Below are 57671 nucleotides of genomic sequence, written 5' to 3'. Positions count from 1 at the left end.
GATGGCCTGCTTCGTCTTGTTGATGTGGGCGACGTAGTCCTCGAGGCCGCCCGGGTAGTGGTACGTGCGGCTGGTGACGCGGGCCTCGTCCCCGTCGGTGGCCATCTCGGCGTCGGCGTCCTGCTCGGCCTGGGTCACCCGCTCGTCGGTCAGCGTGATGGTCAGGCCCTTGTTGAGGAAGGCCATCTCCTGCAGCCGGCGCGAGACCGTCTCGAGGTTGTACTCGGTGGTCTCGAAGATCTCCGGGTCCGCCCAGAACCGGGTGGTGGTGCCGGTGGCCGAGGTGCTGCCCTCGTGGACCAGCTCCTCCGGCTTGGCGTGCAGGTAGGTCTGCGACCAGTGGTCGCCGTCGCGGCGGACCTCGACCTCGAGCCGGGACGACAGCGCGTTGACCACCGAGACACCGACGCCGTGCAGCCCGCCGGAGACGGCGTAGGAGTCGGAGTCGAACTTGCCGCCGGCGTGCAGCACGGTGAGGACGACCTCGAGGGTGGGTCGCTTCTCCGTCGGGTGCATGTCGACGGGGATGCCGCGGCCGTCGTCGACGACCTGCACCCCGCCGTCGCGCAGCAGCGTCACCTCGACCGTGGTGGCGTGCCCGGCCATCGCCTCGTCGACGGAGTTGTCGACGACCTCCCACACCAGGTGGTGCAGCCCCCGCTCCCCGGTCGAGCCGATGTACATGCCGGGGCGCTTGCGGACCGCGTCCAGACCCTCGAGGACGGTGATCGACGACGCGCCGTAGGCGTTCTCGGGCTTCTTCTTGGCCACCACTGGGGTTCGCTGTCTCCTCGCCGCGCCGGTGGGCCCGGGCGCACGGGTGCGCCCAGGCCCTGGACTGTGCTTCCCATCCTACTCACCCGACGGCCCCGGAGACCCGCCTGGCGGGGCCGTGTGGCGCTGAACGCGAGCGGGCCCGGGAGGGATCGTGCCCCGCGGTGCCGGGCGAGGTCTCCGGGCGGCTCAGCCGCCAGGTGTCCCGGCTCCCGGCCGCAGGTGCCGTGGCTCCTAGCCGTAGGTGTCGCGGGGCCCGCGCCCCCGGACGTGGCGCTCCCCGAACCGCCAGCTGGGCCCGCTCGGCCCGGTGACCGTGACGGAGGTGACGACGCCGCGGCCCACCCCGGCCTCGATGCGGGCGAGGATCTCGCGCCGCATCGTCCGCAGCTGGGTGGCCCACGCGGTGGACTCCGCGGCGAGCACGAGCACGTGGTCGGTCAGCGAGACGGGCCGGGCGTGCGCGGCCACCTCGGGCCCGACGATCGACTCCCACCGGCCGAGCACGGCCCCGGCGGCGACCTGCTCCGACCAGCCCCGGCGGCGCACCAGCGAGGCCGCGACCTGCGAGAACAGCTGGGGGTCACGGTCGTCGGCCCCGGGGCCGGACCAGCCGCGGCGGCGCCGGCCGGTGCGCAGCGGGCGCCGGGGTGACGCCCCGCCGCGCCCTACCGCCTGGCCCCGGGCCTGGGCGGCGGAGCGGGCCTGCTCCAGGGCGCGGCGGGCCAGGTCGACCCCGCGCAGCGGCTCCCCGTCCGCGCCGGTGGTGTCGCCGGTCACCGCTGTGGGTGACGACGTGACCGATCCAGACGCCGCGTCCCGATCCATCTCGTCCACATCCCCGCGTGCTGCCGGAGACGGGTTGTCCACAGCGTCCACAGGTCCGTCCACACCCCGGGGTCCCCCGGCGTGACCCGCGTCGCGGTCCTGGTCCCGCCGTCCGGTCACGGCGCGTCACCACCCTCGTGCGACTCGTGGGCGCCGACCGCCGCGGGACCGCCCGCGCGGACGACGCGGCCGCCGCCGACGTCGAACCGGGCCCCACCCAGCTCGGCGGGCACGTCCTCGGCCACCGCAGCCGTCACCAGCACCTGCTCCACCCCCGCGGCGACCCCGGCCAGCGCGGTGCGCCGGGCGCGGTCGAGCTCGGCGAAGACGTCGTCGAGGACGAGGACCGGGTCGGTGCCGTCGGTGCGCTGCAGCTCGAGGCTGCCCAGCCGCAGCGCCAGCGCCACCGACCACCCCTCGCCGTGGCTGGCGTACCCCTTCACCGGGTGCGCGCCGAGCCCCAGCTCGAGGTCGTCGCGGTGCGGGCCCAGCAGGCACACCCCGCGCTCGAGCTCCTGGCGGCGCACCTTGGCCAGGCCGTCGAGCAGCAGCACCTCGAGCAGGCCGACGTCGGCCGGGCCCGCCCCGGGGGCCGTCATCTCCGCGGGCAGGTCCTCGCCCAGGCTGCTGCGGTAGGCCAGCCGCACGGGACCCGAGCCCGGGGCGACCCGGGCGTGCGCCTCGACGACGTGCGGGGCCAGCTCGGCCAGCAGGTCCAGCCGGCCCGCCAGCAGCGCCGCCCCGTGCGCGGCCAGGTGGCCGTCCCACACCTCGAGGGTGCTCGCGGCGTGCTCGTCCTCCCGGCCACCGCGGCCCCGGGCGCCGCGCAGCGCCGCGCCGGCCGTCTTGAGCAGGGCCGAGCGCTGCCGCAGCACCCGTTCGTAGTCCGCGCGCACCGCGGCCAGGCGGGGCCGGCGGCTGGACATGAGCTCGTCGAGGAAGCGGCGGCGCTCGCCGGGGTCGCCGCGGACCAGCGCGAGGTCCTCGGGGGCGAACACCACGCAGCGCAGGATGCCCAGCAGCTCCCGGGCGCGGGTCAGCGGGGAGCGGTTGACGCGGGCCTTGTTCGCCCGCCCGGGCAGCAGGTCGACCTCGAGGGCCAGCTCGCGCCCGGCGTTGACCACGGCCGCGCGCACGTGCGCCGACTCCGCCCCGGCGCGGACCAGCGGCGCGTCGGCTGCGACCCGGTGCGAGGCCAGGGTGGCCAGGTAGCCGACGGCCTCGACGAGGTTGGTCTTGCCCTGCCCGTTGGACCCCACGAGCACGTTCACCCCGGGGTCGAGGTCGAGCTCGGCGCGCGGCCAGGAGCGGAAGTCGGTGACGCCGAGGTGGCGGACGTGCACGCCTAGCCCGACGCGGCCGGAGCCGGGTCGCCACCGGCGGTGTCGCCCCCGGTGCTGCCGGCCCCGGACGTGGGGCCCGCGTGGTGAACGTCGTGCCCGCCGAACTGGTTGCGCAGCGCGGCCACGGCCTTCATCGTCGGCGACTCGTCCTGCCGGGAGGCGAAGCGGGCGAACAGCGCCGCGGAGATGACGGGCACCGGCACGGAGTGGTTGATCGCCTCCTCGACGGTCCACCGGCCCTCCCCGGAGTCGGCCGTCCACCCGGTGATCTTCTCCAGGCCCGGGTCCTTCGTCACCGCGGCGACGAGCAGGTCGAGCAGCCACGACCGCACCACGGTGCCCCGGGTCCACGCCTGCAGCACGGCGGGCACGTCGGCGACCAGCGGCTCGGCGCTGAGCAGCTCGTAGCCCTCGGCGTAGGCGGCCATGAGCCCGTACTCGATGCCGTTGTGGACCATCTTGGAGAAGTGCCCGGCGCCGACCTCCCCGGCGTGGGCGAACCCCTCCTCGCGCGGGCCCTCGGGGCGCAGCGCGTCGAACACGGGCATCGCGCGCTCGACGTCGGCCGCCGACCCGCCGCACATCAGGCCGTACCCGTTCTCCAGGCCCCACACCCCGCCGGAGACGCCGCAGTCCATGAACCCGATGCCCTTCGCGTCGAGCAGCGCGGCGTGCGGGCCGTCCTCGGAGAAGCGGGAGTTGCCGCCGTCGATGACGAGGTCCCCCTCGGAGAGCACCTCGGACAGGCCGACGACGGTCTCGTGGGTGATCTCGCCGGACGGCACCATCACCCACACCACGCGCGGGGCGTCGAGCGCCGCGGCGAGGCCGGCCAGGTCGGGGACGTCGGTGACCTCGGGGCGGGGGTCGTACCCCACGACGTCGATGCCGCCGCGGCGCAGCCGCTCGCGCATGTTGCCGCCCATCTTGCCCAGTCCGACCATGCCGATCTGCACGTGCGTCTCCTTCTCGGGGTCGGGCGGGTCCGGGGGGCGGGCCGGTCAGCCGGGGAGGCGGACGGGCATGAGCAGGTAGGTGTAGTCGGTCTGCGGCGCGGGGTAGGGGCCGTCGCCGCTGGGCGGGGTCTCCTCCGCCGCGGCCGGGCGCAGCACCGCGGGCCGGCTGGGGGTGGTGAAGCCCAGGGTGACCCGCTCGCTGCGCAGCGAGGAGAGCCCGTCGAGCAGGTAGGACGGGTTGAACGCGATGGTGAGCGGGTCCCCGGTGAAGTCCGCGGGCAGCTCCTCCTCGGCGCGGCCCTCGTCGTCCCCGCCGGCGGCCAGCCGCAGCCCGTCGGCCGAGAACTCCAGGCGCACCTGGGCCCCGCGCTCGGCGACGATCTGCACGCGCTTGATCGACTCGACCAGCGGGGCGACGTCGACGGTGGCCACCGCGGTGTGCTCGGCCGGCAGCAGCTGGCGGAACTTGGGGAACTCCGCGTCGAGCAGCCGGGTGGTGGTGCGCCGGCCCGAGCCGGTGAGGCCGAGCAGGCCGTCCCCGGTGCCCAGGGCCAGGTGGACGTCACCGGTGCCGGACAGCGTCTTGGCCGACTCGGCCAGCGTGCGCGACGGCACGAGGACCTGCGCGCTGGTGGTGGTGTCGTCGGGGTTCCAGGCGAAGGTGCGGACCGCCAGGCGGAACCGGTCGGTGGCAGCGAGGACCACCTGCTCGCCCTCGATCTCGACGCGCACCCCGGTGAGCATGGGCAGCGTGTCGTCGCGGCCGGCGGCGACGGCGACCTGGGCGACGGCCTCGGCGAACACCTCGCCGGGCAGCGAGCCGGTGCCGCCGGGCATGGCGGGCAGCTGGGGGTAGTCCTCGACGGGCATCGTCGGCAGCGTGAAGCGGGCGCTGCCGCAGACGATCGTGGCGCGGGTGCCGTCGACGGTGACGTCGACCGGCTTGTTCGGCAGGGCGCGGGTGATGTCGGCGAGCAGCTTGCCGGAGACCAGGACGCGGCCCCCGTCGGCGACCTCCGCGGCGACGCCGACCTGGGCGGAGACCTCGTAGTCGAACCCCGACACGGTCAGGCCGGCCGCGCCGGACCCGTCGTCGTCCCCCGTGCCCGCGGCCAGCAGGACCCCACCGAGCACCGGGACGGGGGGACGCGACGGGAGGCTGCGCGCCACCCAGGCGACGGCGTCGGCGAGCTCGTCGCGGGCGACCCGGAACTTCATCGGCAGGGCTCCATGTTCGCGGGTCGTCCTCTCGCATCACCACACCGGCGGCTCGCACGGCCCGCCCACCGTAGAGCCTGCCGCCGACGATCCGCACCCCTGTCCCGGAGCGGCCGGAGGCGCTCGGACGGGGTTGTGCACACACCGGAGAAGAGAAGGAGATCTCTCCAGGAGAAGAACAGGAACAGCAGTAAGTGGTGTGGACGCTGGGGACGCGGGGTGCTCGCCGCAGGTCCGCAGGCGTGGCGTGGTGGGGACGGCGCTGGGGGCGGGTGGTGCGCGGCGGTCCCCAGCCCGGTGGCCCGGACGGGTCGTGCACGCCACGTCCCCAGCTGCGGCGGGTTGTCCCCAGGTCTGTCCCCAGGTGTGGGTAGTCCTCCGCGCGACCGACACGGACGTGCGCGCCGGAGTGTCGTGGCCGCGTGTCGTGCCGGCCCGGGCCCCCTCCGTGGCACCGGGAAGTGCGCCCGGCGCGGTCCTGGGCGTGCGCTGACACCGGAGAGTGCGCCCGCCGCGGTCCTGGGCGCCCGTAGACACCGGAGAGTGCGCCCGGCGCGGGAAGTGGGCGAAGCGCGGCCGGTGGGCGCGGCAGGGCGCGGGATGTGGGCGAAACGCGGCCGGCGGGGGGTGCGGGTGCGCGGACGGGTCAGCGGCGGGAGCGCTGCTTGATGCGCGCGGTGAGCTCGGAGACCTGCTCGAAGGTCTTGCGGCGCTCGGTCATCTCGTTGCGGATCTTCTTGTCCGCGTGCATGACGGTCGTGTGGTCGCGGCCGCCGAAGGTCTGCCCGATCTTCGGCAGCGAGAGGTCGGTCAGCTCCCGGCACAGGTACATCGCCGTCTGCCGCGCCCCGGCCACGGCGCGGGTCTTCCCCGGCCCGGTGAGCTCGTCGATGCTCATCGAGAAGTACTCGGCCGTCACGGCCACGATCGTCGCGGCCGTGATCTCCAGGCTCGACTGGTCGGGGATGAGGTCGCGCAGCACCATCTCGGCCAGGCCCATGTCGACGCCCTGCTTGTTCAGCGAGGCGAAGGCCGTCACCCGGATCAGCGCACCCTCGAGCTCGCGGATGTTGCGCTCGATGCGGCTGGCGATGAACTCCAGCACGTCTGCGGGCACCGCGAGCCGGTCCATCTGCGCCTTCTTGCGCAGGATGGCGATCCGGGTCTCGAGCTCGGGCGGCTGTACGTCGGTGATCAGGCCCCACTCGAAGCGGGTGCGCAGCCGGTCCTCCAGCGTGGCCAGCTGCTTGGGCGGCCGGTCGGAGGAGACGACGATCTGCTTGTTGGCGTTGTGGAGGGTGTTGAAGGTGTGGAAGAACTCCTCCTGCGTCCCCTCCTTGCCCTCGAGGAACTGGATGTCGTCGACCAGCAGCACGTCGACGTCGCGGTAGCGGCGCTGGAACGCCACCTTCCGGTCGTCGCGCAGGCTGTTGATGAAGTCGTTCGTGAACTCCTCGGTGGAGACGTAGCGCACCCGCATGCCGGTGAACAGCCGCTGCGCGTAGTGCCCGGCGGCGTGCAGCAGGTGGGTCTTGCCGAGGCCGGACTCGCCCCAGACGAACAGTGGGTTGTAGGCCCGCGCCGGCGCCTCGGCGACGGCGACCGCCGCGGCGTGGGCGAAGCGGTTGGACGCCCCGATGACGAACGTGTCGAAGGTGTACTTCGCGTTGAGCCGGGTCTGCGACGGGGACGCGCTGGCCGGGGTCGAGCCGGGGGCGCCGCCGGAGGTCGCGTACGGCCAGATCTCCTGCACGGTGGCCATCACCGCGTCCTCGTCGTCCTCGTCGTCACCGTCGGAGGTGCCGTGCGGGCCGGCGCCGCCCGGGCCGCCGCCGTTGCCGTTGGTCGCGAGCAGGCCGTGCGGCGGGGTGGCCTCGGCCTCGAGCGTGGTGTCGACCCGCACCGCGAGGCTGATCGTCTGCCCCAGGTGCCGGGTCAGCGCCTCGGTGATCTGCTCGGACAGGCCGCGCTCGATCATCTCCTTGGCGAAGGGCGTGGGGGCGGCGAGCATCGCGAAGCCGTCGTGCAGGCCGATCGGGCGGGTGAGGCTGAGCCAGGCGCGCTGCTGCGCGGACAGGGCCGTCACGCCCGAGTCGGTGCGGGCGCCGAGCTCGTCGAGGACGGTGCGCCAGACGTCGACGAGGCTGCCGTGGTCGTCGTCCACCTGGGGTGCTCTCCTCCCGCTCCGGTCAGACCGTCGTCCCCGGTGGCGCTCACCCCAGGCTGGCTGCGGGGTCGCGCGACACGACGTCCACAGGGTTGTCCACAGCTGTGCACGAACATAGCGCACGGCCCCCGGGCCGTCGTGGACGGATCCCGGTGGCACGGCGCCGCGGCCCCCAGCTGTCCCGGGCCTCCCCGGGGGTGCCTGCCACGTCCCCCCGTGGCCTCGGCTCCGGGGCGGGACGCTAGCAACCCCCGAGACCGGCCCACAAGGTGAACCCAGGGTTGACGGTTCCCGTCAAGCACCCGACCCCGGCGTGTCAGGGTGATCTACGACCGGCCGGGTCCCCGAGGCCGCCGCGATGGGTGGTTTGACCCCCCGTGGCGGGCTGCGTACCGTGGTGCGGTCACCCGCCGGGACCCCGGCGCCTCCGTGCTGCGCCCACCCGGGGCGGTGCTGGGGGCACGAGCGGTCCCCGGGCGGCACCAGACCGAGAACACCGGGTGCCGCTGCTCGTCGAGACCGACGGGCCGCGGCCAGCAACACGAGGAGTGCGGACACGTGGCCAAGGGCAAGCGGACGTTCCAGCCGAACAACCGACGTCGGGCGCGGGTCCACGGCTTCCGGCTGCGCATGCGCACCCGCGCCGGCCGCGGCATCGTCTCGGCGCGCCGCCGCAAGGGCCGCGCCGAGCTCACCGCCTGACACCACCCACCTCCCGGTGCTGCCTGCCCACGACCGGCTGCGGACGGGGTCCGAGATCACCCGGACCGTCCGCTCCGGCCGTCGGTCCGGGCGTCGCCGCCTGGTGGTCCACCTGGCCCGCAGGCCCGTCGTCGACCCGGCCACCGCCACGGTGGCGCAGGGACGCCCGGGTGCGCGGGCCGGTCTGGTCGTGAGCGGCTCGGTCGGCGGCGCGGTGACGCGCAAGGCGGTCTCGCGCCGGCTGCGGCACGTCCTGGCCCCGGTGCTGGCCTCGCTGCCGGACGACGCCGACGTGGTCGTGCGGGCGTTGCCCGCCGCGGCCGGGGCCACCTCGGCCGAGCTCGACCGGGACGTCCGGGCCGCGCTGCGGTCCCTGACCCGGGCGTGAGCGCGGTGCCGCCCGTCGAGGGGCCACGCCGGTGGCGCGGGGCGCCGGCCCAGGCGCTGATCTGGGTGGTGCAGCTGTACCGCGTGTGGATCTCGCCGCTGAGCCCGCCGAGCTGTCGCTTCACCCCCAGCTGCAGCGAGTACGCGGTCGACGCGCTGCGCGAGCGGGGGGCCGTCGTGGGCCTCGGCCTGACGGCCGTGCGGGTGGCCAAGTGCGCACCCTGGCACGCTGGGGGGTGGGACCCCGTGCCCCCGCGCCCGGGAGGGCGGCGCCAGGAGAGCAGCGGCGTGACATGAGCGGCAGGACCCGGCAGGACGAGCTGAGGAGCGAGTAGCAGTGCTGGACTTCATCTACTACCCGGTGTCGGCGATCCTCTGGGTCTGGCACAAGGTGTTCGGAGCGGTGCTCGGCGCCGACAACGGCTTCGCGTGGGCGCTGTCGGTGGTGTTCCTCGTCTTCACGCTGCGCGCCATCCTCTACAAGCCCTTCGTCAAGCAGGTCCGCACGCAGCGGCAGATGCAGGAGCTGCAGCCGCAGATCAAGGCGCTGCAGAAGAAGTACTCCGGGGACCGGCAGAAGATGGCCACCGAGATGCAGAAGCTGCAGAAGGAGCACGGCTTCAACCCCGTGGCCGGCTGCCTGCCCGTGCTGCTGCAGGCGCCGGTGTTCATCGGCCTGTTCCACGTGCTGCGCTCGTTCAACCGGACCGGTGGGGCGGCGAACATCCCGTTCCTGAGCCCGACGGCGCCGATGACGCCCGAGCTCAACGCGGTCACCCCGAACTACATCTTCGGCGTCGACGACGTGCAGTCGTTCCTGCGTGCGGACCTGTTCGGCGCGCCGCTGTCGTCCTACATCACCCAGCCGATGTCGCAGCTGCAGGCCTTCGCCGTGGACGTCGTCGGCGGGGGGATCCCGAACAAGGTCGCCATCGCCAGCGTGGCCATCCCGCTGATGATCGTCGCCTCCATCGCCACCCACTTCACCGCCCGCCTCTCGGTCGCCCGGCAGTCGGCGGCGGCCGCGGCCAACCCGCAGTCCGCGCTGATGAACAAGCTCGTGGTGTGGGTGTTCCCGCTCTTCGTCCTCGTCGGTGGGCCCTTCCTGCCGATCGCCATCCTCCTGTACTGGCTGAGCAACAACGGCTGGACGCTGGTGCAGCAGCACTACGTCTTCGGGAAGATGGCCAAGGAGGAGGAGGAGAAGAAGACCCTGGCGATCGAGCGCAAGGCGGCCAACGCCCCCAAGCCCGGCGCCAAGCCGACCAACCTCCGCAAGAAGGGCACCGGGGGCGGCGGCGTGACCGAGGCCGGACTGGCCGTCGGCGCCGACCCGGTCGACGTGGTCGAGGAGGTCACGGGCGAGGACACCGCCGACTCCGCGGCCGCTCCCGCACGGACCCCCCGCAAGCGGGGCGCCGGCGCGCGCCCCTCCCCCGCGTTCGACGCCTCCCTCGGCGGTGGCACGGCCGGCGCCGGCCGCTCCGGCGGGGGCCGGTCCGGGTCGTCGGGGGGTGGCGCCCGTAACGGCTCCGGTCGCCGACCCGCGGGGTCCGGCGCGGGCGCCGGCAAGCAGACCACCGCCAAGGCCAAGCGCAAGCGTCGCTGACGGGGCCGAGGCGCAGGAGAGAGGGACCACCAGCATGAGCACCGAGAACATCGCCCCGGCAGGGACCGGCCAGGCCGACGTCGACGGCAACGAGTCGCCCGTCGTCGTGCCCGGGGAGGAGACCGACGCGGTCGCCGAGGGCCGCAGCCGCACCGCGGAGGTCGTGGACGACGAGGACGACGTCGACCCGCTGGTCGAGGAGGGCGACGTCGCCGGCGACTACCTCGAGCGGCTGCTCGACGTGCTGGACTTCGACGGGGACATCGACCTCGACGTCGAGGGTGACCGGGCCATGGTCAGCATCGAGGGCGGGGACGACCTGCAGAAGCTCGTCGGCCGCAAGGGTGAGGTGCTCGACGCGCTGCAGGAGCTGACGCGGCTCGCCGTGCAGCAGTCGACCGGGGACCGCAGCCGCCTGATGCTCGACGTCGCCGGCTGGCGCGCGGAGCGCCGGACCGAGCTGACGCGGCAGGGCACTGCTGCCGCGGAGCGGGTCGCGTCGTCGGGAGAGCGCGAGGAGCTGGCCCCCATGACGCCGTTCGAGCGGAAGATCGTGCACGACGCCGTGGCCGGCGTCGCCGGGGTCACCAGCGAGAGCGAGGGCGCGGAGCCGCAGCGCCGAGTGGTCGTCGTCCCCGCCACCTGAGCGTCCTACCGCGACCCCCGGCTCCGCGCGAGCCGGGGGTCGCCGTGTCCCTCCACGAAGGACTGTCCACATGAGCCTCACCCCCGACGCCGCGGCGGGCCTGCTGCCCGCCGACCTGGCCGGGCCCGCCGCCGGGCTGTTCGGCGACCGGCTGGACCTGGCGCGGCGCTACGCCGTGCTGCTGGCCACCGCGGGGGTCGAGCGCGGCCTGGTCGGTCCGCGCGAGGTGCCCCGCACCTGGGAGCGGCACGTGCTGAACTCCGCGGTCCTCGGCGAGGTCGTCGAGGCCGGGGCCACGGTGGTCGACGTCGGCAGTGGTGCGGGTCTGCCCGGGGTTCCGCTGGCCCTGGCCCGTCCCGACCTGACGGTGGTCCTGCTCGAGCCGCTGCTGCGCCGCGTGACGTTCCTCGGCGAGGTGGTCGCCGAGCTGGGCCTCGGTGACCGGGTCCGGGTGGTGCGCGGCCGGGCCGAGGACGGCGGCGTCCGGCGCGACGTGGGTGGCGCCGACGTCGTCACCTCCCGGGCGGTCGCCCCGCTGGCCCGGCTCGCGGGGTGGTGCCTGCCGCTGGCCCGGGCTGGGGGGCGGGTGGTGGCGCTGAAGGGGGCCAGCGCCGCCGACGAGGTGGCCCGCGACCGTGCGGCGGTGGCCCGGGCCGGCGGGGCGGACGTCACCGTGACGACCGTGGCCGAGGGGATGCCGTGGTCGGCGACCCTCGTGTCGGTCGTCCACCAGCCGCGGCGCGGTCGGGGCCGCTGACGCTGGGCCGTGCACGGCGGCGCGCGGTGGCAGCGGAGCAGACCTGAGCGTGTGCGGCGGGGTGAGGGTTCGCGGCGCCCGGGCGGAACGGGACGGGCGTCAGGGCCGCCGTTGGATCCGGTGGCAGGACCACGCGGCCTCGCCGTTGGGCTGGGTCCACTCGACCTCGAGGCGGGTGTCGGCACGGTGGCTGAGCTGGATCGGCACCGTCTCCCCGGGCTCCACACGGTCGACACTGGGACGGCCCCGGACCGTCAGGGGAACGGCGTCCCCGCGCCCACGGCCGAGCATGATGAGCAGCGTCGACCGGCGCGGGCTGCTGGTGGACACGCGCACGTCGCGGACGGCGTCGTCCATCCGGTTGACCAGCACACCGTCCCCGGCCGCCGTGACGTCGAACGTCCACCGCTGCTCCGCCCGTCGGAACGCGGCTCGGTAGCCGCGGTGCTCGTCCCGGACCCGGGGCCACGTGACGACAGCGGTGATCGCCATGAGGACGAGGGTGGTGACGACGGCCGTCCACACGTCCGCAGTGGTCTCGAGTGGCGCCCCCACGTCGGTACGGTATCGCCGGCAGTGCAGCAGTGGCGGCGATGCGGGTCGACACCGTGGCGCCGCAGCGAGGATCGGGGCAGCCCGAGCGTTGACGCCCCGGCCGCACCGTTGACGTGACGGGACGGCGCGGTTGTGGCCTGAGATCGCCAGTGCGGCGACGGGCCCGGGTGGCAGGCACGAGGACCAAGGTGCAGGCCGGTACTGACCCGCGGCGAAGCTGAGGCTCTGACGAGAGAGGCTCGTCCGCGTTGTTTCACGTGGAACATCGGCGCGGATGTAGGGCGCCATCATGAGATGCGGGCGACCGTTTCACGTGAAACACGGAGCGACGGCATGGCCTGAGTCGAACGGCGACCCGCGCGGAACTCAGCGGCCGGCGTGACGTTCCACGTGAAACATCAATCACTAACGCACGGGCGGGCAGACGACCCACCGCCTGTCGACCGCATCTGGCGTGTCGCACCGCTGGGCCAGCATGATCGGCCGGGGCGGTCGCACCCCGGGTGGTCGGGGCCCGCGGCCGGGTGACCGACAATGGAGCACGACCGCAGCACCCAGGTGAGGAGCACGAGTGGCAGTGGACGAACCGACCGGGGGCGGCTACGACGACACCCCCATCGCGGCCGCGGCCCGGCGGGCGACGAGCGTGCTGCACCCGCCGTCGGTCCCCGCGATCGCGCGTCCGGCCCACCGCAGGATCATCACGGTGGCCAACCAGAAGGGTGGCGTCGGCAAGACGACGAGCACGGTGAACCTGGCGGCGGCGCTGACCGTCCACGGGCTGCGCGTCCTCGTCGTCGACCTCGACCCGCAGGGCAACGCGAGCACGGCGCTCGGGGTCGAGCACCGCTCGGGCACCCCGTCGATCTACGAGGTGCTCCTCGGGGAGATCTCGGTGGTGGACGCCGCGGCGCGGAGCACCCAGTCCGACGCCCTGCTGTGCGTGCCTGCGACGATCGACCTGGCGGGTGCGGAGATCGAGCTGGTGTCCATGGTCGCCCGCGAGGGTCGGCTCAAGACCGCCCTGAACGACGACGCGCTGACCGAGCTCGACGTCGACGTCGTGCTCATCGACTGCCCGCCCTCGTTGGGCCTGCTCACGGTGAACGCCATGGTTGCCGCGCCGGAGCTGCTCATCCCCATCCAGTGCGAGTACTACGCCCTGGAGGGGCTCGGCCAGCTGCTCAACAACGTCGAGCTGGTGCGGGCGCACCTCAACCCCGACCTGCACGTGTCGACCATCCTGCTGACGATGTACGACGGCCGGACCAAGCTCTCCGACCAGGTCGCCGGCGAGGTGCGCAGCCACTTCGGCGACGTCGTCCTGCGCACCGTCATCCCCCGCAGCGTCAAGGTCAGCGAGGCCCCCGGCTACGGGCAGACGGTCCTCGCCTACGACCCGGGGTCACGCGGCGCCATGAGCTACCTCGACGCCGGCAAGGAGATGGCCGAGCGCGGGGACCTCTCGATGTCCACCACCCCGGAGGAGGCACCGTGACCGAGCGACGAGGTGGACTGGGCCGCGGGTTGGCCGCCCTCATCCCGAGCGGGCCGGCGGGCAGCACGTCGACCGGACCGCGGCTCGGCGCGGCCGCGGCCGACGTCGTCCTGGGCGTGGCCGCCCCGCGGGCGACCGACGCCACGGGGCGCACGGACAGCGCGGGTGACCCCGACACGACGGGGCCGGCACCGGGCGCCGAGCTGGCGGAGGGCGGCGCCACCTACCGCGAGCTGCCCCCCGGTGAGATCCGCCCCAACCCGCGTCAGCCCCGTCAGGTGTTCGACGACGACGCGCTCGACGAGCTGGTGTTCTCCATCCGCGAGTTCGGGCTCATGCAGCCCGTCGTGGTCCGGGAGATCAGCCCGGCCGAGGACGGGGTCCGCTACGAGCTCGTCATGGGTGAGCGTCGCTGGCGCGCCACCCAGGCGGCCGGGCTCGCGACCATCCCGGCGATCGTCCGGGAGACCACGGACGACGCGATGCTCCGCGACGCGCTGCTGGAGAACATCCACCGCGTCCAGCTCAACCCGTTGGAGGAGGCGGCGGCGTACCAGCAGCTGCTCGAGGAGTTCGGCGTCACCCACGACGAGCTGGCCTCCCGGATCGGCCGCTCCCGGCCGGTCGTCAGCAACACCATCCGGCTGCTCAAGCTCCCCGTGGCGGTGCAGCGCCGGGTGGCGGTGGGCGTTCTCTCTGCGGGCCACGCCCGGGCGCTCCTGGCCCTCGACGGTGACTCCCCGGCGCAGGACGCCCTGGCCACGCGCATCGTCGCCGAGGGCCTGTCCGTCCGGGCGACGGAGGAGGCCGTGACCGTGGCCCGCAGCGAGGGCCCCCCACCGGCGGCACCGAGCCGGCGGCGGACCGGCCTGGCCCCCGAGCTGCGCGAGGTCGCCGACCGGCTCTCCGACACCTTCGACACCCGGGTCACGGTCACCCAGGGGCAGCGCAAGGGCAAGATCGTCGTCGAGTTCGGGTCCACGGAGGACCTCGAGCGCATCGTCGCCCTCATGCAGGGGCCCGACCGGGGGTAGCCCGGCCCGGGAAACGTCACCAGGGGCCTCGAGACCGGGCCCACCCAGCACACCTGTTTGCGTCACTGTGACCAATCACAGCAGCAGAGGCCAAAACCACTTGTGCAGCAACAGTTCTCGGCGAAACACCCGCCCCTGACCGACCTCACGGGGACGTCGGTGCCGCCTGACCTATCCTGATCACGCGAGCCGGGTCGGCCGGCCCGTGCGAGCCACCCGCCGCGCTCCGTAGGAGGTCGAGACCCACCGTGGGACGTCGTACGGAGAACCTGACGCTCGACTCGATGGACCACCTCCCGCCCGACTGCCGCCGCTGCGTGTTCTGGGAGCTCGCGCCGCACCTGCAGCAGCAGGCGATCGAGTACGGCAGCACCGAGCTGGAGAAGGAGGCGTGGGCCTCGCAGGTGCTCCTCGAGTGGGGCTCCTGCGGCAAGACCATCACCGTCGACGGCGTGCCCGCGGGCCACGTGCTCTACGCGCCGCCCGGGGTCGTCCCCCGCGCCGCCGCGTTCCCCACGTCCCCGGTGAGCCCCGACGCGGTGCTGCTCACCTCGATGCGGGTGGTGGAGGGCTTCGACCACGGCGGCCTCGGGCGCGTCCTGGTCCAGTCGGTGGTCAAGGACCTCACCCGCCGCGGGGTGCGGGCGATCGAGGCGTTCGGCGACGCGCAGCCGGTCGACCCGCGCACCGGGGAGAGCCGGGGCAGCTGCGTGGTGCCCGCGCAGTTCCTGCTCTCCGTCGGGTTCAAGACCGTGCGCCCCCACGAGCGGTGGCCCCGGCTGCGCCTCGAGCTGCGGTCGGCCATCACGTGGAAGGAGGACGTCGAGGCCGCGCTGGAGCGGCTCCTCGGCTCGGTCAGCCTCGGCCCGGTGGGCTCACCGGCGAACGCGGTGACGACGCTCAGGCAGGATCGGCCAGCGACAGCTCGACGGCCAGGAGCTCCTCGAACGTGAAGCTGCCCGTCGGCTGGTCGTCCTCGCCGAGCAGGTAGAGCCGCTTGACCGCCACCACGAGCGCGTCGGCGATGACGTCGCGGCCGGCCGGGTCGCCCAGCAGCGCGCGGTCACGGTCGTTGGTCAGGTAGCCCAGCTCGACGTGCACCGCGGGCATCCTGGTGCGCCGCAGCAGCTCCCAGCTGCGGCCGTGGCTGCGGCAGTCCGCCAGGCCGGTGCGGGCGACGATCTCGCGCTGGATGTAGCCGGCCAGCAGCTCCCCCGCGGCGGAGGTCGCCCCGGTGTCGGTGCCGAAGTGGAACGTGGCCACCCCGGAGGCCGCGGCCGAGGGCGCGGCGTCGGCGTGCAGCGAGATGACCAGGTCGGCGCCCAGCTCGTTGGCGAAGGCGGCGCGGTCCAGGTCGGAGCGTCCGTCGTGGCGGGGCCGGGAGACGTAGACCTCGACGCCGGTGGCGGACAGCCGCCCCTCCAGCCGGGCCGCGAGGTCCCACGCCAGCTCGGACTCGCGCACCACGCCGCCCTCGGACATCACGACGACCCCGGGGTCGTCCCCGCCGTGGCCGGGGTCGATGACGATCCGCTTGCCGCGCAGCCGGCGGCCGGAGACGCGGACGGCCTCCTCCTCGCGGATGCGGTGCGGGGAGCCGCCGGTCACCTTGCGGCCCAGCTGGTTGAGCGACGCCATCGTGGTGGGGCCGAAGATGCCGTCCTCGGCCAAGCCGTACTCGCGCTGGAAGGTGCGCAGCGCGCGGTCGGTGCGGACCCCGAAGAGGCCGTCGGCGCGGCCCGTGTCGTAGCCGAGCTCGAGCAGCCGGCTCTGCAGCTCGCCCACGTCGTCACCGGCCATGGGCGCGGAGAGCTGGTAGATCAGCGTGCGAACGCCGAGGCGGTACGACGCCTCCTTGAGCGCGCGGTAGGTGTCGTGCCCCACGCGGCCGTCGGTCAGCAGCCCCCGGCGCTGCTGGAAGGAGCGCACCGCGTGGTCCACGGCCAGGTCGTACACCGCCTCGGCGGGCGGGGCGGACGGCTCGGTCGGCAGCAGCCCCAGCCCGGCGAGCGCCGAGCGGACCTCCGCGACCGCGGCACCGCGGTCACCGAGCCGGAGCACCTGCATCGAGCGAACCTCCCGTGGACGGCCGGGCCCACCGCGACGACGACCGGCCACGGTGCGAGCACCCATGATCTCACGCCAGCGTGTCACACCGGCGTCGCGCCGCGCTGCCGGGAGGTGGGTGACCCCCGGTCGAGCGACGACGTCTCCCCGACGCCCCGACGAGGACGGCCGCAGCGCGGTCGTCCTCGTCGGGGTGGTACGGGTCAGTGCAGGTCAGAGCGGTCGGACGCAGGTCAGAGCACGTCCGACAGCTGCGCCAGGAGCGCCTGCTTGGGCTGCGCGCCGACGATCTGCTTCACGGGCTGGCCGTCCTTGAACACCATGAGCGTCGGGATCGACATCACCTGGTAGTCGCGGGCGATGCCCGGGTTCTCGTCGATGTCCAGCTTGGCGACGGTCAGGCCCTCGTTCTCGGCGGCGATCTCCTCGAGCACCGGGGCGACCATCTTGCAGGGGCCGCACCAGGTGGCCCAGAAGTCGACGAGGACGGGCTTGCTGCTCCCGAGGACGTCGGCCTGGAAGGACGCCTCGGTGACGGTGACGGTGTTGGCCATGGTCTCTCCTGTGGGTTGACGCGGTGGACGGGTGGGTCCGGGTGCGGGGTGGTGGTGGGTCAGGACCGCGGGGCGGCACCGTAGCCGCCGCCGACGAGCTCGGTGGCGACCTCGGCGTGGCCGTCCACGGCGTGCTCGGCGAGCCACCGCTCGGCATCGATCGCCGCGGAGCACCCCGTGCCCGCGGCGGTGATGGCCTGGCGGTAGGTGTGGTCGACGAGGTCGCCGGCGGCGAACACGCCGTCCACCGAGGTGGCGGTGCTGTGCGGGGCGACGCGGACGTACCCGGCGTCGTCGAGGTCGACCTGGCCGCGGACGAGCTCGCTGCGCGGGTCGTGGCCCACGGCGACGAACATCGCGGTGACGTCGAGGGTGGACTCCTCACCGGTGACGGTGTCGCGCAGCCGCAGCCCGCTGACCGAGCCCTCCCCGAGGACCTCGGTGACGGTCTTGTTCGTCGCGAAGCGGATCTTGGGGTTCTCCTGGGCGCGCTCGAGCATGATCCGCGAGGAGCGGAACTCGTCGCGGCGGTGGACCAGGGTCACGCTGCGCGCGAAGCGGGTGAGGAACGTGGCCTCCTCCATCGCGGAGTCACCGCCGCCGACGACGGCGATGTCCTGGTCCCGGAAGAAGAAGCCGTCGCACGTCGCGCACGAGCTGACGCCGCGGCCGAGCAGGGTCTGCTCGCCGGGGACGTCGAGGTAGCGGGGTGCGGCGCCCATGCTGAGCACGACCGCGCGGGCGCGGTAGGTGCGACCGTGGGCGGTGACGGTCTTGACCTCGCCGGTCAGGTCGACGGAGTCGACGTCCTCGGCGCGGAGCTCGGCGCCGAAGCGGCCGGCCTGCTCGCGCATGCTCTCCATGAGCTCGGGGCCCATGATGCCGTCGCGGAAGCCGGGGTAGTTCTCCACCTCGGTCGTCGTCATCAGGGCACCGCCGAACTGGGTGCCCTCGAACACCAGCGGGGCGAGCTGGGCCCGGGCGGTGTAGACCGCCGCGGTGTAGCCGGACGGCCCGGACCCGATGACGATGACGTCGCGGACCTCGTCGTACGGGCGGCTGACCTGCTCCGACATGACTTCCCTCCTCGCACGGCCCGGGTCCCCGGGCTCCTGGTACGTGAACACGGCCCGACGACCGGTTTGTTCCGCCGCCGCGGCGCGGCCCCGGGTCAGGGTGCGGCCGGCCCGCTCCGGGCGCGGCGCCGGGCCCGCTTGTCGGCGTACATCGCCGCGTCGGCGGCCGCGCACGCGCCGGGGAACCCGCTGACCACGCCGTACCCGCCGACCCCGACGGAGCCCAGCACCCCGGCGGCGGCGAGGTCGTCCTGCAGCCGGGCCACCAGCTCCTGGGCCCGGGCCGGCGTGGTCCGCACCACGGCGGCGAACTCGTCCCCGCCCAGCCGGGCCACCGCGCCGTCGGTGGGCAGCGACGCCCGCAGCACCTGCGCCGCGGCGCGGATGTAGGCGTCCCCCGCCGCGTGGCCCCCGCTGTCGTTGACCACCTTGAGCTGGTCCAGGTCGAGCATGAGCACCGAGGCCGGGTCGCCGAAGCGGCGGAAGCGGTCCTCCTCGTGCGCGATCCACCGCTCCCAGCCCCGCCGGTTGAGCAGGCCGGTGAGCGGGTCGGTCTCGGACTCCGCGGTGGCCACCTCGAGGGCCCGCAGCGCGGTGGTGGCGGCGGTGTCGGACTCCAGGACGGCGGAGAGCAGGCTCGAGACCAGGTCGAGCAGCGGCTCGAGGTGCGGCGGCGGGTCGGCCACCGGGCCCGGGTCGTAGCCGCACACGGTGCCGAACAGCTGACCGTCCGGGCGCACGATGGGCGTGCCCACGTACGCGCCGACGGGCACCGACTGCGCGGTGGCGGCGGCGACCGCGGGGGCCAGGGCCGGCACCGAGCCGGTGTCGAGCGCCACGCGGGGGCTGGACCCGGCGGACATGGTGCGGCACATCGAGCTGGCCCACGGGAACTCCGCGCCCGCGCCGAGGTAGCCGTACCCCTCGTCGACGGCCACCAGGAACACCTGGGTGTCGTCGACCACCCGGGTCACCGCCCACGCGCCCATGGGCAGCACCGCGCGCAGGTGCTCGACCACCATCCGGCAGGCGACGTCGAAGGTGCGCGGCGCCACCACGGGCGCTGGACCGGTCGCGCCCGCCGGGGTGCCTGCGTCACCGGTCACGGCACGACGGTAGGCCACCGGTCCCGACAGGAGGGACGGACCGGTCACCGCCCGCCGATCTCCTGGCGGGCGAGGGTGTCCGGGGTGCCGGGGCCGCACGCGGCGCCGACGACGAGCGCGGTGAGCCGGGGCGGCACCGGTCCCGGCAGCAGCAGCAGCACCCCGCGCTGCCCGTCCAGGACGACCTCGCTGGCCCCGAGGACGGTGGTGCCCGCGGGCACGCCGTTGGCCTCGAGGCAGGCCGCGCGGGTGGCCTCGTCGGTGAGCGGGCCGAAGCTGCGCGACCCCAGGGCGGCGACGGCCTGCGGCCCGCTGACCGAGGAGCCGAGGTCGGTGACGCCGCTGGGCAGCGGGGCCGCCTGGGGGGTGCCGGCGACGTCCCCGCCGGTGCGGCCGAGGACGCCCACACCGACGGCGGCGACCACCACCGCGGCCGCGGCGACCCCCACGGCGGGGGCCCAGCGCCGGGACCGGCCGGCCCGGCGGGCGCGGGCGGCAGCGAGGTCGGTCGGGGCAGCCAGGTCGGTCGGCGCGGGCGGGTCGGGCCGCTGCGGGCCCGCCGGGCGGGACCCGACGAGCTGCGGGCCGGGCGCGGAGCGGGGGGCGGGACCGGGCGCGGAGCGGGGAGCGGGGCCGAGTGCGGCGAGCGCGGCGTCGAGCCGGGCCGCGACGGCGTCGGGGACGCGGACCTGGGGCGTGGGGGCGGGCCCGGTGTCGGCCCCCGCGCCGAGGCGGCGCAGGTCGGCCGTGGTGGCGTCGAGCGCGGCGAGCACCGCGGAGGCGTCCTGGTCGGCCCGGACCCGGGGCCAGAGCCGGGCGGCGGCGTCGTCGTCCAGCAGCCCGGCGTGCAGGTCGGCGACGAGCTCGTCGGTCAGCGCGGGCGGGCCGCCGGGCCCGTCCGTGTCGCTGTGCTCTGTCATGGGGCCTCCCGCCGGACGCGTGTGGTCCTCGGTGGGACGTCCGGGGAACCCTCCTGGTTCCCCGCACCAGAGTGAACACCCCTACCTTCGCGGCCGGCGGCGCGGCGCTCGGCCGCGAGGTGGCCCAGCGCCACGGCCAGCTTCGCCCGGCCCCGGGCGCACCGGCTCTTGACCGTGCCCTCCGCCACGCCCAGCGCGGCCGCGGCGTCCGCCACCGAGAACCCCTCGACGTCCACGGCCACGATCGCGGCCCGCTGGTCCTCCGGCAGGGCGAGGAGCGCCTCGTGGACGAGCATCCGGGTGTCGGAGCGCTCGGTGTCGTCGTGGGGCACCGCGGGCTCGTCGGAGCCGTCCTCGGCGAACGGGACGGTGGCCCGCGTCTTCTGCCGCCGCAGCCGGTCCAGGCAGGCGTTGACGACGATGCGGTGCAGCCACGTCGTCACGGCCGACTCGCCGCGGAACCGCTCGGCGGCACGGTGCGCGGAGAGCAGGGCGTCCTGCAGCGCGTCGGCGGCCTCGTCGGGGTCCCGGGTGGTGCGCAGCGCCACGGCCCACAAACGGTCGCGGTGGCGGCGCACCAGCTCGGCGAACGCGTGCGGGTCCCCGGCCACGTGGGCCTGCACCAGGGCGAGGTCGGTCGGCCCCTCCTCGGGCGGCCCGGCCGACCAGGGGCCGCGCAGCACGCCGTCCGCGCCCCGCCCGCTCCCCGGCCCCGTCACCGGCTGAGGATAACGGGCCACCTTGCGCGATCAGGCGGAACGAGCACGACCCGGACCCGGCGGCGCCGGCACACCCGGCTAGGGCGCCGCGGTGACGGTGATCTCGCCGATCGAGCTCTCGTTGCCGCTGCCCCGCTTCGCCAGCGTCGTGATCCACACGATGACGTTGCTGGTCGGGTCGGCCGTGGTCACCGGGATGTCGGTGCGCCCCGCCTGCAGGGTCGCGGTGGCGAGCACCTGGGTGCTGGACAGCGGCGGGTTCAGCGACGGCGCGGTGCGGATCTCGACCACCGTGCCCGCGCTCGGGGAGTCGATGCTGACCAGCGTGGGCCGCGCCGGCTGCGCCAGCGTCACCTGCACGCCCAGGCCCTCCTTGAGCCCGTTGGGGCCGAAGGGCTGCTGGTAGTTGTCGCTCGACCACGTCGTGGCCTGGTCCCCGTCGATGGTGTTGCCGACCGAGGACGAGTTGTCCAGGTCGCCGCCCGGGGAGTAGACCGCGGCACCGGTCAGGGCGACGGGCGCGGCCGCGGCGGGCGCGGGCGCCGAGCTGGCCCCGGGTGCGGTGCTGCTGGGCTCGGACAGCGAGGGCAGCGGGGCGTTCTGCCCGGTGTCGAACAGGTTCGCGAACGACGAGCCGATGTAGCCGAGGATGACCACGGCGAGCACGGCGAGGACCACGAACGCGGCCACCAGCCGGCCGGACCGCTTGTGCGGCCGCGGCTCGTCGTCGGGGTCGGCCCCGTCGTCGTAGGGCACGCCGCCGGGCGGGGTCCGCTCGGCCTCGTAGCGCCGGGGCGGGCTGTAGGGCTCGTCGTCGCGCACGGCGGCGAACGTGTCGGTCTGCTGGTCGAGGACCGAGGCCTGCTCGAGGACGGTCTGCACGGCGGCGGCGGTCCGGATGCCGCTGGCGGGCTGCAGCGCCCGCACCGTCACCGCGGACAGCTCGAAGGGCACGGCCCCGCGCAGGCTGCGGGGGGCGGCGACCACGCCGTCGTTCTCCCGGGGGGCCAGCGCCATGCCGCCCACGGTGTGGCTGCCGGACTCCCCGCCCTCGGGCCGCAGCGGCCAACGGTTGGTCAGCAGGGCGTAGAGCGCGGCACCGAGCCCGGCGACGTCGCTCTGCTGCCCGGCGTCGGCGGTCACGGCGGGGAAGGCGAGCACGGCCTGGCCGGCGGTGCTGATGCGCACCCGGTCGGGGTGGTCGAGGCCGAGCGAGGCCCCGGCGCGGTGGGCGGACTCGGCGGCCGCGGCGAGGGCCTTGACCGCGCGGGCGGCGCCGACGGGGGACGGCTCGGTCTCGGCGACCTCGCGCAGCGAGCGGCCCTGGGTCCACTCGGCGACGACGATGCCGCCGGAGCTGCCCCGGACGACGTCGAGCACCCGGGCCAGGCCGGGGGAGTCGACGCGGCCCAACCGCAGCGTGCGGGAGAGCACGGCCTGCGGTCCCTCCTCGGCGGGGTCGGGCCGCTCGTCGAGGTGACCGGTCGGCTCGAGGGCCTTCTGCTCGGCGTCGACGAAGGTCAGGGCGACGTCGCGGTCCAGCATGGTGTCGCGGGCCTGCCAGAAGCGCAGGTCGCCGCTGCCGCCGTGCTCGGCGGTGAGCCGGTAGCGACCCCCCGCGACGGCGGCGCCGGGCACCAGCCGGGGGCCGCGGACGGGTCGGCGGCCGGGCAGCGGGGGCGACTGGCCGTCCGGCAGGGCGTGGCCCGGCCGGCCGGACCCGCTGCGGGCGGGGTCGTGCCGCCCGCCCGTCGTGCTGCCCGCGGTCCCGGCGTCGTCGTCCGTGGACCCCGTCGCGCTGCCCGGGGGGGTCGCCGGTGCGGCGGACCCGCTCTCGACGTCCACTCGCCCGTCCTCCCTGTCCACCGCTGCCGCACCGGGTGGGGTGCTGGTGCCGACCCCGCTCACGGGGTGGCGGGACCGACCCGGTCCCGCTGCGCCAGGGTACGGGAGCGGACCGGCGACGGGCGCCCGGACGGCGCCGCTGGGCAGCGGCACGCCCAGCGCGACGGCGTCGAGGACGGTCGTGGGCGCCTCGTCGAGGGCGAACCGCTCGGTCGGCGTGTCGGTCGGGGCACCACCGGGCGTGTCGCGGGTGGCGGGGCCGCCGACGGCGGGCCCCACCTGCTGCGGGTCGGGGGCACCCGGGCCGACGCCGGGGGCCACGCCGGGGCCCCCGGGCAGCACCGTGGTGGGGGCGTCGACGGCGGTGGCGGACCCCGGGTCGGCCGGTGGTGCGGCGGCCGGCCGGCGGGCCAGGCGGCGCAGCCGGGGCGCGAGCGCGGCGGTGATGCCGGCGAGCTCGGGCAGCCGCAGGCGGACCATGAGCCCGAACGCCACCCCCAGGACGATGAGGCCGTGCAGGGCCAGCTGGACCAGCGCGACCGGGCCGGTGAGCCCGCCCGACCCGATGCGGTCGATGACGAGGAACGACAGCACCGCGTCGACCACCACGCCCGCGAGGGTGGCGGCGACCACGAGCCCGGCGGTGCGCAGCACGCGGGCCAGGCCCAGCGGGCCCAGCAGCCGCCGCAGCCACAGCCCCCCCGCCAGCGCACCGACGACGAAGCTGGCCGAGTTCACCGCGGCCAGCCACTGCACGACCTGCAGGTCGTCCAGGCCCGGCGGGCGCCACACCGACAGCGGGATCTTGAAGGCCATCATCCCGACCATGAGCAGCGTCGGGGCCCACGCCTGGTTGCGCGCGTAGAACACCCGCAGCTGCAGCATGACCAGCGCGTAGGGCAGCAGGCCGAAGGCGGACGCGGCCAGGGTGGTGCCGAGGCGGGAGGCGTTGTCGGTGGTGGACGCGCCGTAGCTGAGCAGCGCCACGGCGAGCTGCACCCCGTGCAGGGTGAACAGCGTGATGATCGGCACGAGGGCCACCACCGAGAGCCGCGAGCCCAGCGAGAGGTCCTCGACCACCGCCACCTGGTCCTCCGCGGCGGCGGACCGGCTCAGCCGCGGCATGATCGCCGTGAGCAGCGAGACGACGATGATCCCGTAGGGCACCTGCAGCAGCACCCAGGCCAGGTTGTAGAGCACGAAGCCGCTGGCGTCGGCGTCGTTGGCCACCCGGGTGGTGACGGTGAGGCCGACCTGGCTGACCAGCACGTAGCCGATGACGGCGACGGCCATGCCGCCGAACTGGGCGAGCCTCGGGTCGAAGCCCAGCGCCGGCCGCAGGTCCACCCCGGCTCGGCGCAGCACCGGCACCATCCAGGCGGCCTGCACGACGATGCCCAGGGTGGTGCCGACGCCCAGCACCAGCAGCTTGGGGTTGGTCAGCGAGACGGGGTCGAGGCTCAGCTCGCCCGGGGTGAGCAGGTACAGGCCGAGGACCAGCAGCGAGACGACGTTGTTGAGCACCGGCGCCCAGGCGACCCGGCCGAAGACGCCGTGGGTGTTGAGGATCGCGCCGAACAGGGCGGACATCCCGTAGAAGAGGATCTGCGGCAGCAGCAGCAGCGCCCAGGTGGTGGTGAGCGAGGCGTTGGCCTTGGTGTCCGCGCCCAGGTACAGGCTGGTCAGCAGGGGTGCGGCCACCATGGAGACGACCGTGGCCAGCAGCAGCACCGCCGCCGAGAGGGTGAGCAGCTTGCGGGTGAACAGCCGGCCGCCGTCGGCGTCGTCGCGCTCCGCCCGCACCAGGGTGGGGACGACGATGCTGGCCAGCACGGCGCCGAGGACGAGCTCGGCGACGATGGTGGGCAGCGTGTTGGCGATGGAGAACGAGTTGTTCGCCGTGGCCAGGCCGAGCACGTAGGAGAGACCGGCGATCTTGAGGAAGCCGGTGACGCGGCTGATCAGGGTGGCCGTGGCCATGGACCCGGAGTCGCTGAGCAGCCGCGACTCGGTGCGGTCCTGCGGGGGCGGCGTCCGGCCGGGTCCCGACGGGCCGCCGTCGGCGGGGGTGCCCCCGTCGTCGGTGGCGGTCCTGGCGTGCCTGCCGGTCGGACTCCCCACGTCGCTCCGCTCGCTCATCGGGGCACCCGCCCCTCGTCCGCCCGGTCCGGCTGTCCCCGCAGACGATGCAGCAGCCGCCGCGCCACGAGCAACAGCAGCACGGCCGCCGCGGCGGCCACGACGGCGGCCGTGGCCGGGCCGTAGGCGGTGGACCGCACCTGCAGCCGCGTCGGCGTGCCCAGGGTCTCCCCGCTCGTGGTCACCAGGGACGCGTCGACCGCGAACTGGCCCACCCGCACCACCGTCGTCGGCACCTGCAGCGGCAGGTTGCTGCGCGCGGGCACCAGCGAGGTGTCGACGGGCCCGGTGTCGAGGCCGGGCGGCCCCGACAGACGCACCTTGACGGCCACGGCCACCGGCAGCTGGTTGCGGATCGTCAGCAGCAGCGGGCTGGTGCGGGAGGCAAGGGTGTAGGAGCCGCTGGGCGCGACGAGGGACACCTGGTCGCTCATGGCGGTCTCCGCGTCGGCCACGGCGTCGACCGACAGCGCCGGGGGCGCCCCGCCGGTGCTGGTGGCCCGCAGCAGCCCGTAGCGCAGCGGGGCCACCAGGGCGTCGGGGGTGACGCCCAGCTGGGGGTCCGTGGTGGCGGCCGCGGTGAAGCCGTCGACGGTGGCGGCGACCGCGGCCGCCCGGGTGACCGCGGCGGCGGGGACGTCGGAGGTGCCCGAGCCCGGCGCGGCGGCCGCGACCGCGGCCCCCGTGGTGGGCGGGGCGGCCCGGGCCGCGGTGACCAGGTCGGCCAGCGGGGCCGCGGTGGCCAGGCCCGCGGAGTAGAGCCGCAGCAGCGCGTCGAGCACCGCACCGGGCTCGTCCCCGGAGACCGCCCAGCGCTGCGGGGGGGCCACCACCACCGTCGTCGGCACGTCCGCCGCGTCGGCGCCCCGCGCCGTGGCGAGCGGGGCGAAGCTCAGCGCCCCCACGGCGTCCTGCAGCCGCAGCACCCGCTGGGCGTCGGGCACCCCGCTGCCGTCCCCTCCGGAGCTGCCCGTGGCCGCGAGCGCGGTGGCGACGGGGGGGTCGACGACGACGGCCGACAGGCCCGAGCCCAGGCCCACCGTGGACGTCGTGACGGGCAGGCCGGCGCCGTCGGCGGTGCTGACCGCGTCGGCGGAGAGCAGCGCGGTCGGCTGCCCCCCGGCGGCGAGCGCGGTCGCGGTGGCGGGGGCCAGCGTGCTGCCGGAGGGCCACGTGGTGCCGGTGGTCACGGGCGTGCCGAGCACCGCGGCCACGGTCTGCTCCGCGCCGGTGGTGGCCGTGCCCCGCAGGTCGGCCAGGCCCGCGCGGGTGAGCGCGTCGAGGTCGGTCTGCGCCCACGGGACCGCCTGCACGCAGTGGTCGCGGGCCACGCCGCGCAGCCGGTCCAGCCAGCTGGCCGCCGCGGGGCCCCCGGTGCCGGCGCGGACGCCGCCCGCGCCGTCGGACACCTGGTAGCCCGACACCATGGCCTGCGCGGTGACCAGCAGGTCCGGGTCGACGGCCAGGCACAGCGCCCGGTCCAGCGAGCCGGTGGGGTCGGCGGCGGGCGCGGTGCGGGTCTCGACGGCCGAGAGCAGGGTGTCGAGCCGGCCGCCGCGGCCGAACGAGGTGGCCAGGTCGTCGTCGGCGAGCGTGGGCACGCCGCCGACCGCGGGCAGCAGGCGGGGGGTGTCGGCCAGCGGCCACAGCACGGTGGTGCCGACGGGGCGGGGCGCCGGGGCCGCGGTGCCGGTGCTTGTGCCGCTGCCGCTGCCGCTGCCGGTGGCCGGGTCCGCGGGCAGCGACAGGACGGGCAGCAGGAAGGCCGCCTCGTCGAGCTTGGCGCGGTTGCCGAAGTCGGGCTGGCCGTTGACGTTGACCAGCAGCGGGTACGTGCCGGGGCCCGGGGTGGCCAGCCCGTCGTCCCCGGTGCCGGCCAGCTGCGCGGTGACCGTGAACGCGGACCGCTGGCCGGGGGCGAGCACGGTGGCGGCGGGGACGAAGCGGGTGACGGCGTCGAAGCTCTCCGGCGGGCTGCGCAGCGCCTCGCGCAGCCCGGACTCGGTGGTCACCGCCGGGGCGCGCTGCAGCCGGACCTCGAGGTCGCGGACCTCGCGGTCCCCGACGTTGACGAGCTCACCGCTCACCCGCACCGTCGTCGCGCTCGCGGTGACGGCGGCCGGGGTCTGCGAGGTGATGCGCAGCACGACGAACTGCGGGGAGCTCACCCCGGTCTGCGCGGCGGCGGTGGGCGCGAGCCCGGACAGCGACGCCGACGCCCCGAGCACGAGCAGGACGAGGGCCAGGACCGTCGCGCGGCGCGCTGCCCTCACCGGTGCGGGGCGCCGCCGGGCCCGGGTGGGCCCGCGGCGCCGGGCCCGCGGCCGAGCCCGGCGATGACGTCGGCCGCGGTGCGGACCAGGCGGCGCTCGTCGGCGTAGGCCAGCCGCTGGTCCATCTCCGGCAGCGGCACCCACGCGACCTCGGTGACCTCGACGTCCTCGTCGGACAGCTCGCCACCGTCGAAGCGCAGCAGGTAGTGGTGGACCGTCTTGTGCACGCGACGGCCCTCGGTGACGAACCAGTAGTCGATGCTGCCCAGCGGGGCGAGGACGGTGCCGACGATGCCGGTCTCCTCCTGCACCTCCCGCTCCGCGGCCTGCTCGGCGGTCTCCCCCGCCTCGAGGTGGCCCTTGGGCAGCGACCACAGCAGCCGGCCCCGCCGGTCGGTGCGCCCGATCAGGGCCGCGCTGCGCTGCTCGTGCGGCCCGTCGAGGCCGGCCACGACGAGCCCGCCCGCGGAGGTCTCGTCCACCGTGCGCATCCGGGGCTGCTCACCCCGGGAGCGCGAGCGCCGGCCCCGGCCGCGGCGGGCCGAGCCGCCCCCGGACCCGGTGGTCGCGCCCCGGGCACCGTCGCCGCCGCCCCGGGGGGACCGGTCGCCGGGATCGGCGGGGGTGGGGGCGGGCACCCGACCGATGGTAGTGCGGCCCCCGCCGGCCCGACCGTGACCGACGCGTGACCGGCGCCGTGGTGCGTCTCGGCGGTGGTCGGGCGCCCGGTGGCGGCTGGCTACGCTGGCCCACCGTGGCGCAGCAGACCGACGGGGGCGACGTGACCGCGGCTCCCGTCGCCGGGGCGGACGGGCGCCGCACCCGGCTGCTGGCGCAGGCGCAGGCCCAGCTGCAGACCCTGACCCCGGTGCTCGGCCCGCTCGCCGACCGGTTCGCCGCCGCCGGGCACGAGGTCTTCCTCGTCGGCGGCTCGGTGCGCGACGCCGTGCGCGGGCGCCTCGGCACCGACCTCGACCTCACCACCGACGCCCGCCCGGAGCAGGTGCAGGTGCTGCTGCGCGGCTGGGCCGACGCGCAGTGGGACACCGGCATCGCCTTCGGCACCGTCAGCGCGGCCAAGGACGGCCAGCAGGTGGAGATCACCACCTACCGGGCCGACGCCTACGACCGGGTCAGCCGCAACCCCGAGGTGGTCTACGGCGACTCCCTCGACGACGACCTGCTCCGGCGGGACTTCACCGTCAACGCCATGGCCGTCCGGCTCGGCGGCGCACCGGAGTTCCGCGACCCCCACGAGGGCCTCGACGCGCTGCTGGCCGGGGTGCTCGACACCCCGGCCACCCCGGAGGAGTCCTTCGCCGACGACCCGCTGCGGATGCTGCGCGCGGCCCGGTTCGTCTCCCAGCTGGGCTTCGACGTGGCCCCCCGGGTGCGGGCGGCGATGACGGCCATGGCCGGGGAGATCACCCGCATCACCCCGGAGCGGGTGCGCGGGGAGCTGGACAAGCTGCTGCTCGGCGAGCACCCCGGGGAGGGCGTCGACCTGCTGGTGACCACCGGCCTGGCCGAGCACGTGCTGCCCGAGGTGCCCGCCATGCGCCTGGAGATCGACGAGCACCACCAGCACAAGGACGTCTACGCCCACTCGCTGACCGTGCTGGCGCAGGCGATCGACCTCGAGGACGGCGACCCCGACCTGGTGCTGCGGTGGGCGGCGCTGCTGCACGACGTCGGCAAGCCCGCCACGCGGCGCCACGAGCCCGGCGGCGGGGTGAGCTTCCACCACCACGAGGTCGTCGGGGCCAAGCTCGCCCGCAAGCGGCTCAAGGCGCTGCGCCACTCCAAGCAGGTCGTCGACGACGTGGGCCAGCTGGTGTTCCTGCACCTGCGGTTCCACGGCTACGGCGGCGGCACGTGGACCGACTCCGCGGTGCGCCGCTACGTCACCGACGCCGGGCCGCTGCTGCCGCGGCTGCACAAGCTGGTGCGGGCCGACTCGACCACCCGCAACACCCGGCGCGCGGCCGCGCTGCAGGCCACCTACGACGACCTCGAGGCGCGCATCGCCGCGATCGCCGAGGCCGAGGACCTGGCCCGGGTGCGGCCGGACCTCGACGGCAACGCGATCATGGCGCTGCTCGACATCCCGCCCGGCCGCGACGTCGGACGCGCCTGGTCGTTCCTCAAGGAGCTCCGCCTGGACCGCGGCCCGCTGTCGCGCAAGGACGCCGAGCGCGAGCTCCTGACCTGGTGGGCGACCGCACGCCCGTCCTGACCTCGCTGCTCGCCGGTGCCCGCGGTGGTGGGACGCCTGCGCCCACCCGATCGTCGCCCGGGGGCCCGGGGTCGGTCGGGGCGCGATCCGGTGGGCGCAGGCGTCCCGGGGGCGGCCGTCGGGGTCGAGCGGGATCAGCGCAGCGCGGTGGCGACCGCGGCCAGGTGCTCGGGGCGCACGTCGAGGTGCGGGCTGAGCCGGAGCACGGCCGCGCGGGCCTCGAGCGGGGCACGGCCCGGGCCGGCGAAGGTGGTGACCACCCCGTCGTCGAGCAGCCGCGCCCGCAGCGCGGCCACGTCGTCGTCGGACCACCCCGTCGGCGGGGCCAGGGTCGTCGTCGCGGTCGGCTCGTCGTGGGGCTCGACGACGCGCCAGCCGCCCACCCCGTCCAGCTCTGCCCGCGTCCACGCACCGATCCTGGCCAGCCGTGCCCGGACCGCGGCCGGGCCCATCGCTCGGTGCTCGGCCACCGCCACCCCGAGCCCGAGGCGCCCCGCGACGAACGCCTCCGCCGCCTCGAGCTCGGCCACCGGCCGGTCCAGCCGCGCCGCGAACGCCGGGGCCACCGCCAGCACGCCGACCCCGCGCGGTCCGGCCAGCCACTTGCGGCTCGTCGCGTAGACCGCGTCCGCCCCCGTCGCGGCCAGGTCGAGCTGCCCCAGCGCCTGCGCGGCGTCGACCACCACGGCCACCCCGGCCGCCCGGCACGCGCCGACCACCGCGGCCGTGTCCTGCGCGACCCCGCGGTGCGACCCCACCGGGCACAGGTGCACCAGGTCGGGCGGGTCGGCGGTGAGCAGCTCGGCCAGGGCGGGCACGTCGACGTGGCCGACCTCGTCGCGCACCGGCATCGTCGCGACGGACCAGCCGAGGGAGCGCAGCAGCACCAGGTTGGGCCCGTACTCCCCCGGGCTCACCAGCACCCGCCCCCCGGCCGGGGTGCCCAGCGCGCGCAGCAGCACGGCGACCGCGTCGGCGGCGCTCGTCGGGAACACCACCTCCGGCGCGCCGAGCAGGCCCGCCAGGTCGGCGCGGACCCGGGCCAGCTCGTCGTCCACCCGGGCCGCGGCGACGTACCCGCCGAGCTCGGACTCCTCCCGCAGGTGCCGGGCCACCCGGGCCTGCACCGCGCGGGACGACCGGCCGGCGGCGGCGCTGTCGAGGTGGACGACGCGGGGCTCGGGTCGTCCCGCGGCCCAGGCCTCGCCGAGCTCGGGGTGGGGCAGCTCCATGGCCGCCGAGCCAAGCAGGCCCGGGGTCAGCGTGCCGCGGCGGGCCCCGCGGCCGGGGCCGGACCCGGCAGCACCGCGTCCGTGCGCGCGGGCCGCCCGCGGGTGAGCAGCAGGTGGGCGACGAGCCCGACGGCGTAGACGACGGCCGCGGCCACGACCAGCCCGAGGGAGCGGCCGTCGGTCGGGGCCAGCACGGCCGCGACCGACACCGCGGCCACGTAGGCGACGTTGAACAGGGCGTCCTGCAGCGCGAACACCTGGCCCAGGTGCACGTCGTCCACCTCGAGCTGCATGGCCGCGTCCGCGCACAGCTTCACGACCTGCCCGGCCACGGCCAGGACAAGCGCGGCCAGCAGCACCGGCGGCTGTCGGAAGGTGGTCACCAGCGCCAGCTCGACGACCACGGCGAGCGCGAGGGCCCCCGTCGTGGTGCGGCGGCGGCCGACCCGGCGCACCAGCCACGGCGTGAGCCCGGCCGCGGCCAGGAGGCCCGCCGCGGAGACGACGACGAACTGGCTGAACCCGGCGATGCCCCCGGGCAGCAGGCCGGCCCCGGTGAAGGTGTTCCGCACCAGCAGCAGGATGAGCAGGGTGTTGACGCCGAAGGCGGTGCGGTGCGCGCCGATGGCGACGAGCGCGCCCAGCACTCCGGGGGCGCGGGCGGCGGCCCGGGCGCCGTGCACCCACCCGCCGGCCACGGCCCCGACGGTCCCGGCGGACTCCCGCTCCCCGACCGGGCCGAGCGAGCCCACCGCGAACCCCCGCGCCAGCGCGGCGGCGAGCAGCGCGCCCACCGCGGCGGTGGCGACGACCACCCCGGAGCCGACGTCGCCCGCTCCGACGACGGCGCGCAGCCCCAGCGCGATCCCGGCGCCGACGACCGCGACCATGGCGCCGGCCGTCGAGGTGGCCGCGTTGACGGCGACGATCTGGCGGGGCTCGGCGACGTGCGGCAGCGACGCCGAGAGCCCGGAGAGCACGAAGCGGCTCACCCCCGCGACGGCCAGCGCCCCGACGAACAGGGCGGGCCCGGCCACGCTGAGCAGCAGCGCCACCGCGACCAGCACCACGAGCACGGCCTTGGCCACGTTGGCCAGCAGCAGCACGCGGCGCCGGTCCCACCGGTCGAGCAGGGCCCCGGCGAACGGGCCGACGAGCGAGTACGGCAGCAGCAGGACGGCCAGCCCGGCGGCCACGGCGAGCGGGTCGGACTGGCGCTCGGGGTTGAACAGCACGGCCCCGCCGAGCGCGGCCTGGAACACCCCGTCGGAGAGCTGGGCGCCGAAGCGCACGGCGAGCAGCCGGCCCAGGCCCGGGTTGGCCCGCAGCGCGGGCAGCACGGCCCGCAGGGTGGCCGTCCGCCCCCGCCCGCGCACCGCGCCCCCGCTCACGGCACGAGGGTACGGGCGCGGCGCGGCGGACCCGGGGTGACGGGGGCGGGGCCGGGGACGGCGTCGGGGACGGCTCAGATGGTGGCGACCGAGCCGGAGTCGACGCGGTAGTTCGAGCCGTTGACGAAGCTGGCCCGCTCCGAGCACAGGAACGCGACGACGGCGCCGACCTCGTCGGGCTGGCCGCGGCGCTTGAGCTCCATGAACGGGCGGTCCTCGTCGAGGAAGCTCTCGATGGCCTCGTCGACCGAGACGTCGAGCTGCTCGGCGCGCTTGCTCATCATCCTGTCCGTCATCGGGCTGGCGATGAAGGCCGGGGAGACGGCGTTGACCAGGATGCCCTCGGAGGCGTAGGTCTTCGACAGGCCCTTGACCAGGCTGAGCACGGCGGCCTTGGCGGCGCAGTAGGGCAGCTCGTCGGTGTAGGGCTGCACGGCGTCCTCGCTGGCCAGCAGCACGATGCGGCCCCAGCCCTTCTGGCGCATGCCGGGGATGAAGGCGCCGACGACGCGGACGACGGAGAAGAAGTCGATCTCCAGGGTGGAGCGCCAGCCCTCCATGTCGATCTCGTGGAAGAAGCCCTGCGCCCCGGTGATGCCGGCGGCGCCGACGAGGATGTCGGGCACGCCGATGGCGTCGGTGACGGCCTTCTTCAGCACGTCGACGCCGTCGTCGGAGGTGAGGTCGGCCGCCACGGTGGTGACGTCGCCGTCGAGGCCCTTGACGGCCTCGTCGAGCAGGTCCTGCTCGAGGTCGGTGAGCACGACGCGGACGCCGGCCTCCAGCAGGTACTTGGCGGTCTCGGCCCCGAGGCCGCCACCCCCGCCGGTGATGAGTGCGGTCTTGCCCTTGATGCCCAGGTCCACGGTGGTGCTCCTTCTGATCGGTGCGGTGCTGCCACGCTAGGGCGGTGGGGCGGATCCCGCTTCGTGCGGCGAGGGGCCGCGGAGTTCGTCATCATCGAGGTCATGACACGTTTCGGCTACACCCTGATGACCGAGCAGAGCCCGCCGAAGTCGTTGGTGCAGTACGCCATCGGTGCCGAGCGCGCCGGGTTCGACTTCGAGGTCTCCTCCGACCACTACTTCCCGTGGCTCGACGAGATGGGGCACGCGCCCTACGCCTGGACGGTGCTGGGCGCCGTCGCGCACGCCACCGAGCGCGTCGAGCTGATGACCTACGTCACCTGCCCGACGATCCGCTACCACCCCGCCGTGATCGCGCAGAAGGCCGCGACGCTGGGGATCCTCTCCGACGACCGCTTCATCCTGGGGCTGGGCTCCGGGGAGAACCTCAACGAGCACGTGGTGGGCGAGGGCTGGCCCGCGGTGGCCGCGCGGCAGGACATGCTGCAGGAGGCCGTGGAGATCATCCGCGAGCTGCACGAGGGCAACGGCCGCACCACCTACGACGGGGAGTACTTCCGCGTCGACTCGGCCAAGGTGTGGGACCTGCCGGACAGGAAGGTGCCGATCGGCCTGGCCGTCTCCGGGCCGCAGTCGATCAAGCGGTTCGCCCCGATGGGTGACCACCTCATCGCCGTGCAGCCCGACGGGGACGCGGTCTCCGGGTGGGACGAGCACCGCTCCGGCATGCCCGAGTCGCGCAAGATCGGCCAGATCCCCATCTGCTGGGGCAAGGACAAGGACGCCGCCGTGGCCCGGGCCCACGAGCTGTTCCGCTGGTTCGCCGGCGGCTGGGCCGTGAACGCCGACCTGCCGACGACGGAGGCGTTCGCCGCCGCGACCCAGTTCGTCCGGCACGAGGACGTGGCCGGGGCCATCGGCTGCGGGCCCGACCTCGACGAGCTGGCGCAGTCGGTGAAGCCGTTCCTGGACAACGGGTTCACCGACGTCGCGCTCGTGCAGATCGGGGACGAGAGCCAGGACGAGTTCCTCTCCGACGTCGCGCCCGCGCTGCTCGAGAAGCTGCGCGCGCTCTAGGCCCCGGACGTCCCCGGGGTCGCACGGCACCCCCGCCGCGCGACCCCGGGCCCGGCTCCTCGCGTTTCGCCCACGTCCCGCGCGACGCGGGCCCGGCTGCTCGCGTTCGCCCACTTCCCGCGCGGCCTGGACCCCGACGGGCGCACTTTTCGGTCTCGGCGGGGGTGGTCGAGCACCGACGGGCGCACTTTTCGGTCTCGGCGGGGGTGGTCGAGCCGCGCTGGGCGCACTCTGCGGGGTCAGGGCAGAGACCTGCGCCGGCGCAGCAGGGCCAGCACGACCAGCAGCGGGACGACGGCCTGCGCCCCGGCCAGCACCCGCTCGCTGAGCCCGAACACCGGCCCGCCCAGCGACAGCCCGAACCACACCAGTGCCGACGCCAGCAGCACCCCGGCCAGCCACGCGGCCCGTGCCCGGGGGAACGCCGCCACCACCCACGCCGTCAGCGCCACGAACCCCACGGTCGCGGCCGCGGTGTGCACCGTCGACGAGCCCTGCACCGGGAGCGGCGCCGCCGCCACCACGACCGTCGCCAGCCCGCCCACGGCCAGCACCACCCGACCCGCGACCCGGGCCGGTCGCAGCGCCAGCGCCGTCAGCACGTGGCACACCCCCAGCCCGGCCAGCCCGGCCGTCATCACCCACCGGTCGGCGGCGCCGCGCGCGGCGAGGTCGCTGATCGTGCCGCGGACGGCGTCGAACCCGCCCGGCTGCAGCGCCGCGCCGAGCTCCCACCCGCCGATGAGCAGGACCGGGGCGAGGGCCGCGCTGAGCAGCCCCCACCACCGGACGCTCAGCGGGGCCTGCGGCGCAGCGTGGCGTCGGACAGCGCGGGCGGGGTGTACCCGCCATCGGCCGCGTTCACCGTCGTCCCCGGCGCGACGATCTCGTCGATGCGGTCCAGCACCTCGGGGCTCAGCCGCACCTCGGCCGCCCCCAGCTGCGAGGTGAGCTGGTCCATGGTGCGCGGCCCGATGATCGCCGACGTCACCCCCGGGTGCTCCAGCACGAACGCCACGGCCAGGTGCACCAGCGGGATGCCGTGCTCGTCGGCCAGCGCCCCGAGCGCGTCCGCGGCGTCGAGCTTGGCCTGGTTCGCCGGGTCGGACAGGTCGTAGCGCGCGGGCATCCGGGCGGCGCGGCCGCTGGTGGGGGCGTCCGCGCCCTTGCGGAACTTGCCCGAGAGCCAGCCGCCGGCCAACGGGCTCCACGGCAGCACGCCCATGCCGTACCGCTGGGTGGTGGGCAGCACCTCGGCCTCGATGCCGCGGGCCAGGATGGAGTACGGCGGCTGCTCGGTGACGAACCGCTCCCGGCCGCGGCGCTCCGCCACCCACTGCGCCTCGACGATCTCGCTCGCCGGGAAGGTGGACGACCCGACGTAGCGGACCTTGCCCGCGCGCACCAGGTCGGAAAGCGCACCGAGGGTCTCGTCGATCGCGGTGCTCGGGTCGGGCCGGTGGATCTGGTACAGGTCGATCCAGTCGGTCTGCAGCCGTCGCAGGCTGTCCTCCACCTCGCGGACGATCCAGCGGCGCGAGTTGCCGCTGCGATTGGCGCCCTCCCCCATCTGGGCGTGGGCCTTGGTGGCCAGGACGACCTCGTCGCGACGCCCCAGCAGGGCCTTGCCGACGATCTCCTCGGACTCGCCCTGGCTGTAGACGTCGGCGGTGTCGACGAAGTTCAGCCCGGCGTCGAGCGCGGCGTGGATGATCCGCACCGAGTCGTCGTGGTCGGGGTTGCCCCAGGCGCCGAACATCATGGCCCCCAGGCAGAGCGGGCTGACCTGGACCCCCGTCGTGCCGAGCGTGCGGTTCTCCATCGTCGTCTCCTCGTCCCTCTCCCCGGCGTGTCCTCCCCACCTCCCACCTTCCTCGTCCCCGCGCCCGGTGGCGAACCGGCCCACGACCGGTTCGCGAGGTCCGTCCCCCGAGGGGCTTTGGTCCCGTCGGACTCGTTGCGACGCAGCACGTCTCGTTCGTCGTCAGGCCACCTCCCGGCCACCTCGCCGTGGTTGCCTGCCGCCACCCGAACCCCGTGGAGGACCTGTGAGACGCACCCGTGCCCTGACCGCTGCCACCGTCGCCGCCGCCGCGGTGGGTCTGCTCCTCGTCCCCGGCTCCGCGGGGGCCGACCCGGTGAAGCTGCCCTACGGCGGGCCCTACGAGGTGGGGCTGTTCGGCGACATGCCCTACGGCGACCTCGGCCGCGCGCAGTACCCCGCGGTGCTCGCGGACATGAACGCCCACCCCCTGGCGTTCTCGCTGTTCGACGGCGACATGAAGAACGGCAGCGAGCCCTGCTACGCCGCGTTCGACGGGTCCGCGCAGGCGGCGGGCAAGCCCGACGTCTACCTCGCCGAGCGCGACGCGTTCTCCACCCTGCGCGCCCCCGTCATCGCGACCCCCGGGGACAACGAGTGGACGGACTGCGACCGCCCCGCGACCAAGGGCCCGACGTTCGACGCGAACGGCCGGCTGGCCTACGAGCGTCAGGTGTTCTTCTCGTCGGGCCGCAGCCAGGGCCGCGTCCAGGTGCCGCTGACCCAGCAGAGCGCGCAGTACCCGGAGAACCAGGCCGGCGTCGTCGGGCCCGTCGTCTACGCGACCGTGAACGTGCCGGGCAGCGACAACAACTTCGCGGTGTCCCCCGTCGACGGGGACGTCGCCGAGGCGCAGGCCGAGTACGCGGCCCGCAACCCGGCCAACCTGGCGTGGATCAACGCCGCCTTCGACACCGCCGAGAAGCAGGGCTCCAAGGGGGTGGTGCTGACGATCCAGGCCGACATGTTCCCGTCGACCAACGGCGGCGCCCCGTCGTCGCACTTCGCCGACACCATCCGGACCATCGCGAAGCGCGGCGCGGCCTTCGGCGGGCAGGTGCTGCTGGTCAACGGGGACAGCCACTCGTTCCTGCAGGACAAGCCGTTCTCCGACGACGCGGGCAACGTCATCCAGAACATCACCCGCGTCACGACGTTCGGCTCGGCGCAGGACCACTGGGTGTCGATGACCGTGAACCCGAACGACCCGCAGGTGTTCACGGTCCACCAGCACGTCGTCGCCGCGAACGTCCCGGCGTACACCTTCAGCAGCTGACCGCATCGCGCGGGCGCGATGTCGTCCCACGTCCCCGTGGCGTGCATCGAGCCCGCGCGATGCGGGGGGCGGGCGTCAGGCCAGGACCGACTCCGGGGTGACGGCGTCTATCCCCAGCGCCTCGCCCACGGCGGCGGAGGTCAGCGACCCGGCGTGCGTGGCGAGCCCGGCGGCGAGGCCGGCGTCGGCCCGCAGCGCGTCGCGCCAGCCGCGCTGCGCCAGCGCCCGCACGTAGGGGAACGTGGCGTTGGTCAGCGCGTGGGTCGAGGTGTTGGGCACCGCGCCGGGCATGTTGGCCACGCAGTAGAACAGCGCGTCGTGCACCCGGTAGGTGGGCTCGTGGTGCGTGGTCGGGCGGGTGTCGGCGAAGCAGCCGCCCTGGTCGACGGCGATGTCGACGAGCACCGCGCCGGGCCTCATCCGGGACACCAGCTCGTTGCTGACCAGCGTCGGCGCCTTGGCCCCGGGCACCAGCACCGCGCCGATGACGAGGTCGGCCCCGAGGACGGCCTGCTCGAGGTTGTGGGTGTTGGAGTACACCGTGCGCACCGCGCCGCGGTAGGTCTCGTCGACCTGGCGGAGCTTGTCGACGTCGCGGTCGAGCACGGTCACGTGGGCGCGCATCCCGGCGGCGACGGCCACGGCCTCCTGCCCGGACACCCCCGCGCCGATGACGACGACCTCGGCCGCGGGCGCCCCCGGCACCCCGCCCATGAGGACGCCGCGCCCGCCGGCCGGCGACATCAGGTGGTACGCGCCGACCTGGGGGGCGATCCGTCCGGCGACCTCGCTCATCGGGGCCAGCAGCGGCAGCGCGCGGCCCCGGGTCACCGTCTCGTAGGCGATCGCGGTGGTGCCCGCGTCGAGCAGCGCCCGGGTGCACGGCTCGGACGCGGCCAGGTGCAGGTAGGTGAACAGCGTCAGGTCGCGGCGCAGGTGGTGGTACTCGGAGGCGACGGGCTCCTTGACCTTGAGCAGCAGCTCGGCCTCGCCCCAGGTCTGCTCGGCGTCGGGGAGCACGGTCGCGCCGGCGGCGGTGTACTCGGCGTCGGGGAAGGCGGATCCGCCCCCCGCGTCGTGCTCGACGAGCACCTGGTGCCCGGCCCCGACGAGCTCGTGCGCCCCGCCCGGGGTGAGCGCCACCCGGCCCTCGCTGTCCTTGACCTCGCGCGGCACGGCGATCCTCATCAGTGGGCTCCCCTCGTTGTGGTGCGTCCAGCGTGGAGGACGTTCTGTCGACGGGGAACAGACCGGCAGATCATTCTCTGCAGGCCAGGCTGGCCGCATAACCTGCGGCGGTGACCTCTGCCCGCGCCGGCGCACCGCAGGATCTTCGGCCCGGTGTCGACGCCGTCGACCGTGCGCTGCTGCGGCTGCTGGCCCGCGACGCCCGCACCACGAACCAGGCCCTGGCCGACGCGGTCGGCATCGCCCCGTCCACCTGCCTGGCCCGGGTGCGGGCGCTGCGGGAGCGGGGCGTGGTCCGCGGCTTCCACGCCGACGTCGACCCCGCCGCGGTGGGGCTGCCGCTGCAGGCGATGATCTCGCTGCGGCTGCACTCCGACGCCCGCGACCGCATGGAGCAGCTCTCCAACCGGCTGACCGCGCTGCCCTCGCTGCGCGAGGTGTTCTTCGTCGCCGGCGAGGACGACTACCTGCTCCACGTGGCCGTCGCCGACTCCGCCGCCCTCCGCGACCTGGTGACCACGCTCAACGCCCTGCCGGAGGTGGCCGGCACCAACACGAGCCTCATCTTCGAGCACCGCAGCCTGTTCCCCGGCTGACCCCGCTCACCCGGGCGAGGTCACGAAACGGGCAGGAAAGGGTCACGACCCCGGGCGGGTCTCACCGAGGTGGGAGACGGTGGAGCCATGGCCCCACGACGCGCGAACCGCCCCAGCCGCCCCACCCGCACCGCCACCGCGGGGCTGGCGGGGCTGGCCGCGGTGCTGCTGGCGGGGTGCTCCGGCGACCCGGCGCCGCTGCCGCAGACCCTGCCGACGGGCACCCTCGTCACCGCGGCCCCGGCCGCCACCTCGTCCTCGGCCGGCACCCCGATGACCACCACCCCGGCCCCGACGACGACCCCGGCCCCGACCACGCAGCCCCCCGCGACGACGACGGCCACGCCGGCGCCCGCCCCCGTCACCCCCGACCCGCCGCAGGCCGTGGCCGCGCCGGGCGCGTGCACCACGGGCACCCTGCGGGCCTCGCTCGGCGCGTCGAGCGCCAGCGCCGGGCACACCTCGACCGCGCTGGTCCTCACCAACACCGGTGCCGCGAGCTGCACCACGGCGGGCTTCCCGGGCGTCTCCTACGTCGCGGGCGACGACGGCCACCAGGTGGGTGACGCCGCGGCCCGCACCGGCAGCTCGAACGGCACGGTCACCCTGGCCCCGGGGCAGAGCGCGTCGGCGCTGGTCCGGTTCACCGACGTGCGGCTCTACCCGGCCGGGGAGTGCGAGCCGACCCCGGTCCGCGGGCTGCGGGTGTACCCGCCCGACGACTACGACGCGCTCTACGTGCCGGCGCCGGGCACCGGGTGCGCCGGCGGAGGCATCACCCAGCTGGAGGTGCAGGCCCTCGTCGCGGGCTCGACCGGCGGGCGGTAGCGGCTCAGCCGGCCAGCGAGCCGCCGAAGATCTGCCAGGCCAGCGCGGACTTCGCCACCAGGCTGAGCACGAGGTAGACCTTCTCGCCGAAGGCGTAGCTGCGCCAGCGGCCGACCTCGCGGTACTGCAGGTACTGGTTGAGCGCGAAGCTGGAGAAGAACACGAACAGCGAGACGATGATCCCGTAGACGAAGCCCGGGACGTTCTCGGACACCGAGCCGATGTTGACCACGATCGCGATCCAGGGCGCGGCCCCGGCGACGACGCCGAACCAGAACGGCAGCATGGTCGTCCGCGTCCGGCCCGGCGGGTTCATCGCCTCCTGCAGCCAGCCGAACAGGATCATCGCCACGTTGGCCCCGGCGACGGCGATGATCGACGACGTGCTCGTGATGCCGTTGTAGAACCCGATCAGGATGATCATCACGGTGGCGCTGACCGAGTACTCCAGCCACCGGAACCGGTTGATCCCGCGGCGCAGGTCGGCCTCGTAGCGGCCGCGCAGCACCGTCGACGTCAGGCCGTGGTCCACTGCGGCCAGCAGCAGGAACACCGCGACCGCGACGCCCACGGGCACGTCGAACAGCGGCTGAGGGGCGGGTGCGGGGGTGCCGGGCGGTCCGGCGGGGAACTGCCCGACGACGGTGATGGCGAAGCTGCCCGCGAGCAGCAGCACGGCGACGGCCTGGGCGGCGTGCAGCACGGTCAGCGCCAGGTTCCAGCGGCGCAGCCCGGTCAGGGCGGCGTCGTCGACCCCGGTGGCCGTGGTGGGACGGTCGGGTGCGGTGCTGGTCACGGCGCCGAGGATAGGACGGCTGCCCGGCTCGTGCCCCGTCGGGCGAGGTGTCGGGTTCGGTCGCTGCGGGGCCGTGCGGGGTGGCAGGCTGCCCCGATGACGAGCCTGCCGAGCCTGCGCCCGTGACGGGCCCCCGTCGCTCCGCGGCCGTCCGCCGCCCGGTGCTGCTGCTCGCGTTCGCGTTCACCGTGATGGCCGACCCGGTCAGCTCGGTGGCCTACGCGATCGAGGCGGCGCTGCGGGCCCTCGACGGGGACCTCGGGCTGATCGTGCCGACGATGGGCCTCGTCGTCGCCATCATCGCGGTGATCGTGCTGAGCTACCAGCAGATCGTCGCCCGCTACCCGCACGGCGGCGGGGCGGCCGCGGCCACCTCGGAGGCGTTCGGCGAGGCGTGGTCGTTCGTCCCCCTCGGTGCGCTCGTCGTCGACTTCGTCATCACCATCGCCATCAGCTCGGCCGCCGGGGCGTCGGCCGTCATCGCGTTCCTGCCCTCGCTCGCCCCGCTGCGGCTGGTGCTGGCCGTGGGGATCGCCGTCGTCGTCGGGCTGGTCACCCTGCTGGGCCACCTGGGGCGCACCGTCTTCGCCACCATGACGCTCGCGTTCGTGGCCCTGACCCTGCTCGTCCTGGTGCTCGCGCTGAGCGGCGACGGGCAGGCCGCGGGCGAGACCGCGACCACCACGACCTCGCCGGCGGTGGTGGCCGTCGCGCTGGCGTTCCCGGTCGCGATGGCGCTGGCCACCGGGGTCGAGGCGCCCGCGTCGGCCATCGCGGAGCTCGGCGAGCTCGACGACGACGGCCGGCGCTCCTTCGGGGCGATCACGCTGTGGCTCACCCTCGGGGTGGTCGGCACCCTCACCGTCGGGCTGGCGGTGGCGGCGCGGCACCTCGGGGCGGGCATCCCCGAGGAGGGCACGACCATGGTCGCCGAGATCGCGCAGGCCGCGGCCGGGCCGGGGCTGTTCACCGTGTTCCAGGTGGTGACGGCGCTGCTGCTGCTCGCCGCGGCCGCCTCGAGCTACCAGGCGGGCCCGGGCCTGCTGGCCGCGCTGGCCCGGCGCACCGAGGACGACGGCGCCCAGTCGGGCGTGCTGCCCCCGAGGCTGGGCCGGACGAACGCCCGGCACGCCCCGACGCTCGGCGTCATCGCCTTCACGGTCGCGGCGGCACTGGTCACGGCCGCGGCGGGCGGGCAGGAGCAGACGCTGGTGCTGTTCTACGCGGTCAGCGTGTTCCTCAGCTTCGTGATGGGGCTGCTGGCCATGGCGAAGCTGTCCCACGCCGACGGCCGGACGGGCCGGGTGGTGCTCAACCTCGGGGGTGCGGTGGTGGTCGCGTTCACCCTGGTGGTGAACCTGGCCCGGGTGACGCCGATCGTCAGCCTCGTCGCCTCGCTGGTGGTGGCCGCGGCGATGTACGCCTCGTGGGCGCGGGCCGGCCGCCCCCGCACCGTGGCCGCGCAGAGCTGAGTGCCCGTGCGCTGTGAACGGAACCTCGCGCGCTGGCTGCCGTTGTCCCACACGTGACCCGACCCCCTGCCCCAGGACCGCTCGCCGGCCTGCTCGTCGCCGACTTCTCCCGCATCCTCGCCGGGCCCTACGCCACGATGCTGCTGGCCGACCTGGGCGCGGACGTCGTCAAGGTGGAGAGCCCGGCCGGCGACGACACCCGCACCTGGGCGCCCCCGCTGCGCGACGGGGTCTCGACCTACTACCTGGGCATCAACCGGGGCAAGCGCTCGGTGGCCCTCGACCTCACCGACGCCCGCGACGCCGCGGCCGCCCGCGAGCTCGCCCGCCGCGCCGACGTCGTGGTGGAGAACTTCAAGCCCGGCGGCCTGGCCCGCTTCGGCCTGGCCTACGCCGACGTGGCCGCCACCAACCCCGGGGTGGTCTACGCGTCCATCAGCGGGTTCGGCAGCACCGGCGACGGCGCGGCGCTGCCCGGCTACGACCTGCTGGTGCAGGCGGTCTCGGGCCTGATGAGCCTCACCGGCGAGGCCGAGGGGGACCCGTTCCGCTCGGGCGTGGCCGTCTTCGACGTCATGGCCGGGCTGCACGCCGTGATGGGCATCCAGGCCGCGCTGCGGGTGCGCGACGCCACGGGCGCGGGCCAGCACGTCGAGGTCTCGCTGCTGGCCTCTGCGCTCTCGGGGATGGTGAACCAGACCAGCGCAGTGGTCGCCGGGGACGTGGTGCCCCACCGGATGGGCAACGCCCACCCCAGCCTGTTCCCGTACGAGCCGCTGGCCTGCGCCGACGGCGACCTCGTCGTGTGCTGCGGCAACAACGGGCAGTTCCGCCGGTTCGTCGCGGCGCTGGGGACGCCCGAGCTGGCCGACGACGAGCGCTTCGCCCGCAACGAGGACCGGACCGTGCACCGCGACGCGCTGCGGCCGCTGCTGCTCGACCGGCTCGCCACCCGCGGCGTGCAGGACTGGTTCACCGCGCTCACCGACGCCGGGGTGCCGTGCGGGCCGGTCGGCAGCGTGGCCGAGGGGGTGGCGCTCGCCGACCGGCTGGGCCTCGACCCCGTCGTCACGGTCGGGGAGGGCGGGCGTGCGCTGCCCGTGGCCCGGCACCCGGTGACCTTCTCCACCACCCCCGCGGCGTACCGGCTGCCGCCGCCGACCCTCGACGAGCACGGCGACGACCTCCGCGCCTGGCTCGCGGCTCCCCAGGGCGACTAGCGGGCTTCCCGCCCCCGGCGGGCGGTCTCGGGGGCGACGAGCGGGCTCCCGGCCCGCGGCCAGCGGTCAGCGGGCGAGGAGGCGTCGCACCGCGTCGGGCACGTCGGCCGCGTCGGTCACGGTCAGCGCGGGCGCCGGGCCCTCCGGGTCGAGCCGGTGCCCGGGGCGGGCGAGACGGACGCACGCCACCCCGGCCTCGACCGCCCCACGGACGTCCCGCGCCGAGGCCGCCACGTGGACGAACGGGCCCAGCCGCTCGCCCGCCCGGTCGTAGAAGACGGGGTCGGGCTTGTACGCGCGCAACGACTCCGAGGTGACGAGCAGGCCCCGGTCCACCCACGGCAGCGCGGCGGCCCGGGTGGTGGCCAGCAGGTCGTCGTCGCAGTTGGTCAGCAGCCCCACCCGCAGACCCTCCCAGGCCGCGGCCGGCAGCGCCGCCGCGTCCAGCCACAGTGGCCAGTCCACGAGGGACCCGAGCAGGCCCGCCGCGTCCGCAGCGGGGTCGCGCTCGACCCTGCGCGCGGTGTACGCGTCGGCCAGGGCACGGGCGGCGAGATCGGCGTGCGGGCACCAGGTCCGGGTGGTGCGGTGCAGCTCCTTGGTGCGCGCGTCCCAGTCGCGGGCGAGGCCGGCCGGGTCATCGACGCCGTCCAGCCCGGCCAGGTGCGCCGTGGCCCCGCGGTGGGAGTCGGTCAGGGCGCTGAGCACGTCCAGGGTGACGGTCGCCGTCACGCGTCGTCGTCCTCCGGCGGGGTCCAGCTGAGCAGCTTGACGTCCCCGACGCTGCGCAGGTGCGCGAGCATCGCCTCGGCGGCCGCGTCGGGGTCGCCGGCGACGACGGCCTCGGCCACGGCCCGGTGCTGGGCCGCGGACTGCGCCGGACGGCCGGGCTGGTCGAGCGACTCGTGCCGGGTCAGCGCGATCTCCGGCGCCAGCTCGGCCATCATCCGGGCGATGATCGGGCTGTGGGCGGCCGCGGTGATCGCGGCGTGGAAGTCGGCGTCGCCCCGCTCGGCGGGCCCGGTGTCCTCGTCGCCGGTCAGCTCGGCCAGCGCCGCCTCGATGCGGGCGACGTCCTCGGGGGTGCGGCGCTGCGCGGCGAGCCGGGCGATGGTCCCCTCCAGCGCCTCGCGGGCGTCGAGGATCGCGGGGAGGCGACGCCGGCGGTCGAGGACCTCGGCGAGGGGAGCGGGTTGCAGGCCGTCGCGCCGCAGGAACGTCCCGCCGCCGTGGCGCACCTCCACCAGCCCCTGCACCTCGAGGGCCACGATGGCCTGCCGCAGCGTGGCCCGGCTGACGCCGAGCTGCTCGGCCAGCACCCGCTCGGCGGGCAGCTTCGCACCCGCGCGCAGCCCGTTGCGGTCCGCGTGCTCGCGGAGCTTGTCCGCGAGCAGCTCGTAGAGCGGCCTTCGCTCGATCCTGCCGATCGGGGCCACCGCCCCGTCTCCTGCTGCCACCGCGGCCGCCTCCTTCCCGGTCTGTCCCATTCGTCCAGTGTCGCAACACCGTTGGCCGTCGCGCCTGCCATCTCACCCCGTTGACGGTCCGTCGACGTGTGATGTAGACCATACCGCTAGGCACTCAGTGTCCCAGTGGTCTGACCACACCGACGGCGGAGGAGGACGAGATGACCGCACCAGCGGGGGTGACGAGGGCGCAGGCCGCCCGGCGCGCGACGGTGGCGAGCGTCGTCGGCACCACGATCGAGTGGTACGACTTCTTCCTCTACGGCACGGCGGCCGCCCTGGTCTTCCCGCAGCTGTTCTTCCCGGACTTCTCCCCCGCGGCCGGTGTCCTGGCCTCGTTCTCCACCCAGTTCGTCGGCTTCGCCGCGCGGCCCATCGGCGCGGCGATCTTCGGGCACTACGGCGACCGGATCGGCCGGCGGACCACTCTCATGGTGACGCTGTTCCTCATGGCCTTCGGCACCGTGCTCATCGGTGTGCTGCCCACCTACGCCGCCATCGGGATCACCGCCCCGGTCCTGCTCGTCGTGCTGCGCACGATCCAGGGCATCGGCGTCGGCGGGGAGTGGGGCGGCTCGGTGCTGCTCAGCATGGAGTGGGGCCGCAAGTCCGGCCGGGGGTTCTCCGCCAGCTGGCCGCAGCTCGGGGTCCCGCTCGGCCTCGTGCTCTCCACCGGCGTCGTCCGGCTCACCACCGGGTTCACCGGGGCGGACGGGTTCGACAGCTACGGCTGGCGGATCCCGTTCCTGCTCTCGATCCTGCTCATCGGCGTGGGCCTCTTCGTGCGGCTGCGCGTGGTGGAGAGCCCCGAGTTCGAGGTGCTGCGCCGGGCCGGCCGCGTCACGACGGCCCCGCTGCTGGCGGTGCTGCGGCGCCACCCGAAGGAGATCGTGCTCTCCGCGCTCCTGCGGATGTCGGAGCAGGCGCCGTTCTACCTGTTCATCACCTTCGTGCTCACCTACGGCACCAAGACCCTCGGCCTGAGCCGCAACAGCCTGCTCAACGACACCCTCGTCGCCGCCGCGCTCGGCCTCGTCACCATCCCGCTGTTCGGCCGGCTCTCCGACCGGTACGGCCGCCGCCGGGTCTACGGCGTCGGCATCGCGCTCACCGCCTTGTTCGCCTTCCCCTACTTCGGCCTGCTCGGCACCCGGTCGGCGGTCGTGGTGCTCGTCGCGATCGTGCTGAGCCTGGTCATCCACGACGTGCAGTACGGCCCGCAGGCGGCGCTCATCGCGGAGAGCTTCGACGCCGACGTCCGCTACACCGGCGCGGGCCTGGGCTACCAGCTGGCCAGCGTCGTGGCCGGCGGCCCCGCCCCGCTGATCGCCGCGGCGCTGCTCACCCACTACGGCAGCTCGGTCGCCATCTCGATCTACATCATCGCCTGTGCCGCCGTCAGCGCCGTGGCCCTGCGCCTGCTGCCGAACACCGCCGAGGCCCGGTTCGCCGACGTCGCCGACCCGATGGCCGAGCCCACCGCGGACGCCTCCACCGCGACCGCGGCCCGCTAGGGACGGGACCCGTCGTTCGTCACACGAAGGACACGGTCGGGGTGTAGAACTCCCTGGTGCCACCCGACCCGGGTGGTCGTCGTGGGCCCGAGAACCGGGCTCCGAGAGGGGGTCTCGTGCGCCGAAGGTCCGGTTCGAGAGGTATGCGGGGGTTGCGGGCAGCGGCCCCGGTGGCGGTGGTCGCCGCTGCGCTGGTGCTGGCCACGTCGGGCAACGCCCTGGCCGCGAAGCCCGGCCACGGACCGGGCCCGCGCCCGCCCGGCCACGCCACCGCCTACGACGGCGGCCCCGCCCGCGCGGGCGGCGACGACGCGGGGGAGATCGCCGACCGCGCCGAGGAGTACTCCCAGGCCCGCACCGCCCCCGCCGGCTCCGTCTCGGCCGCCGCGCTGGTGAGCGCGCGCGCCCAGGCCGCGGCGCTGCCGCTGCGCGCGGGCACCTGGCAGGAGCAGACCACCGCGCCGTACCAGGCCGAGCCCGCCGGCTACACCGACCCGACGTGGTCCAACGCCGGCGCCGGGTTCGACGTCGTGGGCGGGCGCACCACCGGCCTGGCCCGCGACGGGCACGAGCTCTACGCCGGCACCGCGGGCGGCGGGGTGTGGGCGAGCAACGACGGCGGCGGGAAGTGGGCCCCGCTCACCGACTTCGCGGCCACGCTCTCCACCGGCGCGCTGGCCGTGAGTCCGTCCGACCACTCGGTGTGGATCGGCACCGGCGAGGCCAACACCAACCAGGACTCCTACCTCGGCACCGGGGTCTACAAGCTGGCCACCAACGGGGCGGGCAAGGCCCAGGGCGCACCCGTCCTCGTGGGCGGCTCCGCGCTGGTCGACCACCAGGTCTACCGGCTGCTGTTCGACGGCCCCACCGTCCTGGCCGCCACCAGCCAGGGCCTTTACCGCACCGCGGCCGACGGCTCCGGGCAGTGGACCCGGGTGCTGGCCCCCACGGCGGTGCAGACGCCGTACGTCAACCACATCACCGACGTCGCGGTGAAGCCGGGCACCGGCGGGCAGTACCTGGTGGCCGTCAACGGCTACCGCGACGGCAGCCCCGACAACGGCGTGTTCGCCAGCACCGACGGCGGCGCCACCTGGACGCGCAGCACCCCCACCGGGGCGCTCGACGGCACCGACGTCGGCCGCACCACCCTGGCCTACGGCGGCGACGGCCGGCTCTACGCGCTCATGGAGTCACCGGCCCAGCTCAAGTCCGGTGTGGACGCCGCCGGCAACGCCTCGAACCTCAAGGGCTTCTACGTCTCCCGCAGCGGCACGGCCGCCGGACCGTGGACGCTGCTGGCCGACTCGAGCAAGCTCGGCGCGTCGGGCTCGGCCCTGGGCCGCGACATCTCGCCGGGGTACAACGTGGGCGTGCAGGCCTGGTACAACCAGGCCCTCGCGGTGGACGCGACCAACCCCGACCGGGTGTACGTCAGCCTGGAGGAGGTCTTCTCCACCACCGACGGCGGCGCCACCTTCACCACCGCCAGCCCCTACTGGGACTACGGCCTGGCCTGCGGCACGGCGTGCCCCAAGACCACCCACCCCGACCAGCACGCGCTGCTGCTCTCCGACGACGGCCGCGTCGTCATCGGCAACGACGGTGGCGTCTTCTCCCGGCCCGTCACCGTCACCGGCTACGGCAGCTGGGACGACCTCAACGCCAGCCTGCACGTGCTGCAGCTCTACGACGCGAGCGCCGGTGCGTCGGGCTCGGTGTCCAACGCCCCGCAGAAGCAGCTGACCTACTGGGGCGGCGCGCAGGACAACGGCACCGCGGTGGTGCCGGGCAAGGGCCAGTCCTACGAGCCGGCCGGCGGGGACGGGTTCGACGTCATCGTCGACCCGGCGGACGCCACCCGGGCGGTGGGTGAGTACACCAACCTCACCGCGTACAGCACCACCGACGGCGGGCACAGCTTCACCACCATCAGCCCGTCGTGCGTCGGGCAGGGCATCTCGCTGCCCACCCCGCGCCCCGACTGCGACCCGAACGCCCGGTTCCAGGCCCCGATGGCCGCCAGCACGACAGACCCGAACCACTGGGTCGCGGGCGGGCGGTACGCCTGGGACACCACGGCCGGCTGGGGCACCCGGTGCGACCTGACGCGGTGCGACTGGAAGCCCGTGTTCGACCTCGGGGCCAGCAACGCGGCCACGGCCGTCGCCTCGGCCGGGTCGACCACCTACACGGCCTGGGTGGGCGGCAGCGGCAACCCGAGCCCGACGTTCAACCGCGGCATCGCCACCAACTACGGCGGCACCTGGCACCAGCTCGACGTGTCCAGCCTGCCGAACCGGTACATCGCCGGGGTCACGGTCGACCCGGCGGACGGGGCGCACGCCTACGCCGTGTTCAACGGCTACTCCCGGCGCTGGATCCCCGGCGGCGGGCAGGGCGTGGTGTTCGAGACCCGCGACGGCGGCGCCCACTGGTCCGACCTGACGGGCAACCTGCCCGACGCGCCCGGTGACGCGCTCGTCGTCCGGGGCGGGGTGCTGGTGCTGGGCACCGACGTCGGGGTGTTCGCGGCCGACGCCGCCCGGCCCGGGGTGTGGTCGCGCTACGGCTCCGGCCTGCCGAACGCCTCGACGAACAACCTGACGATCGCCCCCACCGGCGCGATCGTGGCCGCCACCCACGGCCGGGGCATCTGGACGCTCGCCCCCTGACCCGTCGTCCACCCCGCGTGTAGCGGGCTTCCTGCGCCCCCGCCACCGGGGCTCGGCGCAGGAAGCCCGCTACACGCGCGTCGGGGGGTGCTCGCGCAGCGCCGCACCCATCGCGGCCACCGCGTCGGTGAGCACCGCCGAGGGCGTCGCGTAGTTCAGCCGGGCGTGGCCGTGCCCGCCGGAGCCGAACGCGGCCCCCGAGCTCAGCGCCACCCGGGCGTGCTCGGTGAACCACGCCGCCGGGCCGCTGCGGGAGGTGACGTCACCCGGGCCGCCCTCGTCGTCACCGGCGAGCCCGACGCCCCGGCAGTCCAGCCAGGCCAGGTACGTCGCCGCCGGGGCCCGGTACCCCACCCCCGGCAGGTGCTCGGCCAGCAGCCGGCCCAGCAGGGCGCGGTGCGCGTCGAGCCCGGCCAGCAGCGCGTCGAGCCACGGCCCCCCGTCGGCGAACGCCGCGGTGTGCGCCAGCACGCCCAGGTGGCTGGGCCCGTGCGCCACCACCTCGGGCAGCCGCGCCAGGTCGGCCGCCGCTCCCGGCCCGGCGACGAGCACGGCGGCCTTGGCCCCGGCGAGGTTCCACGCCTTGGACGCCGAGTGCACGGCCATCCCGGCGTCGTCCACCGTGAGGTACGGGGTGAACGAGGCCCCGGCGAGCACGAGCGGCGCGTGGATCTCGTCGGCCACCACCCGCACGCCGTGCTCCCGGGCCAGCGCGGCCACCGCGGCGAGCTCGGCGCGGGTGTGCACGGTGCCGGTGGGGTTGTGCGGGTTGCACAGCAGCAGCGCCACCCGTCCGCCGTCGGCTCGGGCCCGGGTGAACGCCTCGCCCAGCGCGTCGAGGTCGAGGCGGTCCTCCGCGCCCAGCGGTGCCTCGAGCACGCGGCGGCCGTGGTGGGCGGGGAAGGCGAAGAACGGCGGGTAGACCGGGCTGGTCACCACCACCGTGCCGCCCGGGTCGGTGAGCAGGGCCAGGGCCTCGGCCACGCCGACCATGACGTCGGCCACGAGCGCGGTGCGGGCGACGGCCAGGTCGTCCCACCCCCACCGCTGCGCGGCGAAGGCGGCCAGCGCCTCGGGGTAGGCGTGCCCGGCGGAGTAGCCGGTGTCGCCGGAGACGGCCGCGTCGGTCAGCGCCCGCACCACCGGCTCGGCCAGCTCGACGTCCATCTCGGCGACCCACATCGGCACCACGTCGGGCGGGAACGCGCGCCACTTGGCGCTGGTCCGTCGGCGCAGGTCGGCCAGGGTGAGGGCCTCCAGCGGGTTGCCCGCCGGGCTCGGCCCCGAGGGGGTGGTCGGCATCCCGACACCGTGCCAGAGGCGTGGTCGGTGCCGCACCGGCCGGGCGCACGTACCGTGGTCCCCCGGGGGCGCGAGGTCCCCTGCGCCGAGCGCGCGCCCTGCCAGTCCCCCGGAGACCGTCGTGACCCTCCCCCGCCGCCGGACGACCCGCCAGGTCGGCACCCGCCGACGGGCGGCCCCCGTCGTCACCGCCGTCCTGGTCGGCCTGCTCGCGACCGCCTGCACCATCGGCAGCCCCACCGCGTCGCCGTCGGGCAGCGGCGGTGGCGGCACCTCCGCGGCGGCCGCCCCCACCACGACGGCGCCGCGGCCCGCGACCGTGTCCGTCACCCCCGCGCAGGGCACCCAGCAGGTCGACGTGCTCGCCCCCGTCTCGGTGACAGCCACGGGCGGCACGCTGGACTCGGTGGCCGTCACCACCGACGACGGCACCCCGCTGGCCGGGGTGATGACGCCGGACAAGCTGAGCTGGAAGCCGACCGGCCCGCTCGCGTACTCGACCACCTACACGGTGACGGCGCGCAGCACCGGGGTCGACGGCACGCAGACCACGACCACCAGCTCGTTCGACACCCTCAAGCCCAGCAACGAGACCAAGGTCTACTTCCGCACCACCGGGGGCGGGGAGATCGGCGACGGGAACACCTACGGCGTGGGCATGGTCGTCGTCGCGCACTTCGACGAGTCGGTGCCCGACAAGGCCGCCGCGCAGAAGCTGCTCTCGGTGACGACGAACCCGCCCGTGACCGGGTCGTGGAACTGGGTCTCCGACCAGGACGCGCACTGGCGGCCGGAGAGCTACTACGCACCGGGCACCACGGTGACGGCCAAGGCCGACGTGTTCGCCAAGACCGTGGGCGGCGGCATCTACGGCCAGGAGGACACCAGCGCGTCCTTCACCGTCGGGGACTCCCACGTCTCCATCGCCGACGACGACACCAAGCAGGTCCAGGTCTACGAGAACGGGGCCCTGGTGCGCACCATGCCGACCTCGATGGGCATGGGCGGCAGCGAGGTGATCAACGGGCAGACCATCTCGTTCTGGACCCAGCGCGGCACCTACACGGTGCTGGACAAGGCCAACCCGGTGATCATGGACTCGTCGACCTTCGGGCTGCCGGTCAACTCCCGGCTCGGCTACAAGGAGTCGATCAACTACGCCACCCGCATCTCCACCGACGGGGTGTACCTGCACCAGCTGGACTCGACGGTGCCCTACCAGGGCAACACCGACACCTCCCACGGCTGCCTGAACCTCAACGAGTCCAACGCGTCGTGGTTCTTCAACTTCTCGGTGCCGGGCGACGTCGTGCAGGTGAAGAACACCGGCGGGGCGCCGCTGTCGATCTACCAGAACGGCGACTGGTCCGTCCCGTGGTCCGAGTGGCTGGCCGGCTCCGCCCTGTGAGTGATCACGGCACCCCGGGTCCACAGGGCGCGCCCCCCGGTCCGGGTCCACACTGAGCCCGTGGTCCTGAGCGGGGTGGTGCGCCTGCCCCAGCGTGCCCGCGAGTCGTTCCGGGCCCGGGTCTCCGGTGACCCGACCGGAGCGCCGGACTGGGTGCGCGACATCGCCCGCGTCGGCGAGGGCCCCGGGTGGTTCGACCCCGATGGCGTCGTCTGGCGGGTGCACGGCGACCTGTCCACCCTCGTCGGCGGGGTCGCCGCGCTGACCGGGCAGGCCGCCCACCCGCTGGCCGTGCTCGGCGTGCAGCAGCACTCCACCTACCAGGAGGACCCCTGGGCGCGCCTCGCCGGCACCGCGCGCTGGCTCGTCGTCTGCACCTTCGGCTCCGAGCGCCTGGCCGAGCGGGAGTCCGCGCGGGTGCGCGGCATGCACCGCAAGGTCAGGGGCACCCACCCCGACGGCCGCACCTACGCCGCGGGCGACCCGGACCTGCTGCGCTGGGTGCACCTCGCCTTCACCGATGCGTTCCTGGCCGCGCAGCTCGCGCTGGGCCGGGACATGGGCCGCTTCGGGCCGCGCTGGGCCGACGACTACGTCCGGGAGTGGGCCCGCAGCGCCCGCGAGCTGGGTGCCACCGACCTGCCGGAGAGCCAGGACGAGCTGGCCGAGGCCCTCGCCGGCTACGCCGACGTCCTCGAGCCCGTGCCGGACGACCTGCGGGCCTTCCTCTCCGCACCGCCCGGGCTCAGCCCTCCCGAGCGGCTGTTCTACGACGGCCTCGCCGGCGGGGCGGCGCTGCTGGTGTCCCCGACGATCGCACCGCTGGCCGACGTGCGCGGGCGGGGCGGGCACGGTGTGCGCGAGCGGGCCCGGCTCGGCGTCACGCGCGCGCAGCTGCGGGTGTTCCAGCTGGCGCTGGGCGCGAGCACCAGCCCGTCGGAGCGGGCCGCGCGCTGGCGGGTCGGCACCGGACCCGCACCCGCCTGGCTGGACGAGGACTGACCCCCCGGGGCGATGATCATGGGCGTGCGGTCGTCCCGCCGGGCCCGGGAGCAGCACTGCGCCCATGATCACCACGGCGGTCGCGGTCGTGGCCGGGCCGGGCGTGCGCGCCGCGCGTACCGTCCGGGCCCGTGCCTGCTGACGACACCCTGACCCGCCGCCACGTCGACGTCCCCACCCCCGACGGTGCGGCCGACGCCTACCTCGTGGCGCCGGGCGGCGACGGCCACCACCCCGGCGTGCTGCTCTTCATGGACGCCATCGGGCTGCGGCCGCGCATCGAGGAGATGGCCGACCGCATCGCCGCCGACGGCTACACCGTGCTGGCCCCCAACCTGGTGTTTCGCGCGGGCCGCGCCCCGGTCATCCCGGACCTGGTGGCACGGCTGCAGTCCGAGGACCGGGACGCGGTGATGACCGAGCTGCGCCCGATGATGGCCGAGCTGACGCCCGAGGTCGCCGCGCGCGACACCGCCGCCTACGTCGCGTTCCTCGACGAGCAGACCGGGGGCGGGCCGATCGGCACCACGGGGTACTGCATGGGCGGGGCGCTGGCGCTGCGGGCGGCCGCGCAGCTGCCCGGGCGCGTGGTGGCCGCGGCCAGCTTCCACGGCGGCAACCTCGCCCCCGAGGACGGCAGCGGCCCCGACCGGGTGGTGCCGCAGGTCCGCGCCGAGGTCTACGCCGGGCACGCCGACCACGACCACTCCATGCCGCCGGAGCAGGTGGCCCGGTTCTCGTCCGCGCTGGCCGAGGCGGGGGTGCGCTTCACCGCCGAGGTGTACGAGGGTGCCGCGCACGGGTACACGATGAGCGACATGGCGGTGCACGACGCGGCCGCCGAGGCGCGGCACTGGGACGCCCTGCTGGGCCTGCTGCACCGCACCCTCCCGGCCGGCTGAGGCCGTGCGCCGCCGGGCCGCCCTCGCCGCGGTGGTGCTCGCCGGGGCCGCGGCATGCTCCGGGGCCGCGCCCACCCCGGCCGGGCCCCCGACGACGCGCGAGGACTTCACCCGCGCCCTGCTGACCTGGGACACGCTGCCCCGCGGCTACTTCGTCACCACCGACGACACCTTCGTCCGCACCACCGGGCCCGCGGCGCGGCAAGGCCTGCTCGACGGCTTCGAGGTGCCCGTCGGCCCGTCGGCGCCGGCCGAGCCGCCCCGCTGCGACACCACCACCGGGTTCGACCAGCCCGACCCGGTGGCGCTGGTCGTCGCACTCGACCGCACCACGCAGCTCGTCCTCGTCCAGGGCGCGGGGCCCGCCGGGGTGGACCTCGCCGCGCTGGGCCGCGCCGTGGCCGCCTGCCCGACGTCGGCCTACGGCCCGCTGACCGTCGACAGCGCGGTGCTGCCCGCCCCGGACGTGGCCGCGGACGCCACGCTCGCGCTGCGCTTCGACATCGCGCGGCGCGGTCAGGGGGACCAGCGCTCGCGCCGGGCCACGCAGGTGATGGCCTGGGCCGACGTCGGGCCCGTCGTGGTCGGGGTCTACGTCGTCGCGCGGGGACGCGACGTCGACCCCGCGGTGGTGGCCGACGCGCTGCGCGCCGCGGTGGCCCGGGCCCGCGGCGTCACCGGCTGACGCGGGACGTCAGGCCAGTTCGCGGACCACCCGCGCGGGGTTGCCCACGACGAGCACGCCGGCGGGCACGTCCCGGGTGACGACGGACCCGGCCCCGACCACCGCGTCGGCCCCGATGCTGACCCCCGGCAGCACGACCACGCCGCCGCCGAGCCAGGCGCCGTCCCCCACGGCGACCGGGGCGGAGCCCTCCCAGCCGTCCCGGCGTCGGGCGGCGTCGAGCGGGTGGGTGGCGGTGAGCAGCTGCACGCCCGGGCCGACCTGCACGTGGTCGCCGACCGTGATGCGGCCGACGTCGAGCAGCACCACGCCCCAGTTGATGAACGTGTGCGCGCCGAGGTGGACGTTGTAGCCGTAGTCGCAGCGCAGGCTGGGACGCACGGTGGTGCCCTCGCCGACCGAGCCCAGCAGCTCGGCGAGCAGGGCGCTGCGCACGTCGGGCTCGGGCTCGTCGTTGAAGCGGCGGGTCAGGTCGGCGGCGCGGCGGCCGTCGTGGTGCAGCTCGGGGTCGTCGGCCCGGTACTCGAGGCCGGCGAGCATCCGCTCCTTCATCTCACCCACGGCGCCGGCCCGGGGACGGCGCGGACCGGGCCACCGGGCGTGCGGGCTGTGAACGCAACCTCGCCTCCTGGCTGCAGTAATCACACACGGGCGAGCGGGGCGAGCACCTCGTCGCCGACGCGGCGGACCCAGCCCGGCAGGTCGGCCGTCGCCGAGCCGACCCAGAGGGTGGTCACCCCGAGCTCGGCGTAGCCCTGGGCGAGCGCCAGGAACGCGGCCGGGTCGGCCAGCGGGTCGGCCCCGGTGATGACGGTGCGCCGGATCTCCGCGGGGTCGCGGCCCACGTCGGCGCAGTGCCCGTCGAGCACCTCGAGCTTGTGCCGGACGACGTCGGTGCCGGCGTCGAACAGGTTGCAGGCGTCGGCGTGCTCGGCGACGAGGCGCAGCGTCTTGCGCTCGCCCATGCCGCCGACGAGGACGGGGGGACCGCCGGCCTGTCGCGGCGCGGGCCGGCACAGCGTCTCCGCCAGCTGGTAGTGCTCGCCGTCGAAGGCGCCGTCGTCGTCGGACCACATCTGCCGGCAGATGCGTAGGGTCTCCTCGAGCCGGGCGAACCGCTCGGCCACCGGGGGGAAGGGCACGCCGAGGCCGAGGTGCTCGCGCTCGTACCAGGCGGCCCCGATGCCGAGCAGCGCCCGCCCCCGCGAGAGCACGTCCAGGGTGGCGACCGTCTTGGCCAGCAGCCCGGGGTGGCGGTAGGTCACCCCGGTGACGAGCAGGCCCAGCTCGATGCGCTCGGTCTGCCCGGCCAGGAACCCCAGCGCGGTGTAGCCGTCGAGCATGGGGTCGCTCGCCGGGGCCTGGGACTCCATCTGGAACCAGTGGTCCATCAGCGTCAGGGTGCGGAACCCGGCCTCGTCCGCGGCCCGGGCCGTGTCGGCGAGCCCGGAGGCGATCTCGTCGCCGAAGGGGGTGAAGTCCGAGACGTGCAGCGCGAGGTCCATGCGCCCATCCTGCCCCCGCGGGTCGGCCCGCGGGCGTCCCCGGTCAGCCCCGCGTGGTGGTCTCGTCGCCCCCGCCGTCGACGACCTCCCGGGCGACGTCGAGGAGCCGGCGGCGCGAGTGGCGCGCCCGGCCGCGGAGCACCTCGAACGCCTCCTCCGTCCCCGTGCCGCGCCGCTCGGCCAGCACCCCCTTGGCCTGCTCGATGACGACCCGGCTGCGCAGGGCGGTCTGCAGCTGCTCGCCCAGCGTCTCGTGGCGCACGGCCACCCGGTGGTGCAGCACCCCGATGGTGGCGACGTCGGCCAGCGCCTGCGCCACGGCGAGGTCGCCGGGCCGCACCGGCTGCTCCGCCTGCTGCAGCAGGGTCAGCCCGCCGATCACCTGGTCGCGCAGCCGCAGGGGCAGGGCGTGCACCGCGCGGACCCCGTCGGCGGCGGCCCGGGCGGCGAGCTCGGGCCAGCTCGACGCGGACGCCGCCACGTCGGGCACCGCGACCGCCCGGCCGGTGGCGATGGCGTCGAGCGACGGCCCGCGGCCCGCGGCCACCTGCACCCGCTCGAGGTCGTGGGCCGCGGCCGAGGTGGTCGCCACGATGCTGGCCCCGCCGCGCTGGTCGACCAGCAGCAGCCCCGCGGCGGTGACGCCGAGCAGGTCGACGCAGTCCTCGAGCAGCTGCTGGAGCAGCTCCGCCACGTCGTAGTCGTCGACGAGGGTGTCCGCGGCGCGGACGAAGGCCGCCAGCAGCTGCGGCTCGCGGGGGCTGGTCATGTCGTCTCCGGGGTCGGGGCAGGCGGGGTCTGGTCGGGCGGGGTCGGGTCGGGCGGGGTCGGGTCGGGCGGGGTCGGGTCGGGCGGGGTCGGGTCGGGCGGGGTGTCGGGGCGGAAGCGGACGCGGTGGGCGACGACGTCGCGGGCGAGGTCGCCGAGCGGGCGGCCCTCGGCGTAGGCCCGGGCGCGCAGCCGCACGTAGGCCTGCGCGGCGGAGCAGTCCAGCTGGACCAGCACCACCCCGGTGGCCTGGTGGACCTCGTGGTCGTCGTCCACTCCGTGCGGCCACACCGCCCGGGCGGGGTCCTGCGGCACGCCGTCGACGTGCTCGGCCGTGGCGAGCAGCAGCGTCGTGGTGACCATCTCCGCGGCCTCGACGGCGTCGGCGAACGCGAGCCGGTCGAGCGGCTCCCGGGAGTCGCGGTAGAGGTCGAGCACGCCCAGCCGGATGGCGCCGAGCTGCAGCGGCAGCGAGCACAGGCTGCCGCCGAGCTCGGCCGCGGCGGAGAGCGCCGGCCAGCGCGCGGGCACGTCCCGGGCCAGGTCGGCCACGAGCACCGGCCCGCCGCGCTCGTGGGCCTCCACCGCCGGGCCCACCCCCGCGGTCACCTGCTGCTCCTCGACCCTGGCGACCACGTCGTCGGTCGTCGCGGCGACCGAGGCGCCGGCGCCGGTGGCAGGTCCGGAGTCAGGACCGGCGTCAGGGCCGGCGGCAGGGGCGGTGACGATGACGATCGCGGCCCGGTCGACGCCCAGCGTGGTGAGGCACGCGTCGCACAGCAGCTGCGGGGTGGGCGGGCCGACGCCGGCCAGCGCGTCGTGGAAGAGGTCCCGCACGCCGCGTGGGGTGTCGGGCCCCGGGGAGGGGTCGGCCACCGTGCCTCCGTCGTCGCTGCGTCGAGCCGGACGTGCTCGGGAGCGTGGTGGGCCCGGGTGCGCACGACGACGACGGCGCGGGGTGCGCGCGGGTGCGGTCGGGGCACGGGGATCTCCAGGGGCTCGCGGATCGAGCCGTGGCGGACGAGGTCCTGGTGCGCGACGACGGTGTGCGGCCCCCACGGGGCGGCACAGCGTGATCATGCCACCCGCGCGGGCCCCGGTGGGCCACCCGCTGCGTCCCCGGCGCGGGACGGGCGGCGCGGGTGCAGACTGGGGCGGTGCTGCTGCGAGAGCTGACCGGCCGGACCCTGCGCGCCGAGCGACGGGCGCAGGCCCGCAGCCTGCGCAGCGTGGCCGACGACGCCGGCGTCTCGATGGGCTACCTCTCG

Annotated in this window: 52 protein-coding genes and 1 pseudogene (2 of these 53 only partly in view); 23 read left to right on the top strand and 30 right to left on the bottom strand. The window is 75.5% G+C overall.

The genetic code is table 11. The features are described 5' to 3' along the window. From gyrB to dnaA, 6 genes are all read right to left on the bottom strand, one after another. A protein-coding gene (gene gyrB / locus ACYVOF_RS02705; protein WP_460863965.1) for a DNA topoisomerase (ATP-hydrolyzing) subunit B crosses the window boundary here: on the bottom strand, positions 1-774 show its start. 1221 nt of this gene lie to the left of the window's left edge; 774 of the gene's 1995 nt are visible here — the first part of the coding sequence; it begins with the start codon at positions 772-774; its stop codon lies off the left edge, out of view. 234 nt (positions 775-1008) lie between these two features. Then, positions 1009-1554: a DUF721 family protein gene (locus ACYVOF_RS02700; RefSeq protein ID WP_460863964.1), complete on the bottom strand. Its 546-nt coding sequence runs from the start codon at positions 1552-1554 to the stop codon at positions 1009-1011. Between the two features lie 164 nt (positions 1555-1718). Then, the gene (recF, locus tag ACYVOF_RS02695; protein WP_460863963.1) at positions 1719-2945 is read right to left on the bottom strand and encodes a DNA replication/repair protein RecF; all 1227 of its coding nucleotides are present in this window, start codon (positions 2943-2945) and stop codon (positions 1719-1721) included. A 2-nt stretch (positions 2946-2947) separates the two neighbouring features. Beyond that, on the bottom strand, positions 2948-3901 hold the full coding sequence (gene gnd, locus ACYVOF_RS02690) for a phosphogluconate dehydrogenase (NAD(+)-dependent, decarboxylating) (protein ID WP_460863962.1): 954 nt from the start codon (positions 3899-3901) through the stop codon (positions 2948-2950). 45 nt (positions 3902-3946) lie between these two features. Then, entirely contained in the window at positions 3947-5119 is a 1173-nt protein-coding gene (gene dnaN / locus ACYVOF_RS02685) for a DNA polymerase III subunit beta (RefSeq protein ID WP_460863961.1), read from the bottom strand. 646 nt (positions 5120-5765) lie between these two features. Further along, positions 5766-7283 (bottom strand): chromosomal replication initiator protein DnaA, encoded by a 1518-nt coding sequence (dnaA, locus tag ACYVOF_RS02680; protein ID WP_460863960.1) that lies wholly within the window; start codon positions 7281-7283, stop codon positions 5766-5768. 561 nt (positions 7284-7844) lie between these two features. Between dnaA and rpmH the strand changes: the two genes are divergently transcribed. From rpmH to rsmG, 6 genes are all read left to right on the top strand, one after another. Then, positions 7845-7988 carry a 50S ribosomal protein L34 gene (rpmH, locus tag ACYVOF_RS02675; RefSeq protein ID WP_460863959.1) on the top strand — a complete coding sequence of 48 codons (144 nt, stop codon included), beginning with the start codon at positions 7845-7847 and terminating at the stop codon, positions 7986-7988. A gap of 16 nt (positions 7989-8004) precedes the next feature. Next, complete coding sequence (rnpA, locus tag ACYVOF_RS02670; protein ID WP_460863958.1) at positions 8005-8376, top strand: ribonuclease P protein component; 372 nt, start codon at positions 8005-8007, stop codon at positions 8374-8376. Then, complete coding sequence (gene yidD, locus ACYVOF_RS02665) at positions 8373-8672, top strand: membrane protein insertion efficiency factor YidD (protein WP_460863957.1); 300 nt, start codon at positions 8373-8375, stop codon at positions 8670-8672. The genes rnpA and yidD overlap by 4 nt, the downstream gene beginning before the upstream one ends. 40 nt (positions 8673-8712) lie before the next feature. Continuing rightward, entirely contained in the window at positions 8713-9984 is a 1272-nt protein-coding gene (yidC, locus tag ACYVOF_RS02660; protein WP_460863956.1) for a membrane protein insertase YidC, read from the top strand. 34 nt (positions 9985-10018) lie between these two features. Further along, on the top strand, positions 10019-10630 hold the full coding sequence (locus tag ACYVOF_RS02655; RefSeq protein ID WP_460863955.1) for a Jag family protein: 612 nt from the start codon (positions 10019-10021) through the stop codon (positions 10628-10630). A gap of 70 nt (positions 10631-10700) precedes the next feature. Beyond that, positions 10701-11387 (top strand): 16S rRNA (guanine(527)-N(7))-methyltransferase RsmG, encoded by a 687-nt coding sequence (rsmG, locus tag ACYVOF_RS02650; RefSeq protein WP_460863954.1) that lies wholly within the window; start codon positions 10701-10703, stop codon positions 11385-11387. Between the two features lie 99 nt (positions 11388-11486). Here rsmG and ACYVOF_RS02645 read toward each other — a convergent pair whose 3' ends face one another. Continuing rightward, positions 11487-11942, bottom strand: a complete 456-nt coding sequence (locus ACYVOF_RS02645) for a hypothetical protein (protein ID WP_460863953.1) — start codon at positions 11940-11942, stop codon at positions 11487-11489. 571 nt (positions 11943-12513) lie between these two features. Between ACYVOF_RS02645 and ACYVOF_RS02640 the strand changes: the two genes are divergently transcribed. The 3 genes from ACYVOF_RS02640 (at position 12514) to ACYVOF_RS02630 (ending at position 15427) form a co-directional block, all read left to right on the top strand. After that, complete coding sequence (locus ACYVOF_RS02640) at positions 12514-13440, top strand: ParA family protein (RefSeq protein ID WP_460863952.1); 927 nt, start codon at positions 12514-12516, stop codon at positions 13438-13440. Beyond that, positions 13437-14474 carry a ParB/RepB/Spo0J family partition protein gene (locus ACYVOF_RS02635; protein ID WP_460863951.1) on the top strand — a complete coding sequence of 346 codons (1038 nt, stop codon included), beginning with the start codon at positions 13437-13439 and terminating at the stop codon, positions 14472-14474. Before ACYVOF_RS02640 ends, ACYVOF_RS02635 begins: the two co-directional genes overlap by 4 nt. Before the next feature lie 248 nt (positions 14475-14722). Further along, the gene (locus tag ACYVOF_RS02630; protein WP_460863950.1) at positions 14723-15427 is read left to right on the top strand and encodes a GNAT family N-acetyltransferase; all 705 of its coding nucleotides are present in this window, start codon (positions 14723-14725) and stop codon (positions 15425-15427) included. Here ACYVOF_RS02630 and ACYVOF_RS02625 read toward each other — a convergent pair. The 9 genes and pseudogenes from ACYVOF_RS02625 to ACYVOF_RS02585 form a co-directional block, all read right to left on the bottom strand. Then, complete coding sequence (locus tag ACYVOF_RS02625) at positions 15375-16541, bottom strand: N-acetylmuramoyl-L-alanine amidase (RefSeq protein WP_460863949.1); 1167 nt, start codon at positions 16539-16541, stop codon at positions 15375-15377. The two genes, ACYVOF_RS02630 and ACYVOF_RS02625, sit on opposite strands and share 53 nt — an antisense overlap. A gap of 233 nt (positions 16542-16774) precedes the next feature. Continuing rightward, positions 16775-17095, bottom strand: coding sequence for a thioredoxin (gene trxA / locus ACYVOF_RS02620; protein ID WP_460863948.1), 321 nt, complete (start codon positions 17093-17095; stop codon positions 16775-16777). A 59-nt stretch (positions 17096-17154) separates the two neighbouring features. Next, the gene (trxB, locus tag ACYVOF_RS02615; RefSeq protein WP_460863947.1) at positions 17155-18171 is read right to left on the bottom strand and encodes a thioredoxin-disulfide reductase; all 1017 of its coding nucleotides are present in this window, start codon (positions 18169-18171) and stop codon (positions 17155-17157) included. Positions 18172-18266: 95 nt separating this feature from the next. Further along, positions 18267-19277 carry a GGDEF domain-containing protein gene (locus ACYVOF_RS02610; protein ID WP_460863946.1) on the bottom strand — a complete coding sequence of 337 codons (1011 nt, stop codon included), beginning with the start codon at positions 19275-19277 and terminating at the stop codon, positions 18267-18269. A 44-nt stretch (positions 19278-19321) separates the two neighbouring features. After that, a complete protein-coding gene (locus tag ACYVOF_RS02605; RefSeq protein ID WP_460863945.1) occupies positions 19322-20197 on the bottom strand; it encodes a hypothetical protein in 876 nt (291 codons plus the stop codon). After that, on the bottom strand, positions 20194-20877 hold the full coding sequence (sigM, locus tag ACYVOF_RS02600) for an RNA polymerase sigma factor SigM (RefSeq protein ID WP_460864097.1): 684 nt from the start codon (positions 20875-20877) through the stop codon (positions 20194-20196). Before sigM ends, ACYVOF_RS02605 begins: the two co-directional genes overlap by 4 nt. A gap of 117 nt (positions 20878-20994) precedes the next feature. Further along, entirely contained in the window at positions 20995-24900 is a 3906-nt protein-coding gene (locus ACYVOF_RS02595; RefSeq protein ID WP_460863944.1) for a lipid II flippase MurJ, read from the bottom strand. Then, the gene (locus ACYVOF_RS02590) at positions 24897-27173 is read right to left on the bottom strand and encodes a DUF6049 family protein (RefSeq protein ID WP_460863943.1); all 2277 of its coding nucleotides are present in this window, start codon (positions 27171-27173) and stop codon (positions 24897-24899) included. The genes ACYVOF_RS02595 and ACYVOF_RS02590 overlap by 4 nt, the downstream gene beginning before the upstream one ends. Further along, positions 27173-27820: pseudogene (locus tag ACYVOF_RS02585) on the bottom strand (NUDIX hydrolase); the annotation flags it as partial. The pseudogene ACYVOF_RS02585 and the gene ACYVOF_RS02590, both read right to left, overlap by 1 nt. 107 nt (positions 27821-27927) lie before the next feature. Between ACYVOF_RS02585 and ACYVOF_RS02580 the strand changes: the two are divergent. After that, the gene (locus ACYVOF_RS02580; protein WP_460863942.1) at positions 27928-29409 is read left to right on the top strand and encodes a CCA tRNA nucleotidyltransferase; all 1482 of its coding nucleotides are present in this window, start codon (positions 27928-27930) and stop codon (positions 29407-29409) included. Positions 29410-29543: 134 nt separating this feature from the next. On the opposite strand, the gene ACYVOF_RS02575 is transcribed toward ACYVOF_RS02580, so the two are convergent. From ACYVOF_RS02575 to ACYVOF_RS02565, 3 genes are all read right to left on the bottom strand, one after another. After that, complete coding sequence (locus tag ACYVOF_RS02575) at positions 29544-30641, bottom strand: aminotransferase class V-fold PLP-dependent enzyme (protein ID WP_460863941.1); 1098 nt, start codon at positions 30639-30641, stop codon at positions 29544-29546. Positions 30642-30667: 26 nt separating this feature from the next. Next, positions 30668-32017, bottom strand: coding sequence for an MFS transporter (locus ACYVOF_RS02570; protein WP_460864096.1), 1350 nt, complete (start codon positions 32015-32017; stop codon positions 30668-30670). An 89-nt stretch (positions 32018-32106) separates the two neighbouring features. Then, positions 32107-32898 carry an SDR family NAD(P)-dependent oxidoreductase gene (locus ACYVOF_RS02565; protein WP_460863940.1) on the bottom strand — a complete coding sequence of 264 codons (792 nt, stop codon included), beginning with the start codon at positions 32896-32898 and terminating at the stop codon, positions 32107-32109. A gap of 102 nt (positions 32899-33000) precedes the next feature. Between ACYVOF_RS02565 and ACYVOF_RS02560 the strand changes: the two genes are divergently transcribed. Continuing rightward, entirely contained in the window at positions 33001-33975 is a 975-nt protein-coding gene (locus ACYVOF_RS02560; protein WP_460864095.1) for a TIGR03557 family F420-dependent LLM class oxidoreductase, read from the top strand. Positions 33976-34214: 239 nt separating this feature from the next. Here ACYVOF_RS02560 and ACYVOF_RS02555 read toward each other — a convergent pair whose 3' ends face one another. After that, a complete protein-coding gene (locus ACYVOF_RS02555) occupies positions 34215-34724 on the bottom strand; it encodes a DUF998 domain-containing protein (protein ID WP_460864094.1) in 510 nt (169 codons plus the stop codon). 44 nt (positions 34725-34768) lie between these two features. After that, positions 34769-35797 carry an aldo/keto reductase gene (locus tag ACYVOF_RS02550; protein WP_460863939.1) on the bottom strand — a complete coding sequence of 343 codons (1029 nt, stop codon included), beginning with the start codon at positions 35795-35797 and terminating at the stop codon, positions 34769-34771. A gap of 226 nt (positions 35798-36023) precedes the next feature. Here ACYVOF_RS02550 and ACYVOF_RS02545 point away from each other — a divergent pair, with 226 nt between their 5' ends. Continuing rightward, a complete protein-coding gene (locus tag ACYVOF_RS02545) occupies positions 36024-37073 on the top strand; it encodes a hypothetical protein (protein ID WP_460863938.1) in 1050 nt (349 codons plus the stop codon). A 75-nt stretch (positions 37074-37148) separates the two neighbouring features. Here the strand turns inward: ACYVOF_RS02545 and ald are convergent, their stop codons facing one another. Beyond that, the gene (gene ald / locus ACYVOF_RS02540) at positions 37149-38261 is read right to left on the bottom strand and encodes an alanine dehydrogenase (protein ID WP_460863937.1); all 1113 of its coding nucleotides are present in this window, start codon (positions 38259-38261) and stop codon (positions 37149-37151) included. Between the two features lie 110 nt (positions 38262-38371). On the opposite strand from ald, the gene ACYVOF_RS02535 reads away from it, so the two are divergent. Together ACYVOF_RS02535 and ACYVOF_RS02530 are read left to right on the top strand one after the other, a co-directional pair. Beyond that, positions 38372-38857 (top strand): Lrp/AsnC family transcriptional regulator, encoded by a 486-nt coding sequence (locus ACYVOF_RS02535; RefSeq protein ID WP_460863936.1) that lies wholly within the window; start codon positions 38372-38374, stop codon positions 38855-38857. Between the two features lie 87 nt (positions 38858-38944). Then, positions 38945-39685: a DUF4232 domain-containing protein gene (locus ACYVOF_RS02530; RefSeq protein WP_460863935.1), complete on the top strand. Its 741-nt coding sequence runs from the start codon at positions 38945-38947 to the stop codon at positions 39683-39685. 4 nt (positions 39686-39689) lie between these two features. Here ACYVOF_RS02530 and heR read toward each other — a convergent pair whose 3' ends face one another. Further along, complete coding sequence (heR, locus tag ACYVOF_RS02525) at positions 39690-40481, bottom strand: heliorhodopsin HeR (RefSeq protein WP_460863934.1); 792 nt, start codon at positions 40479-40481, stop codon at positions 39690-39692. A gap of 122 nt (positions 40482-40603) precedes the next feature. Here heR and ACYVOF_RS02520 point away from each other — a divergent pair, with 122 nt between their 5' ends. Both ACYVOF_RS02520 and ACYVOF_RS02515 read left to right on the top strand, forming a co-directional pair. Next, a complete protein-coding gene (locus ACYVOF_RS02520) occupies positions 40604-41953 on the top strand; it encodes an amino acid permease (protein ID WP_460863933.1) in 1350 nt (449 codons plus the stop codon). A gap of 53 nt (positions 41954-42006) precedes the next feature. Further along, complete coding sequence (locus ACYVOF_RS02515; RefSeq protein WP_460863932.1) at positions 42007-43173, top strand: CaiB/BaiF CoA transferase family protein; 1167 nt, start codon at positions 42007-42009, stop codon at positions 43171-43173. Between the two features lie 66 nt (positions 43174-43239). Here ACYVOF_RS02515 and ACYVOF_RS02510 read toward each other — a convergent pair whose 3' ends face one another. Together ACYVOF_RS02510 and ACYVOF_RS02505 are read right to left on the bottom strand one after the other, a co-directional pair. Beyond that, positions 43240-43905, bottom strand: coding sequence for an HAD family hydrolase (locus ACYVOF_RS02510; protein WP_460863931.1), 666 nt, complete (start codon positions 43903-43905; stop codon positions 43240-43242). After that, positions 43902-44660, bottom strand: coding sequence for a FadR/GntR family transcriptional regulator (locus tag ACYVOF_RS02505; protein WP_460863930.1), 759 nt, complete (start codon positions 44658-44660; stop codon positions 43902-43904). The genes ACYVOF_RS02510 and ACYVOF_RS02505 overlap by 4 nt, the downstream gene beginning before the upstream one ends. Before the next feature lie 140 nt (positions 44661-44800). On the opposite strand from ACYVOF_RS02505, the gene ACYVOF_RS02500 reads away from it, so the two are divergent. Together ACYVOF_RS02500 and ACYVOF_RS02495 are read left to right on the top strand one after the other, a co-directional pair. Beyond that, the gene (locus ACYVOF_RS02500) at positions 44801-46153 is read left to right on the top strand and encodes an MFS transporter (RefSeq protein WP_460863929.1); all 1353 of its coding nucleotides are present in this window, start codon (positions 44801-44803) and stop codon (positions 46151-46153) included. Positions 46154-46323: 170 nt separating this feature from the next. Continuing rightward, positions 46324-48831: a hypothetical protein gene (locus tag ACYVOF_RS02495; RefSeq protein ID WP_460863928.1), complete on the top strand. Its 2508-nt coding sequence runs from the start codon at positions 46324-46326 to the stop codon at positions 48829-48831. Between the two features lie 69 nt (positions 48832-48900). On the opposite strand, the gene ACYVOF_RS02490 is transcribed toward ACYVOF_RS02495, so the two are convergent. Further along, complete coding sequence (locus ACYVOF_RS02490) at positions 48901-50133, bottom strand: MalY/PatB family protein (protein WP_460863927.1); 1233 nt, start codon at positions 50131-50133, stop codon at positions 48901-48903. A gap of 121 nt (positions 50134-50254) precedes the next feature. Here ACYVOF_RS02490 and ACYVOF_RS02485 point away from each other — a divergent pair, with 121 nt between their 5' ends. The 4 genes from ACYVOF_RS02485 (at position 50255) to ACYVOF_RS02470 (ending at position 54130) form a co-directional block, all read left to right on the top strand. Further along, the gene (locus tag ACYVOF_RS02485) at positions 50255-51541 is read left to right on the top strand and encodes a L,D-transpeptidase (protein WP_460863926.1); all 1287 of its coding nucleotides are present in this window, start codon (positions 50255-50257) and stop codon (positions 51539-51541) included. Positions 51542-51601: 60 nt separating this feature from the next. Continuing rightward, complete coding sequence (locus tag ACYVOF_RS02480) at positions 51602-52543, top strand: oxygenase MpaB family protein (RefSeq protein WP_460863925.1); 942 nt, start codon at positions 51602-51604, stop codon at positions 52541-52543. Positions 52544-52674: 131 nt separating this feature from the next. Beyond that, complete coding sequence (locus ACYVOF_RS02475; RefSeq protein WP_460863924.1) at positions 52675-53445, top strand: dienelactone hydrolase family protein; 771 nt, start codon at positions 52675-52677, stop codon at positions 53443-53445. A gap of 4 nt (positions 53446-53449) precedes the next feature. Further along, on the top strand, positions 53450-54130 hold the full coding sequence (locus ACYVOF_RS02470; RefSeq protein WP_460863923.1) for a hypothetical protein: 681 nt from the start codon (positions 53450-53452) through the stop codon (positions 54128-54130). A gap of 9 nt (positions 54131-54139) precedes the next feature. On the opposite strand, the gene ACYVOF_RS02465 is transcribed toward ACYVOF_RS02470, so the two are convergent. The 4 genes from ACYVOF_RS02465 to ACYVOF_RS02450 all read right to left on the bottom strand — a co-directional run bounded on the left by ACYVOF_RS02465 (position 54140) and on the right by ACYVOF_RS02450 (position 57240). Continuing rightward, complete coding sequence (locus ACYVOF_RS02465) at positions 54140-54682, bottom strand: sugar O-acetyltransferase (RefSeq protein WP_460864093.1); 543 nt, start codon at positions 54680-54682, stop codon at positions 54140-54142. 89 nt (positions 54683-54771) lie between these two features. Next, on the bottom strand, positions 54772-55635 hold the full coding sequence (locus ACYVOF_RS02460) for an LLM class F420-dependent oxidoreductase (RefSeq protein ID WP_460863922.1): 864 nt from the start codon (positions 55633-55635) through the stop codon (positions 54772-54774). Between the two features lie 43 nt (positions 55636-55678). After that, positions 55679-56404, bottom strand: coding sequence for a GAF and ANTAR domain-containing protein (locus tag ACYVOF_RS02455; RefSeq protein WP_460863921.1), 726 nt, complete (start codon positions 56402-56404; stop codon positions 55679-55681). Next, on the bottom strand, positions 56401-57240 hold the full coding sequence (locus ACYVOF_RS02450; RefSeq protein ID WP_460863920.1) for an ANTAR domain-containing protein: 840 nt from the start codon (positions 57238-57240) through the stop codon (positions 56401-56403). Before ACYVOF_RS02450 ends, ACYVOF_RS02455 begins: the two co-directional genes overlap by 4 nt. 320 nt (positions 57241-57560) lie before the next feature. Here ACYVOF_RS02450 and ACYVOF_RS02445 point away from each other — a divergent pair, with 320 nt between their 5' ends. Then, positions 57561-57671: the beginning of a helix-turn-helix domain-containing protein gene (locus ACYVOF_RS02445; protein WP_460863919.1), read on the top strand. 195 nt of this gene lie beyond the right edge of the window; only the first 111 of its 306 coding nucleotides appear in the window; its start codon is at positions 57561-57563; its stop codon lies beyond the right edge, outside the window.

Source organism: Rhodococcus aerolatus (genome assembly GCF_054783215.1).
Note: the sequence above shows the minus strand (reverse complement) of the source record. Positions and strands in the feature narration are given on the sequence as shown.

Bases quoted from the DNA above. Each gene is read 5' to 3' on its own strand.
- dnaN (WP_460863961.1), bottom strand. From the start codon at position 5,119: ATGAAGTTCCGGGTCGCCCGCGACGAGCTCGCCGACGCCGTCGCCTGG.
- ACYVOF_RS02655 (WP_460863955.1), top strand. From the start codon at position 10,019: ATGAGCACCGAGAACATCGCCCCGGCAGGGACCGGCCAGGCCGACGTC.
- rsmG (WP_460863954.1), top strand. From the start codon at position 10,701: ATGAGCCTCACCCCCGACGCCGCGGCGGGCCTGCTGCCCGCCGACCTG.
- ACYVOF_RS02625 (WP_460863949.1), bottom strand. From the start codon at position 16,541: ATGCAGGTGCTCCGGCTCGGTGACCGCGGTGCCGCGGTCGCGGAGGTC.
- trxA (WP_460863948.1), bottom strand. From the start codon at position 17,095: ATGGCCAACACCGTCACCGTCACCGAGGCGTCCTTCCAGGCCGACGTC.
- trxB (WP_460863947.1), bottom strand. From the start codon at position 18,171: ATGTCGGAGCAGGTCAGCCGCCCGTACGACGAGGTCCGCGACGTCATC.
- ACYVOF_RS02605 (WP_460863945.1), bottom strand. From the start codon at position 20,197: ATGACAGAGCACAGCGACACGGACGGGCCCGGCGGCCCGCCCGCGCTG.
- ACYVOF_RS02595 (WP_460863944.1), bottom strand. From the start codon at position 24,900: ATGAGCGAGCGGAGCGACGTGGGGAGTCCGACCGGCAGGCACGCCAGG.
- ACYVOF_RS02575 (WP_460863941.1), bottom strand. From the start codon at position 30,641: ATGGAGCTGCCCCACCCCGAGCTCGGCGAGGCCTGGGCCGCGGGACGA.
- ACYVOF_RS02560 (WP_460864095.1), top strand. From the start codon at position 33,001: ATGACACGTTTCGGCTACACCCTGATGACCGAGCAGAGCCCGCCGAAG.
- ACYVOF_RS02550 (WP_460863939.1), bottom strand. From the start codon at position 35,797: ATGGAGAACCGCACGCTCGGCACGACGGGGGTCCAGGTCAGCCCGCTC.
- ald (WP_460863937.1), bottom strand. From the start codon at position 38,261: ATGAGGATCGCCGTGCCGCGCGAGGTCAAGGACAGCGAGGGCCGGGTG.
- ACYVOF_RS02530 (WP_460863935.1), top strand. From the start codon at position 38,945: ATGGCCCCACGACGCGCGAACCGCCCCAGCCGCCCCACCCGCACCGCC.
- ACYVOF_RS02505 (WP_460863930.1), bottom strand. From the start codon at position 44,660: ATGGGACAGACCGGGAAGGAGGCGGCCGCGGTGGCAGCAGGAGACGGG.
- ACYVOF_RS02500 (WP_460863929.1), top strand. From the start codon at position 44,801: ATGACCGCACCAGCGGGGGTGACGAGGGCGCAGGCCGCCCGGCGCGCG.
- ACYVOF_RS02490 (WP_460863927.1), bottom strand. From the start codon at position 50,133: ATGCCGACCACCCCCTCGGGGCCGAGCCCGGCGGGCAACCCGCTGGAG.
- ACYVOF_RS02465 (WP_460864093.1), bottom strand. From the start codon at position 54,682: ATGAAGGAGCGGATGCTCGCCGGCCTCGAGTACCGGGCCGACGACCCC.
- ACYVOF_RS02460 (WP_460863922.1), bottom strand. From the start codon at position 55,635: ATGGACCTCGCGCTGCACGTCTCGGACTTCACCCCCTTCGGCGACGAG.
- ACYVOF_RS02455 (WP_460863921.1), bottom strand. From the start codon at position 56,404: ATGACCAGCCCCCGCGAGCCGCAGCTGCTGGCGGCCTTCGTCCGCGCC.